Below are 57,671 nucleotides of genomic sequence, written 5' to 3' on the forward strand. Positions count from 1 at the left end.
ATAAAATACATTTTTTTAGATGTTGGATTTTTTACTAATAGTAAGCGTTTGCTTAAAAAAAGTTAAAAATTCTTAGTTTTTTATCTGGTAAGAGGGTATGTTAAAGTAATGTATAATTTCAATGTAAGAAATCAAGTTGTTTATTGCTCAATGTATTTTTAATAAAATTGATTTTTATACGATTGTATAATCAATTTTCCTAAATTTGCCTATACAACTTGATTTTGTTATGATTATACTTGGTTTTTCACTAAAATGATATTTTGTTATAAAATATCAAAAGCATATCATTGACAACAAAATAAATCAGAAAGGGAGTAATTGATTATGGATTCTTCTCAAAGAGGTAAGAAGCTCTCACCAGTCTTTATTTACGCTTCAATTATTGTACTTATTGTAGTACTCGCTGGTGCAATCTTCCCATCACAGTTTGATCATGTAACAAATACAATCAAACTATGGATTACCGATAAATTGGGTTGGTATTACTTAATCTTAACTACAATCCTAGTATTCTTCTGTGTTTTCCTTATCTTCAGTCCAATTGGAAAACTGAAACTAGGTAAGCCTAACGACAAACCTGAATTCAATACGATTTCATGGTTTGCGATGTTATTCAGTGCCGGTATGGGTATCGGTTTAGTATTCTATGGTGCAGCAGAACCAATGGGACATTTTGCGGCGCCGCCAAATGCGAAACCTGAAACAGCTCAAGCCTATACTGAAGCGTTACGTTCTACGTTCTTCCACTGGGGCTTCCATGCATGGGCAACTTATGGTGTAGTAGCATTAGCACTTGCTTATGCACAGTTCAGAAAAGGAGAACCAGGTTTATTATCTAAGACTTTACGTCCTATTTTAGGAGATAAAGTAGATGGACCTGTGGGTACTATCATTGACGTATTAGCAGTCTTCGCGACTGTTGTTGGTGTAGCAGTATCATTAGGTATGGGTGCACTACAAATCAATGGTGGTTTACATTATTTATTCGGCCTTCCAAACAATGTTTGGGTACAAGGTATTATTATCGTTGTTGTGACTATCATGTTCATCGCATCAGCATGGTCTGGTATCAGTAAAGGGATCCAATACTTAAGTAACTTAAACATCGGTTTAGGTACAATTTTAATGATTGTTGCATTAATTATTGGTCCAACTGTTCTAATCTTAGACATGTTGACAAGCTCAACAGGTAGCTTGTTGAACACATTCTTAGCCAACAGCTTTGATACAGCAGCATTAAACCCACAAAAACGTGAATGGATGTCAGGTTGGACACTATACTATTGGGGCTGGTGGTTAAGCTGGAGTCCATTCGTAGGTGTGTTCATTGCGCGTGTATCTAAAGGACGTTCAATTCGCGAATTCGTTTCAGGCGTGCTATTAGTACCAGCATTAGTCAGCTTCATTTGGTTCAGTGTGTTTGGTGTACTAGGTATTGAAACTGGTAAAAAACACAAAGAAATCTTTGAAATGTCACCTGAGACACAATTATTCGCAGTATTTAATCACTTGCCTTTAGGCATTATATTATCAATTGTTGCGTTACTATTGATTGCATCATTCTTCGTTACTTCTGCAGACTCAGCTACATTCGTATTAGGTATGCAGACTTCTTATGGTTCATTAGAACCGGCATCATACATTAAAGTAACTTGGGGTGTTGCGCAATCATTAATCGCGTTCATCTTGTTATTCTCAGGTGGAGATACAGGCTTAAACTCACTGCAAAGTGCAGCGATTATCAGTGCCTTGCCATTCTCCATTGTGATCATATTAATGATGATTGCCTTCTACAAAGATGCGAACCGTGAACGTAAGTTCTTAGGCTTAACATTGACGCCTAATAAGCATCGTTTAGAAGAATATGTGAAATATTCACAACAAGATTATGAAGAAGATATTCTAGAAAAACGTAAAGTACGTCAACAATCACAAAATCTTGATTCTTAATTGAATTTTAGATGCGTTGTCTTTCAATTAATAAATTGAAAGGCAGCGCATTTTTTATTTTATTTAGGCTAAATAAATGAAAATTATTCTCAATACATAATAGATACTTATTACACGAACTCGATATGATAAGATATACTTATACATACTGATTATAAAACAAAAACAATGAACATTTGGTTTTTAATGAATATCAGTTGTATTCGCTATCATATCAATATACAATCTAAGTAAAGGCATAATATTAATCAGGGGGGATTTAGATGTCTTCTAACTTAAAAGAGCAAGCAAAGAAAACGTTTACTTTAAACGACAATACGTATACTTTTTACGATTTGCAGTCATTAGAAGAACAAGGTTTAACTAAAATCAACAAATTGCCATATTCAATTCGAGTACTATTGGAATCGGTATTACGCCAAGAGGATGGCTTCGTAATTACTGATGACCATATTAAAGAATTAGCAAAATTCGGTGATGGCGCTGAAGGTGAAGTACCATTTAAACCATCTCGTGTTATCTTACAAGACTTCACAGGTGTACCAGCAGTTGTTGACTTAGCTTCATTACGTAAAGCAATGGATGATGTAGGCGGCGATATTAATAAAATTAACCCGGAAGTACCTGTAGACTTAGTTATTGACCACTCAGTACAAGTAGACAGCTATGCGAATCCAGATGCATTACGTCAAAACATGAAATTAGAATTCCACCGTAACTTCGAACGTTACCAATTCTTAAACTGGGCAACAAAAGCATTCGATAACTACAATGCTGTACCACCAGCAACAGGTATCGTACACCAAGTTAACTTAGAGTACTTAGCTAACGTTGTACATGCAAGAGACGTAGATGGTGAAACAGTAGCATTCCCAGATACATTAGTCGGTACTGACTCTCATACGACAATGATCAACGGTCTTGGCGTATTAGGTTGGGGTGTCGGCGGTATTGAAGCTGAAGCAGGTATGTTAGGTCAACCTTCATACTTCCCAATTCCAGACGTAATCGGTGTTCGTTTAGAAAACCAATTACCACAAGGTGCAACAGCAACTGACTTAGCTTTACGTGTAACTGAAGAGTTACGTAAAAAAGGCGTAGTTGGTAAATTCGTAGAATTCTATGGTCCTGGTGTTCAACACTTACCATTAGCTGACCGTGCTACAATCGCTAACATGGCACCTGAATACGGTGCAACATGTGGTTTCTTCCCAGTTGATGAAGAATCATTAAAATATTTACGTTTAACAGGCCGTACTGAAGAACAAATTGAATTAGTTGAAGAATACTTGAAACAAAACCATATGTTCTTCGATGTGGAAAAAGAAGATCCTTCTTACACAGATGTTCTTGAATTAGACTTATCTACTGTAGAACCTTCTTTATCAGGTCCTAAACGTCCACAAGACTTAATTAAATTAGGCGACATGAAACAAGAATTCGAAAAAGCAGTGACTGCACCAGCAGGCAACCAAGGTTTCGGATTCGACGAATCTGAATTCGATAAAGAAGCAACAATCGAATTCGCAGATGGCCACACTGCTAAAATGACAACAGGTGATATCGCTATTGCGGCAATCACTTCATGTACAAACACATCTAACCCATATGTAATGTTAGGTGCTGGTTTAGTTGCGAAAAAAGCAGTTGAAAAAGGCATGAAAGTACCTGAGTACGTGAAAACATCACTTGCACCAGGTTCTAAAGTTGTAACTGGCTATTTAGATGATTCAGGCTTACAAGAGTACTTAGATGCATTAGGCTTTAACTTAGTAGGTTATGGTTGTACGACATGTATCGGTAACTCAGGTCCATTATTACCAGAAATTGAAAAAGCAATTTCAGGCGAAGACTTACTTGTAACTTCTGTATTATCTGGTAACCGTAACTTCGAAGGTCGTATCCACCCATTAGTAAAAGGTAACTACTTAGCTTCACCACCATTAGTTGTGGCATATGCTTTAGCAGGTACTGTAGATATCGACTTACAAAATGACCCAATCGGTCAAGACAAAGATGGCAACGATGTATACTTAGATGATATCTGGCCATCAATCAAAGAAGTTGCTGATACTGTTGAAAGCACTGTTACACCTGACTTATTCCGTGAAGAATACTCAGATGTATACACAAATAACGAAATGTGGAATGAAATTGAAACTACGGATCAACCATTATACGACTTCGATCCTAACTCAACTTATATCCAAAACCCTACGTTCTTCCAAGGTTTATCAAAAGAACCAGGAAAAATCGAACCGCTTAAAGATCTACGCGTGATGGGTAAATTCGGTGACTCAGTAACAACTGACCACATTTCACCAGCAGGTGCAATTGGTAAAGATACGCCAGCAGGTCAATACTTGCAAGAAAATGACGTACCAATCAGAGAGTTCAACTCATACGGTTCTCGTCGTGGTAACCACGAAGTAATGGTAAGAGGTACTTTCGCAAACATCCGTATTAAAAACCAATTAGCGCCAGGTACAGAAGGCGGCTTCACAACTTACTGGCCTACAGGCGAAGTAATGCCAATCTATGACGCGGCAATGAAATACAAAGAAGACGGTACTGGATTAGTTGTCTTAGCAGGTAACGACTACGGTATGGGATCTTCTCGTGACTGGGCTGCTAAAGGTACAAACTTACTAGGCGTTAAGACAGTTATTGCACAAAGCTACGAACGTATCCACCGTTCTAACTTAGTAATGATGGGTGTATTACCGCTTCAATTCCAAGACGGCGACTCAGCTGACAGCCTTGGATTAGATGGTACTGAAGAAATTTCAGTAGATATCGATGAATCTGTAAAACCACATGACAAAGTTAAAGTAACTGCTAAAAAAGAAAATGGCGAAACAATCGAATTCGATGTAATCGCTCGTTTCGATTCACAAGTTGAATTAGACTACTACCGTCATGGCGGTATCTTACAACTTGTATTACGTAATAAATTAGCAAATGCGTAAGGCATCAACCTTATTTTGATAGAACTTGATGTGAGGCTAAGATGGTGTAAAACTGTCTTAGCCTCTTCATTTTGTGCTATGATAAAACATGGAATGAGAATAGAAAGTGTGGCGTAAAAATGATATACAGTATTACTGAAATAGAAGCAAGATACCAAGAAACTGATAAAATGGGATTTATTTATCATGGGAACTATGCGACATGGTTTGAAGTTGCTCGTACAGACTATATAAGCAAGCTTGGCTTTAATTATGCCGATATGGAAGCGCGTGGCATCATTTCTCCAGTCACGCACTTAGATGTGAAGTTTATTAAACCTGTGACTTATCCTGAAAAAGTAAGAATAAAAACATGGGTAGAACGCTATTCACGTTTACGTTCTTTATATCGTTATGAAATTTATAGCGAAAAAGGAGAAATTGCGACAACAGGTTCAACTGAGCTGATATGTATGACAGAAGATACGCATACACCGATTCGTTTAGATCGTTATTTCCCAGACTGGCACGAAGTCTATCAAGAAGTAGAAAAACGAAACAAAGCTGGCGAACAATTTGAAGTGACTGATGGGATTCAATAATTAAATGAACACAAAAAACTGGGACATATGGATGCCCCAGTTTTATATGTGTTTAGAGATGCTATTAAAATTTGAAAGTAATTTCATCTTTGTCATCAACATCGATAGTTATTGATACATCTTCAAAGTACCATAAGTCTTTTTCGGCAATAATGATGTCTACACCGTCATAGTCTTGTTCAAATCCAATTTCAATGGGTTGATCATTGCGGTTATCAATATTGAATGCAGGGCTGAAACCTTGTTTGATTTGAGGTTCTCCGCCATAACGCACAAAGATGTGAATGGCTTTTCCTTCTTGAGGTAATTCAAACTCATCTTTGAACCAGTTGATTGCTTTATCTGTCAATTTCAATTCCATGGTAAAACTCCTCTCATTATTACCAAATATTATGCTGCATATAAAGATTTATATATAAGAGTATAACCGTTATAACACCATGATTAACCTTAAATGCTCAATTTCTTTAAAAAGTATAGAACGGATTTGACAAAATTTTGTATAGTTATAAAAAAACCGGAACACATTTTGTCCCGGTTTGTGATTTACATCCATTTAATTTTAGGCTCTTCACCTTTGAAGATTCTTATAATATTTGTACGGTGTCTGATAATCAATAAGACAGCAACGATGATGCTAACACCTAATAAGATATAATCTTGAATAATGAGTGATCCGATGACACAGCAAATAGCTGCGACGATACTTGATAAGGATACGTATTTAGTCAGTTTTAATGTAATAAAGAAGATAGCTGCTAAGATTAAGAGTAAAATCGGAGCAACACCTAATACGACACCCGCACTGGTTGCGACAGCTTTTCCACCTTTGAATTTAAGAAAGACTGGGAAAACATGTCCGACTATCGCAAATACACCGACAATCATACCATGTGTAAAGAACTCACTGATAGGTCCTGTCGTATGGATTGGGAACCATAGTGGAAAGAAAACTACAATAAAACCTTTAAATATATCTAAGAAAGTTACAGCAAATCCGGCTGGTCGTCCTAACACACGAAAACTGTTAGTAGCACCGGTATTACCGCTTCCATACTGTCTTATATCTTTTTTGAAAAATAATTTTCCGATTATGATACCGCTTGGGAATGAACCTACTAAGTAGGCGAGCAGCAGCATGAGTACAATCATCATTGACCTTGACACTTCCTTTATTGACGATAACGTTATTTTACCACACTCCAAGACTTTGAAGTGGACTGTTCTGTTATTTTCACGACACATTCTCGTTATATATAGTTTAAGCGACAATGTTCGATTTTCATAGTAACAAAATCTTTTATCGAAAGAAATCTTTTTTCGTTAGGTTGTAAAATGTTATCGTATGCAAATCAATTTCTGACTTGCATTTTGATTTGATTTAAGTAAGAATGTTTATTGTAATGTTTTATAAACGAACGTACGTTTGTAGGAGGCGAAGAATCGATTGGCAACAAATAAACGACAAAACTATTCGGACGATTCTATTCAAGTACTTGAAGGATTAGAAGCAGTCCGTAAAAGACCAGGAATGTATATTGGGTCAACCGATAAACGTGGTTTACACCACTTAGTATATGAAATCGTAGATAACTCAGTAGATGAGGTATTGAACGGTTATGGTAATGAAATCAAAGTGACTATCAATAAAGACGATAGTATCACAATAGAAGATAACGGACGCGGGATGCCGACGGGAATTCATAAATCTGGTAAACCGACAGTCGAAGTTATCTTCACAATCTTGCATGCCGGAGGTAAGTTCGGCCAAGGCGGCTACAAAACATCAGGCGGCTTACATGGTGTAGGGGCTTCTGTAGTTAACGCATTGAGTGAATGGTTAGTCGTTGAAATTTATAGAGACGGCTTTATTTATGAACAGCGTTTTAATAAAGGGGGATTACCTGCCACTGGTTTAGAGAAAAAAGGAAAAACACGTAAAAAAGGAACGAAAGTAACGTTCAAACCTGATCCAGAAATCTTTAAATCAGCCACATCATTCAATTTTGATACATTAAGCGAACGCCTACAAGAATCAGCCTTCCTTTTAAAAAATCTAAAAATCACTTTAACAGACTTACGTTCTGGTAAAGAAAGAGAAGAAATTTATCATTATGAAGACGGCATCAAAGAATTTGTGTCTTACGTCAACGAAGGCAAAGAAGTTTTACATGATGTTGCGACGTTTTCAGGAGAAGCCAATGGTATCGAAGTCGATATCGCTTTCCAATACAATGATCAATATTCTGAAAGTATCTTAAGCTTTGTCAATAACGTACGTACTAAAGACGGCGGTACACATGAAGTCGGATTTAAAACTGCGATGACACGTGTGTTTAATGATTATGCGCGTCGCATTGGTGAATTAAAAGCTAAAGATAAAAATTTAGATGGTAATGATATTCGTGAAGGCTTAACAGCGATTATTTCTGTCCGTATTCCTGAAGAGTTATTACAATTCGAAGGACAAACGAAGTCTAAACTAGGTACGGCGGAAGCAAGAAGTGCAGTAGATAGTGTAGTCGCAGAGAAACTACCTTTCTACTTAGAAGAAAAAGGACAATTATCTAAATCACTTGTCACGAAAGCAGTGAAAGCACAACAAGCCAGAGAAGCTGCACGTAAAGCACGTGAAGATGCACGTTCTGGTAAAAAGAACAAACGCAAAGATACTTTATTGTCTGGTAAGTTAACACCAGCACAAAGTAAAAATACAGAGAAGAAAGAACTGTATCTTGTAGAGGGTGACTCTGCAGGTGGTTCTGCTAAACTCGGTCGTGACCGCAAATATCAAGCTATTTTACCATTACGTGGTAAGGTTATTAATACTGAGAAAGCACGTTTAGAAGATATCTTCAAAAATGAAGAAATCAACACTATCATTCATACGATCGGTGCAGGTGTAGGAACTGAATTCAAATTAGAAGACAGCAACTATAATCGTGTCATTATTATGACCGATGCCGATACAGATGGTGCACATATTCAAGTTTTATTATTAACGTTCTTCTTTAAATACATGAAGCCGCTTGTACAAGCAGGCCGTGTCTTTATTGCCTTGCCGCCACTTTACAAATTAGAAAAAGGCAAAGGTAAAGCGAAGAAAGTAGAATATGCCTGGACAGATGATGAACTAGAAAATCTTCAAAAACAATTAGGCAAAGGTTTCAGCTTACAACGTTATAAAGGTTTAGGTGAGATGAACCCTGACCAATTGTGGGAAACTACAATGAATCCAGAAACGCGTACGTTAATTCGCGTTAATGTTGAAGATGAAGTTCGTTCATCAAAACGTGTGACGACGTTGATGGGTGATAAAGTTGCACCGCGTCGTGATTGGATTGAACGACATGTACAATTTGGTATGCAAGAAGATCAAAGTATTCTAGAAAATGATGAAATCGAAATTCTAGATCAAGAAGCATACGATGAGGAGGAAGTAAATTGAGCGAAATCATCCAAGACCTTTCGTTAGAAGATGTCATTGGCGACCGCTTCGGCCGCTACAGTAAATACATCATCCAAGAACGTGCCCTCCCAGATGTCAGAGACGGTTTAAAGCCGGTACAACGTCGTATATTATATGCGATGTACTCAAGCGGCAATACATTTGATAAAAACTTCCGTAAGAGTGCCAAAACAGTCGGTGATGTTATCGGACAATTCCACCCTCATGGCGACTCTTCTGTTTATGATGCGATGGTGCGTTTAAGTCAAGACTGGAAATTGCGTCATGTGTTAATTGAAATGCATGGTAATAACGGGAGTATCGATAATGACCCGCCAGCTGCGATGCGTTATACCGAAGCGAAACTCAGTCAACTTTCTGAAGAATTATTACGCGACATCAATAAAGAAACAGTTTCGTTTGTGCCGAACTATGATGATACTACAACAGAACCGATGGTATTGCCTGCGCGTTTCCCTAACTTATTAGTGAACGGTTCCACAGGGATTTCTGCAGGTTATGCGACAGATATTCCGCCGCACAACTTAGGTGAAGTCATTAATGGAACTTTGAAGTTCATTGATAATCCAGATATTACAGTGAATCAGTTAATGAAACACATAAAAGGGCCGGATTTCCCGACTGGCGGCATTATTCAAGGTGTCGACGGTATTAAAAAAGCATATGAAACAGGTAAAGGACGTATTGTTGTTCGCTCTATGGTGGAAACTGAAACGTTACGTAACGGCAGACAAGAATTAGTAGTGTCTGAAATTCCATATGAAGTGAATAAAAGTGCGTTAGTCAAAAAGATTGATGAATTGCGTGCAGATAAAAAAGTGGATGGTATTGTCGAAGTACGTGATGAAACAGACCGTACGGGATTACGTATTGCGATTGAATTGAAAAAAGATGTTAATAGTGAAGCGATTTTAAACTTCTTATACAAAAATACAGATTTACAAATCTCTTATAACTTCAACATGGTCGCAATCAGTGAAGGACGCCCTAAACAAATGGGCATCCGCCAAATTATCGATAGTTACTTGAATCACCAAATTGAAGTTGTGACGAAACGTACGCGCTATGACTTGTTCCATGCTGAAAAGCGTATGCATATTGTTGAAGGCTTAATGAAAGCTTTATCTGTGTTAGATGAAGTCATTGCGATTATCCGCGGATCTAAAAACAAACGTGATGCGAAAGATAATTTAGTCGCAGAGTTTGACTTCACTGAAGAACAAGCAGAAGCTATTGTGACATTGCAATTATATCGTTTAACAAACACTGATATTGTGGCGCTTGAAGCGGAACATAAAGAATTAGAAGAGCAAATCAAAGGCTTACGTCATATCTTAGATAACCACGATGCTTTATTAAACGTGATTAAAGATGAATTGAAAGAGATTCGTAAACGTTTTAAATCAGAACGTTTATCTCGTATTGAAGCAGAGATTTCTGAAATTAAAATCTCTAAAGAAGTGATTGTGCCGAGTGAGGAAACAATTTTAAGTTTATCTAAAGATGGTTACATCAAACGTACTTCAATCCGAAGCTTCAATGCGAATAAAGTAGAAGAAGTCGGATTAAAAGAGGGCGACAGCTTATTACGTTACGTAGAAACGAATACGCAACATATCGCTTTAGTCTTTACAGATAAAGGCCGTTATCTCTACTTACCAGTACACAAACTATCTGATATCAAGTGGAAAGACCTTGGTCAGCATATTTCACAACTTGTGCCGATAGAAAATGATGAACGTGTCATTGATGTCTTTACTGAACCAGATTTCAAACAAGAAGCGGATTATTTAATGTCCACGAAAAACGGTATGATCAAGAAAAGTGAGTTAGGTCTGTTTAAGACAACACGTTTCAATAAACCGCTGATTGCGATGAAATTAAAAGATGACGATGTAGTGATTAATGTGATGCGTATTGAAACACCGCAATTACTCTCAGTCATTACACATACAGGTATGTCATTAACTTATAGTTCTGATGAATTATCAAGTACTGGTTTACGTGCTGCAGGGGTGAAATCGATTAACCTTAAAGATGAAGACTATGTAGTGATGACACAAGTCGTACATCCTGATAATACGATTTTAATGGCAACACAAAGAGGTGCAGTTAAACGTATCGGCTATCAAGTGTTAACAGAAGCTAAACGTGCACAACGCGGTATTAAACTGTTGAAAGAACTAAAAAGCAAACCGCATCGTATCGTAGGTGCTGATGTGATTGAAAATCCAGCTGCGACGTATACATTGTATTCAAACAAGGATACTTTCACAGGTACTGTCGGAGATGTACATTTAACAGAACAATATACAAATGGCTCATTTGTGGTTGATGTAGATAGCTTCGGAGATGTTGAAGCATTATCTGTATCAGATATGAGTGAACCTGAAGCATAAATTTAATGAAGTAAAGCTGTTCAAAAAAGGGACGTATATCCCTTTTAATTTGAACAGCTTTTCTTTGTGAAGGATAAGGTTTTTCAAAAAAATATAGTCAGATAATTGCTAAGATGATAAAATATAGAGTAAATCAAATGAAATAACAAGTGGTAGCACATTCTTTTAGAATCCTGCCTCTTGGTATTTTTTTTATTTAAGTGGTGTATATTGAAGAAAGCAGTCGATATATTCCATTGTTATGTATCAGATATACATAAATATTTAACAGAATATGAGGTAATAAATGTGAAAGATTTTGATAGTTTAGTACCTGGTTGGTTTAAAGCATTTGTTGAAGTAGGGAATGACTTGATTTGGTCACAATACTTAATCGGTTTACTGCTGACTGCAGGACTTTTCTTTACAATCAGCTCCAGGTTTATACAGTTTACGTCATTTGGAGAAATGTTTAGAGCGTTAGTGGAAAAACCTGAAACATTAGATAGCGGTGAAAAAGGGATTTCACCTTTCCAAGCTTTCGCAATCAGTGCAGGGTCTCGTGTAGGTACGGGTAATATTGCCGGTGTTGCGACTGCGATTGTCTTAGGTGGTCCTGGTGCAGTCTTTTGGATGTGGGTCATCGCGTCTATCGGTGCTGCCAGTGCGTTTGTAGAATCCGTTTTAGCACAAGTTTATAAAGTACCTGATAAAGCAGGCGGTTTCCGTGGGGGACCAGCGTACTATATGACAAAAGGTTTGAATCAAAAATGGTTAGGTGTCTTATTTGCGGTATTAATTACGATTACATTCGCTTTTGTGTTTAATACAGTACAAGCCAATACCATTGCAGAATCATTGAAAACACAATATCATATCAGCCCAGTCGTAACAGGTATTGTCCTTGCAGTATTAACAGGAATTATCATTTTCGGTGGTGTAAGAAGTATCGCAACATTGTCTTCATATATCGTTCCGATTATGGCAATTATTTATATTGGTGTGGTATTAGTCATCTTAATCATGAACTATGACCAAATCATTCCAATGATTTTAACAATTTTCAAGAGTGCCTTTGGGATTGAACAAGCGACTGGCGGTGCAGTCGGTGCGGCAGTATTACAAGGGATTAAACGTGGTTTATTCTCAAACGAAGCCGGTATGGGTTCTGCGCCGAACGCGGCAGCAACAGCAGCTGTACCACACCCAGTAAAACAAGGTTTACTTCAGTCATTAGGTGTATTCTTCGATACAATCTTAGTATGTACTGCAACAGCAATCGTTATTTTATTATACGGCGGTTTACAATTTGGTGAAGGTGCACCACAAGGGGTTGCGGTAACACAATCAGCATTGAACGAACACTTAGGCAGTGCAGGCGGTATTTTCTTATCTGTCGCAATTACATTGTTCGCATTCTCATCTGTTATCGGTAACTACTATTATGGTCAATCTAACATTGAATTCTTATCTTACAATAAAACGGTGTTATTTATTTTCAGATGTTTAGTTGTATTATTAGTCTTCTTTGGTGCAGTCGTGAAAACAGAAACAGTATGGAGTACTGCGGATGTCTTCATGGGCTTAATGGCAATCGTCAATATTATTTCTATCATTGCCTTGTCTAACATTGCACTGGCTGTGATGAAAGATTACCATGACCAACGTAAAGCTGGTAAGAAACCGATCTTCAAACCAGAGAACTTGGAAATCAATTTATTTGGTATTGAATGTTGGGGCGATCCAGCTAAACAATTATCACGTAAAAAATAATAAATAGAGTATGAGTTGAATAAGAGATTCAACCATTTGCTTCCCTTATCACACACATCATGTGTTGTTGATAAGGGATTTTATTTTTTTAGAAGTATAAAAAATGACAAATTATTGTATTTCTAGAGAAGAAAAACATGAAATAATAAAAAATAGTCCAAGTATGTACAAGGATATGGTAAAATAATTTCTAATTCAGCGCTATCAATAGTGAAATGGGCTATAATGAATAGGATAGAGTATTGAGGAGAAAAGGTGATCTTCATGAGCAGCTACGTGATAGAGAAAGCATTAAATAATAACGTCATCATCTGTAAAGATGAAACACAACAGCACGAAGTCGTTCTTATCGGAAAAGGTATCGGTTTTAATAAGAAAAAAGGGATGCGCTTATCTGACAAAGCAATGATTGATAAAGTTTATAAATTAGAACATAAATCTGAACAAGAACATTATAAAGCATTAGTAGAGATGGCTGATGATGATGTTTTACAATCAATTATTGAAGCGATTGATATCATCACGAAAGCGGATCGCTCAGTTGATGATAATGATTTAGTCGTCGCGTTAACGGATCATATCTTGTTTGCGTATAAACGTATCAAACAACAGCAATTTATTAAAAATCCATTCTTAATTGAAACGAAACAGCTATACCCTGAATCATATCAAATTGCGGTTCAAGTGATAGAGCATTTAAACGGCTTGTTAGATATTGATTTTCCAGATGATGAAATCGGCTTTATCGCGTTACATATCGCAAGCAGTAAAGATGATTTAACTTTAAGCGAAGTAAGATTGACGAATGAGATTATCAATAAAAGTGTTCAAATTATGGAACATGATTTAGGTTATACAATTGATACAAGTTCGATTATCTATCAACGCTTTATCCGCCATATCCAATTCTTAATCAGACGCTTGCAAAAAGGTGAAACTATTCAAGTCAATGAAGATTTCGGAAACATGTTGAAAGCGCATTATCCCGTGTGCTATAATATAGCTGTTAAAATCATTAAAATGATGCAGCAGCATCTTGAAGTTCCTGTCTATGAAGCGGAACTCTCGTATCTGACGTTGCATATTTATCATTTTGCGAATAAAAATCAAAATCATAACGTGTAACTAATTCGATTAGGCATGAGTCATGAAAGTTGGTCGTACTTCCAGCTTTTATTACTCATGCCTTTTTTCTTTGCTGCTATGTCGCTAGGTGATGTTTACAACTTTATAAATTTAGGAGGAAACTTTTATGTGGAAAAAGTTTTTCGGTCAATTGCAACGTATTGGTAAAGCGTTAATGCTTCCTGTTGCGATCTTACCGGCAGCGGGTTTACTTTTAGCATTAGGGAACGCCTTTCAAGGCGATGCGCTTCAAAGTTTACTGCCTTTTATTAAAGTAGAAGGTGTTCAAAACGTTGCGAAAATGATGGAAGGTGCTGGTGGGATTATCTTTGATAACTTGGCCATTATCTTCGCATTAGGTGTCGCAATCGGGTTGGCTGGCGGAGATGGTGTTGCAGCTATCGCAGCATTCGTCGGTTTTATTGTATTAAACAAAACAATGGGAATGTTCTTAAATGTAACACCTGAAAAAGCAGCAGATGCTGCAAAAGGTTTTGCGACAGTATTAGGAATTCCGACACTGCAAACGGGTGTGTTTGGCGGTATCATTATCGGGGCTTTAGCGGCCTGGTGTTATAACAAGTTCTATAACATCTCGCTGCCAAGTTATTTAGGATTCTTCGCAGGGAAACGTTTCGTACCAATTATGATGGCGACGCTATCATTTATTTTAGCGTTTCCAATGGCGATTGTTTGGCCATTTATCCAAGGTGGCTTAAACGCATTCAGTGAAGGTTTATTAGCATCAAATACAGGATTAGCTGTATTCTTATTCGGTTTCATTAAACGTTTATTGATTCCGTTTGGTCTACACCATATTTTCCATGCACCGTTCTGGTTTGAATTCGGTTCATATAAAAACTTGGCGGGTCAAATCATTCATGGTGACCAACGTATCTTTATCGAACAAATTCGTGATAACGTACCTTTAACTGCAGGTAAATTCATGCAAGGTGAATTCCCAGTTATGATGTTCGGTTTACCAGCAGCAGCACTTGCGATTTATCAAACAGCGAAAAAAGAAAATAAAAAAGTGGTTGCTGGTTTAATGTTATCTGGTGCTTTGACATCATTCTTAACAGGTATCACTGAACCTTTAGAATTCTCATTCTTATTCGTAGCACCATTATTATTCTTCATTCATGCAGTGTTAGATGGTTTATCATTCTTAATTCTTTACTTATTAGATGTGCACTTAGGTTACACATTCTCTGGTGGATTTATCGACTTCTTCTTACTCGGTATCTTGCCGAATAAGACACAATGGTGGTTAGTTATTCCAGTTGGATTAATTTATGCGGTTATTTACTATGTTATCTTCCGCTTCGTCATCCAAAAAATGAACTACAAAACACCAGGTCGTGAAGACAAAGAGATGCAGACATCTACAGTTTCAACAAATGAATTACCATTCAAAGTGTTAGACGCGATGGGTGGCGAATCTAACATCAAACACTTAGATGCATGTATTACACGTCTACGTGTAGAAGTAAATGATAAAGCAAAAGTAGATGTACAAGGTTTGAAAGATTTAGGTGCTTCAGGTGTGCTTGAAGTCGGTAATAACATGCAAGCGATCTTTGGTCCGAAATCAGATCAAATCAAACATAATATGCAACAGATTATGGATGGTAAAATCACATCTCCTGAAGAAACTACAGTGATTGATGAAGGCGATGCAACAACGAAAGTAGCGCAAACAGGTGACGCAGTGATTTATGCACCGATTACAGGTGAATTAGTAGATATTACAGAAGTACCAGATAAAGTATTCTCTGAAAAAATGATGGGCGACGGTATCGCAATCAAACCAGATAATGGTGATGTTTATGCACCATTCGACGGTACTGTGAAAATGGTCTTCCCAACAAAACATGCGATTGGTATTGAATCAGAAGATGGCGTGGAATTATTGATTCACTTCGGTTTAGAAACTGTTAAACTTGAAGGTCAAGGTTTCGACATCTTAGTTAAAGAAAACGATAACTTCGTTTTAGGCCAACCTTTAATGAAAGTCGACTTAGATTATATTAAAGAACATGCTGAAAGTACGATTACACCAATCGTCGTTACAAATTTAAATGATCGCACATTAGAAGTGTTACAACATGGCCATGTTAACCATGGTGATAAAGCAGTCTTAATTAAATAGAAACAGCTACACAGAAACAACACCTTAGACACTTTAATCGATGCGTCATGCACATTGAGCACGAGCTATGAAACTCTAGGAGGTTTCTAGCTCGTGCTTTTTTTATACAAGGAGGTTATCTATGAAACAGTTATTCAAATTCTTTTTTGGACAATTACAACGTATTGGTAAAGCCTTAATGTTGCCAGTGGCGATTTTACCTGCAGCCGGGATCTTACTGGCGTTCGGTAATGCGATGCACAACGAACAAATCTTACACTACGCACCTTGGATGGAAAATCATTATATTCAGATGGTCAGTCAGATTATGGAAGTATCTGGTCAGGTCATCTTTGATAACTTGCCATTACTCTTTGCGATGGGAACAGCACTTGGTTTAGCAGGCGGTGATGGTGTTGCTGGTATTGCGGCACTAGTCGGTTATTTAATTATGAATGCGACCATGGGTAAAGTCGTAGGTATTACAATTGATGATATTTATTCTTATGCTGAAGGGGCTAAAACGTTAGGACAATCAGCAAAAGACCCGGCACATGCTTTGATATTAGGCATACCGACCTTACAAACAGGTGTATTCGGCGGGATTATTATCGGGGCTTTAGCAGCGATATGTTATAACCGCTTCTACAACATTCAACTTCCTCAATTTTTAGGATTCTTTGCTGGGAAGCGATTTGTACCGATTATTACATCATTAGTCGCAATCGTGACAGGGATTGTTTTAAGTTTTGTATGGCCACCTGTTCAAGATGGCTTAAATAACTTATCTAATTTCTTATTAGGTAAAAACTTAGCTTTAACGACATTTATTTTCGGGATTATTGAACGTTCACTTATTCCATTTGGTTTACATCATATCTTCTATGCACCATTTTGGTTTGAGTTCGGATATTATACAAATGAAGCGGGTAACTTAATTCGTGGTGACCAACGTATTTGGATGGCACAATACCAAGATGGTGTGCCATTTACGGCAGGGGCTTTTACCACAGGTAAATATCCATTTATGATGTTCGGTTTGCCAGCAGCAGCGTTCGCGATTTATTGTCAAGCGAAACCAGAACGTAAAAAAGTAGTCGCAGGTTTAATGTTATCAGCAGGGCTTACAGCCTTTTTAACAGGGATTACAGAACCATTAGAATTCTCATTCTTATTTGTAGCGCCGATTCTTTATGTTGCACATGTCATTTTAGCAGGTTCTTCATTCTTAATTATGCATTTATTAGGCGTTAAAATCGGTATGACCTTCTCAGGCGGTTTTATTGATTATATTTTATATGGCTTATTATCATGGGATCGTTCCAATGCGTTATTAGTGATTCCAGTCGGTATTTGTTATGCAGTTGTGTACTACTTCTTATTCACATTCTTAATTAAGAAAATGAACTTGAAAACACCAGGTCGTGAAGATCAAGAAGTGACACAAACGAACGTGTCAGTGAGTGAATTACCATTTAAAGTATTAGATGCGATGGGTGGTAAAAACAACATTAAACATTTAGATGCATGTATTACACGCTTACGTGTAGAAGTGAATGATAAGTCTCAAGTAGATGTTCAAGAATTAAAAGATTTAGGAGCATCAGGTGTCCTTGAAGTCGGCAATAATATGCAGGCGATTTTCGGACCGAAGTCAGATCAAATCAAACATGATATGCAACAGATTATGGATGGCAAGATTACGTCTCCAGTAGAAACGACAGTAACAGAAGATGGTGATGCAGAAACAGCAGAAGTTGTAGCTGAGGGCGGTGCAGTAATTTATGCGCCGATTACAGGTAAAGTCGTTTCGCTTTCAGAGGTGCCTGACCAAGTCTTCTCTGGCAAAATGATGGGAGACGGTTTTGCGATTCAACCATCTAAAGGTGAAGTCTACGCACCATTTGATGGTACAGTGAAGATGATCTTCCCAACCAAACATGCACTGGGTTTAGAATCTAAAGACGGCGTAGAATTATTAATTCATTTCGGCTTAGAAACCGTTAAATTGGAAGGCCAAGGCTTTGATATTTTAGTTGAAGCAGGGGATAAAATTGTACTGGGCCAACCGTTGATGAAAGTAGATTTAGATTATATTGAGAAACATGCGGATAGTACTATCACACCGATTATCGTCACAAATCAAGAACAACCAGAAATAGAGTTGGTTCATGAAGGTGAAGTGACACATGGGGATAAAATCGCTATAGTCAAACCATAGTAAAACAAACACAAACTGGTGTCTAAATTCTTTTAGGCATCAGTTTTTATTTTTAGGGTTAGGGGTAAAGAGTAGCGTTGAAGGGAATGATAAATAAAAAGTTTCTTTTTTTACAAAATAGCGATAAAATATGATTAATCAATAGCAAGGAATGGTGAAGTACATGGAAAATAATGATAAACCGAAGCGTTTTTCGCTGAGTGAAACACGGTTTATGAGATTTATCGGAGGTAAGAACTTGATGTTCGGTCTTCTGATGTTGATTATGATTGGATTAACAATATTTATATTTGATAAAGTATCGTACATATTCCACCCGTTTGTGATCATATTCAATACGATTGCAGCGCCGGTTATTTTAGGTTTGATCTTATTCTACTTGTTAAATCCAGTTATTCAATTTATGGAACGTTATAATATCCCAAGACTATGGGGGATTATTATTCTGTTTTGTTTCGCTGCAGCGGTGATTGCGTTAGTGGTTAATTTACTAATTCCAGTCATCAGCGATCAAATCAAAACGTTCGCGCATAACTTCCCACGTTATGTAGATAAATTTAATGAAATGGTTGATCAAGTAACCAGCTGGTCGCATTTTGCGGGTATGTCTGATTTCTATACGCAAATTCAAGATCAGCTTGATAAAATAGCGAAGAAAGTACCGACAATGGTTTCAGATTTCTTTGATGGTTTCGGAACGAAGATTATGTCAATCGCTGAAGCGGTTGTGAATATTGGTGTGGTTATCGTCACAACACCATTCGTACTCTTCTTCTTCTTAAAAGATGGTCATCGCTTCAAAGCAGGTTTAACAAAAGTGATGCCACCGAAATATCGTCAAGATGTGCATGAAGTAATTGAAAGCATGAGCTTACAAGTAGGTTCATATATCCAAGGTCAAATCATTGTATCATTTTGTATCGGTATCTTACTCTTTATCGGTTATTCGATTATCGGTTTAGATTACAGCTTAGTTTTAGCGAGTATTGCGGCAGTCACTAGTGTGGTTCCTTATTTAGGACCAACCATCGCAATTTCTCCAGCTATTATTATGGCATTGATTACATCACCGATTATGTTAGTAAAATTAATTGTTGTGTGGACAGCAGTTCAATTTATTGAAGGTCACTTTATTTCACCTAACATCATGGGTAAAACATTAAAGATTCATCCTTTGACAATTATCTTTGTATTATTATGTGCAGGTAATTTACTTGGTATTGTGGGTGTCATTCTCGCAATTCCTGGTTATGCGGTCATTAAAGTGTTAGTCACACACTTATTCGGTATGTATAAACGTCGTTATAACCGTTATTATGGTCAAGATTCAGGACCTTATGAAGTTGCTGATGATGAGTGGGCAGATAATCCGAATAATCAATTGAAGTAAAGTAACGTATAAGGCATGACACTTTTGTTAGGTGTCATGTCTTATTTTTTTGGTGCTTTGACATATAGTTATGTGGTAACATTTTGGTATATTATAAATCATTTCATGAATTGCTTGAAATGGTGTGAGGAATTGAGGGAAACAATGTCAAAACAATTAAAAGGTCGATTAATCACCGGTGCGAAAATTGTGTTTGCGACTGTTCTTTTTATCTTAGTTGTGACGACTTTATACAAAGAACTCTCAACCATGAACTTTAAAAAATTATTTGTACTGTTTGAAAAATTGAATCGTGTTGAATTAACGAGTCTGTTAGTTGCTGGTGGCTTATCTATATTATTATTAAGCCTGTATGATGTGACGATGGTACGGACTTTAAAATTGAAAATGTCTTTATTTAAAGTATTGCGTGTCAGCTATATTATCAATGCGTTGAATTCTATTATCGGATTTGGAGGCTTTATAGGTGCGGGTGCACGTCTATCAGTCTATAAACCTTACGTGAAAGATACGAAAACGTTATTGCATTATATTTCATTGGTTTTATTATCGATGTTGACTGGTTTAAGCATGCTGTCGATTCTAGTCGTGACCCATGTCTTTAATGCGAAACATTTACTGAATGATTATCCAGTAGTACATGTTTTACTCTATGTGGTCGCATGTTTCTTGCCTGTATTTATCTTTATCACAATTAAAAAACCAGTAGAACCGTCTCGTCGTTTTACAGGTGTCTATTTAACACTAGTGTCAGGTGTGGAATGGTTAGCCGCAAGTTTTGTACTCTATTTTGCATTACGAATTGTCAACTTAGATGTGTCATTCACATCATTTGTCGGTATCTTTATTATTGCGGCGATTGCCGGGTTAATCAGTTTTATTCCTGGTGGTTTCGGGGCATTTGATGTCGTGATTTTAGTCGGCTTGAAGCACTTGAATTTACCAGAAGAAAAAATTGTCTTAGCGTTGATGTTATATCGTTTTGCGTATTATATCATTCCAGTGATTATTGCGTTAATCTTATCAATGTTTGAATTTGGTACTTCAGCTAAACGTTATATTGAACAATCGAAGTACTATACACCAGCAAAAGAAGTGACTTCATTTTTATTTTCATATCAAAAATCTATCACTTCTAAAATTCCATCGCTTTCTTTAGCGGTACTGGTTATGTTTACGAGTTTAGTCTTTATCTTAAATAACGTCAGTATTATTTATGAAGGCTTATATGATCCGAATCATATGTTTTATTATATTGTGGTGACGATTCATACGAGTGCTTGTTTAATTCTGATGTTGAACGTTCGCGGTATCTTTAAACAAAGCCGCAGAGCCATATTATTTGCGATGGTTTCTATCGTGTTGATCTTTGTGATTACAGTGTATACGAATACCTCATTTTTATTAATTACGTGGTTGCTTGTGGTATTTGGTTTATTGATTTATGCCTTTATGAAAGCACAAGTCTTAAAACGTCCGATTCGTTTACGCCATATAGTTTCAATGCTGATTATTAGTATTGTTATGTTGACACTGAATCACTATATGATTGTCTTTGTATTAGATGCGGTAGATGCTTACCGTATTGAAGTAGATAACTCAATGTTACGTTATTACTTATGGTTGACCATTCTTGTCGTTATTATTATCGTGACGTTTATTGTCTGGTTATTTGAAAATGCATATCGTAAAGATTATCCAGCCAATGATATCGAACAGTGTGAAGCGATTATCGAAAAATTCGGCGGCAACTATTTAAGCCATTTGCTTCATAGTGGAGATAAAACTGTGTATATGGATGAATCGAAAGAAGCGTTTGTGATGTATCGCTTTAAACTTAATTGTATTGTGGTATTAGGTGATCCGATTGGTAATCCTAAACGATTTAATGATTTGTTTGAATCGTTGTACCATTATGCTAGAGATTTGGGTTATGAAGTGATTTTCTATCAAGCGACAAATCGTCATATGCCGCTATATCATGATTTTGGTAACCAGTTCTTTAAATTGGGTGAAGAAGCGGTCATTGATTTAGCGACATTTACAACTTCTGGTAAAAAACGCAGAGGATTCAGAGCAACGTTAAATAAACTAGAAGACCAAAATGTTCACTTTGAGATTATAGAACCGCCATATACAGATGAATTCCTTAAGGAGTTGGAAGATATTAGTGATCAATGGTTAGACGGCAAAAATGAAATGCATTTCTCAGTCGGCCGTTTCACACATGACTATTTATCAAAAGCACCGATTGGAATTCTAAAAGAAGAAAATGGCCGTGTCATCGCATTCTGCAGTTTAATGCCGACGTATTACAATGATTCCATTTCAGTAGATTTAATTCGTTGGTTGCCAGATGTAGATTTACCGTTGATGGATGCGCTCTATCTGCATATGTTGTTATGGAGCCAAGAAAAAGGCTACAAAGCATTTAACATGGGTATGGCGACCTTATCCAATGTCGGTCAAAATGAATACTCATATTGGAATGAACGTGTCGCAGGTAAAATCTTTGATAACTTTAATACGTTATATCGCTTCAGCGGTTTAAGACGTTATAAAGACAAATTCAAACCAGAGTGGGAACCACGATATTTAGTTTACTCAAGACACAGTTCCTTATGGCAAAGTATGATTAAAGTGTTGTTAGTGATTCGCTCTAAACACTAGTTGAACGGTTTCATACTGCAAGGTGCATATAAAGATCGAGGCCGAAAAAGGTCTCGGTCTTTTTTTAATGGTTTACGATTAAACGTATGTAAACTTTGTTATCCAAATATTTTATTTTAATCCAAAATTCAGAAAACTAAGAAAAGTCTATTGACATTGTCTGAATTTCAGTCTATACTCTGAATAAATTAATAAAAAAACTTATCAAGAATGGTGGAGGGACTGGCCCTACGATACCAGGCAACCTATTTAAGTTAGGTGCTAATTCCAGCAGGTGAAGACCTGAAAGATAAGCCCGTAGCGAGTCTATCTTTTTCAGGTAGGCTCGTTTTTTACATTTAAGGAGGAAATGAACATGACAAATGATTTTAAATTCGAAACGTTACAATTACACGCAGGACAAGAGGTAGATGAAGCATCGCATTCGAGAGCGGTACCGATTTATCAAACAACATCTTTCACATTTGATGATACACAACATGCGGCGAACTTATTCGGCTTAAAAGAATTAGGTAATATTTACTCACGTTTAACAAACCCGACAGTAGCAGTGTTTGAAACACGTGTAGCAGAACTTGAAGGCGGTGTCGCTGGGGTTGCGGTAGCTTCAGGTATGGCTGCAATCACATATGCGATTCAAACTGTTGCAGATGCAGGTGATCACATTGTCGCAAGCTCTACGTTATACGGTGGTACACATACATTATTTGCACATACGTTACCTAAATTCGGTATTGATGTTTCAATCGTAGACAGCAAAAACTTTGATGAAGTTAAAAATGCGATTAAAGAGAATACAAAAGCACTTTATATCGAAACAATCGGTAACCCTGAAGGTAATGTTGAAGATATCGAAAAGTTAGCAGAAATTGCACATGAAGCGGGTATTCCATTAATTGTTGATAATACATTTGCTTCTCCATACTTAATCCAACCAATCAAATACGGTGCGAACATTGTGGTACATTCAGCGACTAAATTTATTGGTGGTCATGGTACTTCAATGGGTGGTGTTGTCGTTGATGGCGGTAACTTCGATTGGACACAAAACGATAAATTCCCAAGCTTAACAGAACCTGATCCATCTTATCATGATTTAGTGTTCACTGAAGCGTTCGGACCAGCTGCTTTAGCATTCAAAGTCAGAACAACATTATTACGTGATACAGGTGCAGCACTTTCTCCATTTAATGCTTTCTTATTACTACAAGGTTTAGAAACATTATCATTACGTGTTGAACGTCATGTTGAAAACGCAGAAAAAGTTGCGAAATTCTTAGAAAACCATGACAAAGTTGAATGGGTTAAATATGCAGGCTTACCATCAAGCGAATACTATGATTTAAAAGAAAAATATTTACCTAAAGGTGCAAGCTCTATTTTCACTTTCGGTGTCAAAGGCGGTTATGACGCAGGCATTAAATTTATCGAATCTTTAGAACTCTTCTCTTTACTTGCGAACGTCGGCGATGCGAAATCATTAGTGATTCATCCGGCTTCTACAACACACGCACAATTAAATGAAGAAGATCAATTGAAAGCAGGTATTACACCTGAAACAATCCGTGTGTCTATCGGTCTTGAACATATTGATGATATTATCGCTGACTTAGAAAAAGGATTAGACGCGATTTAAGATGTTGTTTATTGATAGCGTTCCGATTCTGCCTGTACTAAAAACAGAGCAAATCGAATTTAAAGAGAAGCGTATACCTGAAGGTTTGAATTTATTGATTGTTAATTTGATGCCGGTGAAACAAGATGCTGAAAGACAGTTGCTGAGACTGCTTGGTTTGACGAGCCACGCAATTAATGTTGACTTCATCTATCCGGTTACTCACAAATCGCAGTCTGCTTCTTATAATCATGCAGAACAGTATTATAAAACGTTTGAAGCTGTCAAACATCGCCATTACGATGGCATGATTATGACAGGGGCTCCTGTAGAACATCTTGATTTCTCTGAAGTCTATTACATCGAGGAATTAAGAAAGATTTTTGATTGGTCGAATACACATGTGAAACAACGTTTGTTTATTTGCTGGGGTGCGCAATTTGCTTTGAATTATCGCTACGGTATTCATAAGCGAATGTTTAAAAAGAAACTCACTGGAATTTATCGCTATCATATTTTACAAGCACATCCTGCGTTATCTGAAATACCAGAATACATTATTCCGCAATCTAGAGGTTCTTATATGGATCCAGGAGAAGTCATGGAAGAAGAAGACTTAAATGTGATTACATATAGTCCGTATACGGGTATAGACTTTATCTCTAATCGCAATCAAACAGATTTATTTATCGGCGGTCATTTTGAATATGAGAATGATACGTTGTTAAATGAATTTAAACGTGATAGTGATAAGTCTAAAGAAACCGCAGTTAAACCTAAAAACTACTTCAGAGGAGATTCTCTAGACTTGTTGCCAGCCCATTGGATTTCTTATGCGCAACAATTATTCCAAAACTGGACGGATATGATGTATGCATCGCGTTGGTTAAATGCAGACCAAACAGCAGAATCAATTCTAAAACAAAATAAGGCATAGAAAAAATGCGCAAGTCTGTCATCAATCATTATGATGAGCTTGCGCATTTTTATATGATAATCAGCTTATGAGTCTTTACGTTGTTGTTTGATGGCTTCACGTTGTGCTTGTTCTTCTTGATAACGTTCTGGATTCTTTTTATAGAAGTCTTGATGATATGTTTCTGCTTCATAGAATGTCGCAACAGGTAAAACCTTCGTCGCAACAGCTTTATCTTTGTTGATAGTTGATTTTAATGACTCGATATATTGTTCAGCGGTTTCTTGTTGGTCTTCATTAGTATAGAATATAGCTGTACGGTACTGTGAGCCTCGATCTTGATATTGACCTTCAGCGTCGGTAGGATCGATGACTGAAAAGAAAATCTCAAGTAATTTATTGTATGAAATTAAGGCAACGTCGTACTCTATTTTAACGGTTTCTAAATGACCGGTTTGACCTGTTTTAACTTGTTCATACGTGGGATGATCAACAGTGCCTCCCATGTAGCCGGATGTAACTTTTTCAACACCATCAAAGGTATCGAAAGGTTTAGTCATGCACCAAAAGCATCCCCCGGCAAAATAAGCTGTATTGATATTCATTCAATCTATCCTTTCTTTTTATGGGACCTTAGTACCATTTGCTTAGAAAATACTTGATTTTTAAAAGAAAATTATATAACTTTAGTATGTATTAATTATATTACATAGGCTGTTAATTTTGAAGTATAAGGTTGGTTAAAATGACAAATGAAACGAATAATGACAATTATAAACGAAGCGGTGGCGAACAACCGCTTCCGAAACGCACCAAGAAACGCATGCGCAAACTTCCGTTTGTGATTTTAGGTATCTTAATTGTATTTATTATTATGGTTGTATATGCGGTGTCTGGGTATAGAAGCGGTATTAATTATGCGAAAAAACATAATTCAAATATGAAAGTAGAGAAGTTTAACGGTCCTGTTAAAAACGACGGTAAGATTTCTATTTTACTCTTAGGGGCAGACAAATCAGATGGCGGTAAATCTAGAACAGACTCTATCATGGTAGCACAATATGACTATATTCATAAAAAAATGAAAGTGGTCTCTGTGATGCGTGATACATACGCAAAAATTCCAGGATATAGAGACTATAAAATTAATGCAGCCTATTCATTAGGCGGTGCTGAGCTTTTAAGAAAAGCTTTGGTTGAAAACTATGGTATTAACCCTGAATACTATGCGGTCGTGGATTTCGAAGGTTTCGAGAAAATGGTCGATGAGTTAGCTCCTGATGGTGTTCCGATTGATGTAGAGAAAGATATGTCAGAATTAATTGGTGTCTCACTGAAAAAAGGGCATCATAATTTAAATGGTAAAGAGTTATTAGGTTATGCACGTTTTCGTCATGACCCTGAAGGTGACTTTGGTCGTGTCAGACGACAACAACAAGTGATTCAAGCGTTAAAACAAGAAATGACAAAACCAGGTGCGATTTTTAAATTACCTAAAGTCGCAGGTATTTTACGTGGTTATTTGAATACAGATATTCCAGACTCTGCGTTAATTCAAACGGGTATGAACTTCGGTATCCGCGGTGATAAAGACGTGAAGACATTAACGGTTCCGATGAAAGGGACTTATCAAGATATTCAAACACCTGAAAGCGGCAGTGCGTTAGAAGTAGATAAGCCTGCGAATAAAAAGGCAATTGAAGAATTTTTAAATGACAACAGCAATGATAACAGCAACAAGAAAAAAGAAGGACAAAATTAACAGTGCAGTACTTTGGTTCATATTGATGGAATATATGGATTGAGTAGAAAGCAGTCGGCATATAGATGTCGGCTGTTTTTTACGTTTAAAGCGGTGTGAGTGGTCTGTATGTGTATGTAAAGTGGATAGAGATGTGAAACGAAGGAAGTTAAGGTGAAGGAGAGGTAAGTAGTAAAGAGGATAGAAATAGATGAGAGGTAAAGGTGAAAGAGGAGATAGAGAGGTAAAATAAGAAAGGTGAGAAGCGGTTAGTGTTAATGATTAACTGCTTCTCACCTTTTTTTATTATTGGTCTGATTTTCTAACGCCGCCGACACCGTAATGTGTTGGTTTCATTTCTTCTAGTACTACACTGATAGCGTTGCGATCAGCATTTGTAGTTTTTTCTACAGCATCTGTTACTTCTTTCACTAATGCTTTTAATTGTTCGTCTGTACGACCTTCGATTAATTTAATGTTTACTAATGGCATGAGAACGCCTCCCTTGTTTGATGTAAGTTTATTATACCACTAATGTATCGAAGAGATTAGGAATATAATAATTTTTAAAATAGAACATTTGTTCTCTTTAGTATTGAATAAGAACAAGTGTTCGTATATACTAAAAGTATCAGAAGCGGGGGTGTTACAATGTATGATTACCATTTATTAGAGGATAGAGATATTTTATGTATTGACCAAAAAAGCTTCTTTGCGAGTGTATCGTGTATCTCAAAAGGTTTAGATCCTTTAAAGACAAAGCTTGCGGTGGTCGCTGATACAAAACGACAAGGTTCTGTTGTATTAGCAGCAACACCACCATTAAAAGCCATCGGTATAACCACAGGTTCAAGATTGTTTGAAATTCCGCACCGCAATGATATTTATATTATTAATCCCAGTATGCGTAAATATCTGGACGTTTCGATTATGATTTCTAAAATTGCTTTGCAGTATGTACCACCTGAAGATTTGCATCAGTATAGTATTGATGAATTTTTTATGGATGTGACAGACAGTTATCATCGCTTCAGTAGTACCGTCCATTCATTTTGTATCAAATTGATGAAAGAAATTTATGAACAGACACAGATATACTGTACAATCGGTATCGGTTCAAATATGTTGCTGAGTAAACTTGCGATGGATATTGAAGCAAAACATAATGATAATCGCATTGCGGAATGGCGCTATCAAAATGTGCCAGAGAAGTTATGGAATATCCAACCGTTGCATAAGTTTTGGGGGATCAATACACGTACCGAAAAGAAATTGAATAAGCGTGGGATATTTACGATTGGTGATTTAGCACATTATCCTTATCAATACTTAAAACGAGATTTCGGAATTAAAGGGATTGATTTACATCTGCATGCACATGGGATTGATCAAAGTAAAATACGGGAGAAACATAAAATTACCAATCCATCGATTTGTAAGAGTCAGATATTAATGCACGACTATACGTATGAAGATGCGAAAGTCGTCATGCAAGAGTTAATTGAAGATGTAGCAATGCGCGTTAGATTACGTAAAATGCGTGCACGTACTATTCATTTTTCTTTTGGTTATAAAGATGGTGGAGGCGTGCATAAACAGTTCACATTAGACGAACCGACAAATTTGGAAAAAGAGATTTGGAAAGGCGTAGAAAAGTGGGCAAATCAATTATGCGAAAAAGAGCTGCTTTATCGCACGCTCAGTGTTTCATTAACACAATTTGTGCCTGAAGGTATCCAACAATTAAATCTGTTTGTAGATGAGTATGAAAGAAAACGAAGTGAAGCTTTAGCGAAAGCAATTGATCAACTACAAGAAAAATATGGTAAAGGTATTGTTTCAAAAGCCATCTCTTATACAGATGCTGGTACGAAATACGGACGCTTAGGTCTTATGGCAGGCCATAAAATGTAAAGAAAGCTCCCTATAAAGCTTGATGTATGCTTTGAAGGGAGCTTTTAATGATTTATAGACTGTAAGTATCGAATTCATTTAAGGCTTTAATGCCAAGTTCACGATCTTCAGGCGTTTTAAAACTGATGCGTAATGCACCATAGATATCTTCTCTGACTTCCACAATATTAATGTTACTTATAGAAATATTATGTAAACTTAGTATAGATGTTACTTTGCTGATCATACCAGGTTCGTCAGGGATGTCGACGTATAATTCGTAAGAACTAGACACAGCACCTGGTTTTTTCGCTGGTAACTGATTACGGTACTCACGTGCTTGCTCGAAAAATTGATAAATACCTTCGTTATCGTCATTTTTGATTTGTGAAGCGAGTAGGGCGAGTTGTGTTTGCCATTCTTCGATACCAGATAAGATATATGCTTTATTCTCATGCATAATATCGCTCCACATTTCAGGACTGCTGCTGGCAATACGTGTGATATCTCGGAAACCACCAGCTGCTAACTGTTTAATTAACGGGGAATCTTGATCATGATTTAAACTTAAATTGACTAAAGATGCTGCAGCGATATGAGGAATATGACTGACAATACTCGTCACAAAATCATGTTCTTCAGGTGATGTAGCAATGACTTTTGCGCGTGTGGCTTGGAGTAACTGTTTAATTTCTTCTGAAGCTGCATCGTTGTCTTTTTCTGAATGCACCAGCATGTAGTAAGCATTTTCGAATAAATTCTTTTTAGCGTTTAAGATGCCTGATTTGTGGCTGCCGGCCATTGGATGTCCTCCAATCAAGTGAATGTTCTCTGCTAGTAATTGTTTTTCAAAGGCTTGAATTGTCCCTTTAGTGCTTCCAGTATCTGTAATGATCAACCCAGGTTTTGTAGACAAATTTGTAAGAGTCTTTAGATATTGAACGGTTTGTTGGACAGGTGTTGCATAAATGATAATGTCTGCTTTTGCTACTGCTGCTTCATAATCTAATACTTTTTCATCAATAATCCCAATAGATAGGGCTTTATCAAGTTGACTTGGATTAGAATCATAGGCGATGATATTGACATCATCATGAAAGTACTTGAAATTGGTAGCTAAACTGCCTCCGATTAAACCTAAACCAACAAATAAAATATTTTTAGTCAAAAGACTCACCTCTGTCTAAATTTTCAGAATAGCGATATTATAGTGTATATTTTCAAATGGTGCAAGGTCTTTCACTTATCTATTTCAATTTCTATTTGGAAAATTAATCGGTACAATAAGAGGAAGGAGGGGTCTTTTATGTCAAAAAATATTTTTGAAACTATTAAAACATTAACCGAAATTCCAAGCCCATCAGGTGATGCTTATCAAGCTATAGAGTATGTGCAATCTTTTGCGGAGGATTTAGGGTATCCGACTTATGTGACAAATAAAGGTGCATTGATGATTACAGTTAAAGGTGAAAATGATGTAGATCATCGTTGTATTACTGCACATGTAGATACTTTAGGCGCAATGGTCAAAGAAATTAAAGAAGATGGTCGCTTAGGTATTGAGTTAATTGGCGGTTATGCGTTCAACGCAATTGAAGGTGAATACTGTACGATTCATACAGATTCAGGTAAAAACTATACAGGCACGATTTGTTTACATGAAACTTCAGTTCATGTTTATAAAAACAACCATAATATTCCACGAGATAAAGAACATATGGAAATCAGAATTGATGCGGTAACACATAATGAAGAAGATACACGCCAATTAGGTATTGAAGTAGGGGACTTTGTAAGTTTAGATCCTAGAACAATCATTACAGAGAATGACTTTATTAAATCTCGTCATTTAGATGACAAGGCAAGTGTTGCGATGATTATGGATTTCTTAGAAGACTATAGCAACAATGATAAAACATTGCCTTATACGACACACTTCTTTATTTCAAATAATGAAGAAATTGGTTATGGTGCGAATGCGTCAATTCCAGGTAAAGTGAATGAATATATCGCATTTGATATGGGTGCGTTAGGTGATGGTCAAACGTCAGACGAATATACAGTGTCGATTTGTGCTAAAGATGCATCAGGACCATATCATAAAAAATTACGCCAACATCTTACACAATTGGCGAAAGAAAATAATATTCCATACAAAGTTGATACTTATCCTTACTATACATCAGATGCTTCAGCTGCGTTACGCGCAGGAGCAGATATAAAACACGGTTTATTTGGTGCGGGTATCGAATCTTCACATGCGTTAGAGCGTACGCATCTTGATTCAATCAAAGCGACACAACGTTTACTTGAAGTCTATCTTTATTCAGAAATGGTTGAAGATTAATTCGAAATAGTTAGAATTTTTGAATTTATGTGTTGACAACCCAAAAAAGAGCGTGTATTATTCAAAGTACATTGCAAACGACGTTAGAAGTAAACGTAGCTTATATGATTTGTAGCACACAGAAAACTGATGGTTGATGTAAATCAGTACGACATATAATGTGAATTGGGCTTTTAATGTGCAAGATCAACAATTTAAATAATGAATAAGAACATGAAAATGTTGAACTAAGGTGGCACCACGGTAACGCGTCCTTATCGGAAGAGCGTTATTGTGGTGTTTTTATATTGAGTTAAAAAGAAAAAGAGAAATACAGTGAAGAGATAAAATGAAGTAGTTAAGCAGTTAGAGTAAATTCAGAAAGTTAGTGGTTGATGCAAACTAACCTCGCTGCCTAATGAATTGGGTTTTGTTGGAAGCTGACAATTCAATCAAGTATGAGTGGGTCATCAAACTGATGGCTAATAAAGGTGGTACCGCGCCAAAAGCGTCCTTGTTACAACAAACAAGGACGCTTTTTATTATGGGAGGAGAATTAACATAATGGATGTAGTATACAAGAGATTAAATGCTGATATTACCCCTGAAGCATTAGCACAATTAGCAGAGCGAAAAATTATTTTAGAAAGTGCAAGTCAAAATAAAACTAAAGGTCGTTATTCAGTCGTTGCCTTTGATATATACGGTGAGGTGATATTGACTGAAGATGAACTTACAATAAAAACACCAGAACAAACAATCACAGAAACGAAACAACCTTATCAAAGACTTAAAGATTATGTTCAAAGCTATTACGCAGAGATTGAAGAGGACTTATTAAAAGATCTACCATTTATTTCAGGATTTATCGGCTCATGTAGTTTTGATTTAGTCAGACATGAATTTCCAGTACTAAAGAAAAGACAAGTAGCTGACAAACCAAATCAAACTGATGTTCATTTATACATGATTGAAAATGTATATGTATTTGATCATTATAAAGAATACTTGTATGTGATATCTACAAACTTATTCTCGAATGAGCCGCCTGAAGCGATTGAAAAAAGAGTAAACCAACAAATAGATGCTTTACAAAATGTTAAATTGTATCAGCCGGATACTTCTTTTGTGCCAAGTCAAAAAGATATTATTCCGAATATTCAGGATAATCAATTTATTCGAAATATTTCAAAATTTAAACAGTTAATTACTGAAGGAGATATGTTCCAAGTTGTCCCTTCAAGAATTTATCGTTATAAACATGAGTTCGGCGATAAATTACATGACTTATCTTATCAACTGTATCGTAAGTTGAAACGTCAAAATCCAAGTCCATATATGTATTACTTAAATATCGATGAACCGATTATCGTCGGAAGTTCACCTGAAAGTTTCGTCAAAGTTAAAGGTAATGAAGTTGTTACTAATCCAATTGCCGGAACAATCAAAAGGGGACAAACACCTGAAGAAGACGAAGCTAATGCACAGCAATTGTTAAGTGATGAAAAAGAGTTAAGTGAACATCGTATGTTAGTAGATTTAGGAAGAAATGATATTCATCGTGTCAGTAAGACAGGCACATCTAAAATTGAACGTTTAATGGAAATTGAAAAATATGAACACGTGATGCATATCGTTAGTGTCGTAACTGGGCAGCTAAATGAAAAAATGTCACCTATGGACATTATCGCAAGCTTATTACCAACAGGCACGGTATCGGGTGCACCAAAACTCAGAGCAATTGAACGTATCTATGAAGCACATCCGTATAAACGTGGCGTTTACAGCGGTGGTGTCGGTTATATCAACTGCAATCACGATTTAGATTTCGCTTTAGCGATTCGTACGATGTTAATTGATGAGACGTATGTAGATGTAGAGGCAGGATGTGGTGTTGTATATGATTCAATACCTGAAAAAGAATTAGAAGAAACGAAACTTAAAGCGAAAAGCTTATTGGAGGTTACACCATGATATTAATCGTAGATAATTATGACTCATTTACTTATAACTTAGTGAATATCGTAGCAGCTTACACAGATGTCGTGGTGAAATACCCTGATGATCCGACAATCTTTGACTTACAGCCAGATGCGGTGATTATTTCACCGGGACCTGGTCATCCTGAAGATACAGACGACTTAAATCGTATTATTAAACATTTTGAAGACTTGCCGATTTTAGGTATTTGCTTAGGTGCACAGGCTTTGACATGTTACTACAAAGGACATGTTATCCAAGGTGCCAGTGTCTTACATGGCAAGATTGATACGATGCACCAATTAAAACCGACAGTCTTATACGAAGGGTTGCCTGAAGCATTTAAAATCATGCGTTACCATTCGCTCATCAGCGATTCAGAAACATTCCCAGAATCATTAGTTATTACAGGAGAAACAACGGATTGTATTCAATCTTTCGAACATCAAGATAAACCACATTATGGTATCCAGTATCATCCAGAATCTTTTGCGACTGAACATGGTACTGAGATTATTCATAACTTTATTAAACTCGTTGAGAAAGGGGCTAGCAGCCATGACACTTATTCAAAAAATCCAAACACAACCGAACTTAACGCAACAAGACATTAATACATTTATCCAAACGTTAATAAACCCGGATATTGATAATGAAACAAAAGCAGAATTGTTACGTGATTATACTGCTCGCCCATTAAATCAAACAGAAGTCACTTATTTAGTAGCAGCAATGATTCAAACGATGTATCCTGTACAACCGGTTTATCCTGGTGCTATGTGTGTATGTGGTACAGGTGGCGATAAATCAAATAGCTTCAATATTTCAACAACCGCTTCTTTCATCGTCGCTGCAGCAGGTGTCAACGTACTAAAACACGGCAACCGCAGTATCACATCCGCTTCAGGAAGCAGTGACTTACTCAATAAAATGGGAATCGCTAGTTCGCAAGTCGCTGATGTTGAAACAAGAATGCAAGAAACAGGTTTAGCCTTTTTAAATGCGACAGACACGTATCCGGTCATGAAATATATCCAACCGATTCGCAAAATGTTAGAAGGTTCAACCATCTTTAACATCTTAGGACCTATGATTCATCCATTCAAATTAGAGTATCAAGTCGTAGGGGTTTACAATCCAGAGTTTGTGAAACCAATGGCTGAAACACTCTATGACTTAGGTCGAAAACGTGCCATCGTGTTACACGGCGCAAACGGAATGGACGAAGCGACATTGTCTGGAGAAAACATTATTTATGAAGTGAACCAAGAAACAGGTATTACGTCTTATCATTTAAATGCTGAAGATGTGGGCTTAACACCAGCAAGTAATGAAACATTAAAAGGCGGCACACCTGCAGAAAACTTAGAAATTACCTTAAATATTTTAACTGGCAAAGATCATTCAAGTAAACGTGACGTCGTAGTATTAAATGCTGGTATCGCATTATATGTCGCGGAAAAAGCAGATTCGATTCAAGAAGGTGTGACATTAGCACAACAATTAATCGATGAAGGTAAAGCTTTTGCTCAATATAAAAAAAAAGGAGGGCAAGTGTATGACTATATTGGATGACATTGTTGAATATAAGAAATCGTTATTAGAAGAAGGGTACTATGATCGTTTATTACGTACACTTCCAGTAACCAATGTTAAATATAAAAAGAAATTAAGTGAACGTTTAAAAGAACGCAGTCATTTATCAGTCATCGCAGAAATTAAATCTAAAAGTCCTTCAGTTAAGAAATTACCTGATCGAGATTTGACACAACAAGTTAAAGATTATGAAGCCTACGGTGCACAAGCAATTTCCATCCTGACTGATGAATATTATTTCGGCGGCAGTTATGAACGCTTAAATAAACTTACAAAAGAAACGACATTACCTGTATTATGTAAAGACTTTATGATAGAACCGATTCAAATTGATGTGGCATATCGTGCAGGTGCATCCATCATTTTACTCATCGTCAATATTTTAGATGATCAACAAATGCATGAACTTTATCAATATGCGAAGTCTTTAGATTTAGATGTGTTAGTAGAAGTACACAGTAAGCAAGAATTAGCGAGAGCTTATCAACTTGCGCCAGATATTATTGGTGTAAACAACCGTGATTTAACACGTTTTGTGACGAATGTCGAACACACTAATGAAATACTAGAGAATAAAAAAGATGGTTATTACTATATTTCAGAAAGCGGCATTCATACACAAGAAGACGTCGAAAAAATTGTAGGGTCAGGTATAGATGGCATCTTAGTTGGTGAATCACTTATGAAGTGTGATGATTTATCTCAATTCTTACCAAGCTTACAGTTAAAAAAGGAGCAGTAAGATGTTCTTAAAATATTGCGGGTTTCAATCAGAAGACGATGTTACACGAGCCATAGAGAATGATATAGATGCGATAGGCTTTATCCACTATCCCAAAAGTAAACGTCATCAAAGTATAGAAGACATTGCACAATTAACAAAACTTGTACCTGAAAAGATTCATAAAGTAGTAGTGGTCGTTAATCCAACAAAGGAAATTGTTGCAAAACTTATAGAAGAAACAAATATTGATACGATTCAATTTCACGGACATGAAGATGTTGCACTATTACGATGGTGCAACTCACAATATCCTGGCATTCAAATATACAAAGCACTTCCAGCAAGTTCTGAACTAGTTGAAGCCATTGAAACTTATCGAAACGAAGTAGATTTATTTATTATCGATACACCTTCCATCCATTATGGCGGCACTGGTCAATCATTTGATTGGCAATTACTGAAACAACTCTCAGATGTTCCGTATTTAGTGGCAGGCGGTATGGATTTAGAGAAGATTCAACAATTCGAACAACTCGATATTCAAACAACAGGATTCGACATTGCAAGTGGCATTGAAGTAGAAGGTCGAAAAGATCCACAAGCAATGAAACAAATTTCAAATTATATTAAGGAGAGAGATAAAAATGACGAACGAAACAACACAACCCATTCAAACTGAAGTAGATGAACTTGGATTCTTTGGTAATTATGGCGGACGCTATGTTCCGGAAACATTAATGCCAGCGATTCAAGAATTAAGACAGGCTTATGATGAAGCTAAAAATGATCCCGAATTCCAACAAGAATTAGATTACTATTTAAAAGATTATGTAGGACGAGAAACACCTTTAACTTATGCGAAATCCTATACAGAAGAGTTAGGTGGCGCAAAAATTTATTTAAAACGCGAAGACTTAAACCATACAGGCGCACATAAAATTAATAATGCTTTAGGTCAAGCTTTATTAGCAAAACGTATGGGCAAACGTAAATTGGTTGCTGAAACAGGTGCAGGCCAACATGGTGTAGCCAGTGCAACCGTAGCAGCACTCTTTGATATGGAACTTGTGGTTTTCATGGGTGAAGAAGATATCCAACGTCAAGCATTGAACGTATTCAGAATGGAATTATTAGGTGCCAAAGTAGTGTCTGTGACAGATGGTCAAGGTACATTATCGGATGCGGTGAACAAGGCGTTACAATATTGGGTCAGCCACGTTGACGATACACACTATTTATTAGGTTCAGCATTAGGACCAGATCCGTTCCCAACAATGGTTCGTGATTTCCAAAGTGTTATCGGCAATGAAATCAAATCACAAATTTTAGAAAAAGAAGGTCGTTTACCTGACGCAGTAGTTGCATGTGTTGGCGGCGGTTCTAACTCAATTGGTACGTTCTATCCTTTTGTACAAGATAAAGACGTAAAATTGTATGGTGTAGAAGCTGCAGGTGAAGGTGAAGACACAGAAAAACATGCTTTAGCAATCGGTAAAGGCTCTGTTGGTGTCTTACATGGTACGAAAATGTATCTATTACAAGATGACAACGGTCAAATCGGTTTAGCACACTCTATTTCAGCGGGTCTAGATTATCCAGGTATTGGACCTGAGCATAGTTACTACCATGATATTGGTCGTGCGGAATACCCAAGTGCATCAGATGAAGAAGCGATGGAAGCTTTAATCAGATTTACGAAAGCAGAAGGCATTATTCCAGCAATTGAAAGTGCACATGCCTTAAGTTATGTAGAAAAATTAGCACCGACAATGGGCAAAGATGAAATTATTGTTGTTACTGTTTCAGGTCGAGGAGATAAAGACATGGATACAATTCGTAAATATACACAAGAACGAGGTGAAGGTCATGAGTAAACTATTTATTCCTTATATTATGGGTAACAAAAAATTCATTGATAATTTAAAAGTCTTACAAGAAGAAGGGGCAGATATTGTTGAAATCGGCCTACCATTTTCAGATCCTGTCGCAGATGGTCCAACAATTATGGATGCAGGCAGTAAGGCAATTAAAGAAGGTATGAGTGCACGCGTGATTTTAGATGAGCTTAAAGCACATAAAGATGAATTACAAGGGTCTAAATATGTCTTAATGACTTACTATAATGTGATATTACATTATGGAGAAGCAGCATTTCTAGAAGACTGTGAGGCAGCAGGTGTATACGGTTTAATTATTCCGGATTTACCATTTGAACTTGCAGAACAACTCAAAGCACGTTTCCCTGATCGCAAAGTCAATATCATCTCATTAATTGCTATGACCGCTTCAAACGAACGTATTGAACACATCGCAGCACATGCTGAAGGTTTCATCTATACTGTAACAATGAATGCGACAACTGGAGATAATGGAGCGTTCCACCCAGAATTACAACAAAAAATTGCATTCATTCAAGAAAAAGCAAATGTACCTGTTGTAGCAGGATTCGGTATCAGAACACCAGAACAAGTCGCAGAAGTGACACGTTTCGCTGATGGTGCAGTCATTGGCAGTGAAATCGTCAAACGTTTCGCAAATGACGAAGAAGCAACAACAAGAGGTTACTTACAAAGTATTCGTAAAGCATTAGATGAAAATAAAACAACTGCACAATCATAAAATGTTTTTTTAAATCAGGGTCTGTCTCAGACTCTGATTTTCGCTTTATATATAGTGGTTTTGATAACGGTTTGACACGTGTGCGTGTTATGATAGATAAGCAAGGTTATTACACAAGGTACTTACTTAAAGGCGAACCAGAATAGTTGTAAGAAGTTGAATTCTTGCTTAACATACATAATAAAACAACAGAAATGAAAGGTTTCAATTTTAGTTTTCCTTTTGGGTATTGTATAATAATGAAGATTGAAAATTGATACCAATAAGAAATTAAAAGATAGAGAATACGAATTAGGAGTTATTGAAATTATGAAGTTTACCAATTTAACTACAGCTGAATTTGGAGATTTTACAGATAAAATGCCGTATAGCCATTTTACACAAATGGTAGGCAACTATGAGTTGAAAGTTGCAGAAGGTACAGAAACACATCTTGTCGGGGTGAAAGACAAAGATGACAATGTCATTGCAGCATGTTTACTTACAGCTGTGCCAGTAATGAAATTCTTTAAATATTTCTATTCAAACCGTGGGCCGGTCATTGATTATGATAATAAAGAATTAGTCCATTACTTCTTTAGAGAATTAAAGGCATATGTTAAACAATACAATGCATTATACTTAAGAGTAGATCCATATTTACCATATCAATACCGTAACCATGATGGTGAGATTACAGGAAATGCAGGTCATGATTGGATATTTGATAAAATGGAACAATTGGGTTATATCCATCAAGGCTTTACAACTGGCTTTGATCCGATTATTCAAATTCGTTTCCATTCTGTATTAGATTTAAAAGATAAAACACCACAAGATGTTTTAAAAGGTATGGATAGTCTACGTAAACGTAATACGAAAAAAGTAAAACGTAATGGTGTAAAAGTCCGCTTCTTAGGTGAAGATGAAATGCATATTTTCCGTAAATTTATGGAAGATACTGCAGAAGCGAAAGACTTTGATGATCGTGAAGACGACTTCTATTATCACAGACTAAAACACTATAAAAATCGTGTCTTAGTACCGATGGCTTACATTGATTTTGAAGATTATATTAATGAATTGAACGCTGAACAAAAGAATTTAGAAAAAGAAATCAATAAAGCTGAGAAAGACTTGAATAAGAATCCTGAGAACCAAAAAGCTGCACGCAAAAAAGAAAACCTTGAACAACAATTAGAAGCACATCATCAAAAAGTTGCTGAAGCACGCGACTTACAACAAAAACATGGTAATGAACTACCGATTTCAGCTGGATTCTTTATTATTAATCCATTTGAAGTTGTTTATTATGCAGGTGGTACTGCGAATGAATACCGTCACTTTGCGGGAAGTTATGCAGTGCAATGGGAAATGATCAACTATGCGATTAACCATGGCATCGATCGTTATAACTTCTATGGTATCAGCGGACACTTTACTGAAGACGCTGAGGATGCAGGCGTTGTGAAGTTCAAAAAAGGATTTAACGCAGATGTAATTGAATATGTTGGAGACTTTATTGCACCGATTAATAAGCCGATGTATAAACTTTATACAACGCTTAAGAAAATCAAAGATAGATAAACATAAGGTAGAAGGGAAATAAAGAAATGAAATTTACAGAGTTGACAGTTAAAGAATATGACAATTTTGTGCAGAATCCATCGCTAGAAAGCCATTATTTTCAAACGAAAGAAAATATCGGCACAAGAGAAGCAGACGGTTTTGAAGTTGTATTATTAGGGATTAAAGACATCGACAACCGTGTGATTGCAGCAAGTTTATTCTCTAAAATTCCTACAATGGGAAGTTATGTTTATTATTCAAACCGTGGTCCGGTGATGGACTATAGCGATTTAGGTCTTGTAGAGTTTTATTTACGTGAGTTAGAGAAATACTTACGTCAGCATAATTGCTTATATGTGAAATTAGATCCATATTGGATTTACCAAATTTATGATAAAGACGTAAACCCATTTCCAAGTCGTGAACAAAACGATGCACTTGTGAACTTATTTAAATCACACGGTTACCATCACCATGGCTTCACAACAAAATACGACACTTCAAGCCAAGTGCGTTGGATGGGTGTCTTAGATCTTAAAGACGAAACACCAGCCTCTCTTAAAAAACAATTTGATAGCCAACGTAAACGTAATATCAATAAGTCAATTAATTATGGGGTAAAAGTTCGTTTCTTAGGTGAAGACGAACTAGATAAATTCTTCAAGTTATACCGTGAAACTGAAGAACGTGCTGGTTTCGTTTCAAAAACAGATGAGTACTTCAAAAACTTCATTGAGCACTATGGTGATAAAGTATTAATCCCATTAGCTTATATTGATTTAGATGAGTACATCACATCGCTACAAGAGTCATTAAATGATAAAGAAGGCCGTCGTGATCAAATGATGGCGAAAGAAAATAAATCTGATAAACAATTGAAGAAAATCTCAGAGTTGGATAAACAAATTGAACATGACCAAAAAGAATTGCTGAAAGCGAGCGAATTGCGTCAAACAGATGGTTCAATTTTAGATTTAGCTGCAGGCGTTTATTTCGCAAATTCCTATGAAGTGAACTACTTCTCTGGTGGTTCTTCAGAGAAATATAATCAATACATGGGACCTTATATGATGCATTGGTTCATGATTAACTATTGCTTCGAACATGGTTATGATCGTTATAATTTCTATGGTTTATCAGGTGATTTCACTGAAGATAGTGAAGACTACGGTGTGTACCGCTTCAAACGCGGCTTCAATGTACAAATTGAAGAATTAATCGGAGATTTCTATAAACCAATTCAAAAAGTGAAATATTGGATTTTCAATACGTTGAATAACATCCGTCAAAAAGTAAAAAAATAAATGCTTTTAAGAAGCAACCTAACATAATAAAAAACGTGCTTTCCTCATCAAATTTTGAAGAAAGCACGTTTTTTTGATTTAATTAGTGCGCAAATGCGTCAAAGACATAGTTTAAACCGATTAAAAGGAAAGTGAAACCAACAAAGAAAGCGATTAAAAATGCACCTATTAATGGATTGAACAATAAAATGATACCTGCGATAATACCAATGATATTAACGAGTAATGAGAAAAAGTGATATACCTTATTCGTACGCTCTACTGGTGTCACAGTAAAGACACCTAATGCAGATGAAAAGATAAACCAAAATGCAAGCATATAAATAATTGCGACTTGGCCTACATTAGTAAAAACAATAAATAAAATACCGAAAATAATATTAAGAATACCAAGTATCATTAACCAGCCGCTAGAAACGCCGACAAAGGCTTTCGTTAAACGTCTGAAGAATAATTCAGCAATACCATTAAATATGAAGAAAATCCCGAATAACCAAGTGATGACTGTTAAGTTTTCGACAGGGAAGCTCACGCTTAAAATTCCAATCAATGCGAATAATAAACCGATGATTAAACTTGACCATCTAATGTGATTAGTAGACAATTTTAACACCTCTTTCATGAAATATATACATTAGTATATACCCTTTAACGAAAAATTACATGTTAAAAAATTCATAAACAGTTAAAATAAGATGATAATCAACAAAAGAAGTAAATTGTATAATTAAATGGTGTTTAAAGTGAAGTTAAATAGAATACTCTTTACTTAAATTGGTAAGAAGGTATGCAAATATACATAAATGCATAAGGAGAGGAGTTATAAATAAGTAATACCAGGGGATTAAAAGACTTAAAATAAGCCTCAAAATACAAAAAGATGTTATATAAAGTAAGTTGATACACCAAAAACTATTAGAATCATGCTGAGCATAGTTGTCATTAACCATTGAACTGAGTATTTTAGCTTTTTTGGAAATCGTCAAACTTTGTATCAAGTTTAACAATTCTACCATCTAATGCATTAAATTTATCATCAATTTTTTGATCCAGCATGTTAAAACGTTCATCGATTTTAGCATCAAGTGATTAATGTATACAGTTATTTAGCGATAAATAGCTAAAAATTAAGAGATTTAGTTGTTTGGAAAGCTAAATGGCTGTAAAAGATAGAATTAAATATATTTATGTTATGTAAACCAATTAACGTTATTGTATTTAAAATCATTGCATATAAGGATTGACTGAGTATGTTTAGATATTGGTGTTTAAGCATTATAAATGCAGTTATTGGAAAATTTGAATGCTGAGAGAGCTTCTGTATTGCATCGAGAATTAACATTACGGATAATCACAGATGACGCTAAGTAGTTATAATTAAAATGGCATGATTAACGATATTTAAACTGGATTGATTTAAGTAATGTCAAAGATGGATAATGTGAACGTAAATAAGGTATTTATTATAAAATAAGATGCTGAGAGACGCTCTGAGCTGCAATGAGAATTAGATATGATAGACAAATACCAATGGCGTTACATAATAGCAATTAGAAATGACTAAGCTGATTTATAATAATGAGATATGTGATTTGAACTTAGATTTGTAGTTTGAATAAATTAATATGAAGATCCACGGTAATTAAGATAAGTCAGTTCAGCTTAAAATGAATTATAGATTTGTTAGTTAATGAGTGTATGCAGAAAATAACATAAGTTAGTAAAACTGAATATATGGTAAATATGACCATAAAAGCGAGGTAGCTGTATCTAACTATTCTTTTTGTTCTTTTAGTTTACATAATATATATTATAGGAAGTTATGTATTGAGCAGAAGAAGTGGTTTTACCTATACTCTATTGTGTATGTATTGATAATTTTGTTGTTATATTTATGTTGCTTGGTCATGATTTGTAACTTGTGTTTGAGCCTTTGTTTGCTTTAGTTTGAACTTCCTCAAATTCTAAACCAAAAAAGCTGTTTTTATGTATTTTAATTTAGGTAAATTCGTACATATAGCAAGTTATGGATTTAAGTATGTAAAAAGCTTTGATTAAGGATTGGTCATTAATTGAATCAGCTGATCTATCTCTAGTTTACATAATCTAAGATATTACATAAATAGTATCCAGATACCTTTTTGTACCTGGATACTATATGAGTAATTTAATTTTCGTTATAAGCAGCTATGAGTTCTTTAGTATATGGGTGCCGTGATTCATCAAATAATTGTTCAGTTCTAAAATCATCTACAATTTGACCGTTTTGAATGACAATCATTCGTTCAACAATTTGATTTAACATTGCTATATCATGAGAAATAATGATCATTGTTGTTTGTTGTTGATTATGGATGACTTTAAGCTTTTCGACTAATTTTTGTTCAGCAACAACATCTAAACTTGATGTGATTTCATCGCAAATTAAAACATCAGGCTGCAACATAACCGTTCTTAATACATTAAATCGTTGTAATTGCCCCCCACTGACTTGATCTGGATAACGCGTTAAGAGTTGGCTATCTAAGTCTAATTGTGACATTAAAGGTAATACAACTTGGTCAAATGAGTGTTCAGCATTCACATAGTATTTTAAAGGTTCTATTAATGATGCTTTAATCGTTAACTTTGGATTGAAACTCTGTGTCGCTTGTTGAAAAATTGGCAAGATACGAGGCGAATTAATATCTATTGTGCCTTGAACAGGCGTTAATTCACCTAGAATCAAGTTCATTAATGTCGTTTTACCAGAGCCTGATTCACCGATAATCCCTACTAATTCGCCCTTTTGAATATTGAGATTAATGTTATGAAGAATATCTGCTTTGTCATACGCAAAACTGAGATGTTTAATTTTAATCATGCGTATCTTCCTTTCGTATTAAGCGACTTCTCGCATTTAACAAGTGCTTTGTATATCCAGCAATATTACCTTCTTTAAATTGCGATATAGGTCCACTTTCAATGATGGTTCCATCTTTAATAACATTAATTTCATCCGCATATTGAATCACATGTGTTAAGTTATGTGTGATTAACAGTAAAGTTGTATTGTGAGCTTCAGCTAAGTGCTTAATCAGCTTCATAATACGTTGGCCATTTAATACATCTAACGATGCGACAGGTTCATCCGCAATAATTAAATCAGGTTCTAACATTAAAACACTCGCAATATACAATCGTTCTAACTGTCCACCTGATAACATGAAACGATATTTAGATAAGATATTATTGCTGTCTAAATTCACCCAATTCAAGGCGCGTTCAATATGTTCTAACGCTTCTTGTTTAGAAACAGCATAATGCGTACGATATATGGCACTTAATTGTTTGCCAAGACGGGTGTGATTATTAAAACTATGCGCATAATCTTGTGAGATATACCCAATTTGTTTACCTAATAATGGTTTAATAGATTGAATGGGTTGGTTCTCAAAATAGAATTGATCATAAGATACTTTTAATTCTCTAGGCGTTTGACCGATTAATGCACTTGCGGTTAAGCTTTTGCCTGAACCACTTTCACCGATTAATACATTCACTTTACCTTCTATAATAGACAAGTTTAAATGCTGTATTAAGGGACGTTTCTGTTGATCGGTGATATTCAAATTATTCAATTGCATCAAGGTTTTAGTCATGAATATCCCTTCTTTCTGAGATACGGTCTCGCAATGCATCCCCTGCCAAATTAAAGAGTAAAATAGTAATGGAAATCAATGTTGCAGGTGCTAATAACATAATCGGATGTTCAGTAAAGAAATCTCTACCAGCCGCTAACATAGCACCCCATTCTGGTGAAGGTGGTTGTGCGCCTAACCCTAAGAATGAAAGTGATGAAATATATAGGATGATTTTACCAATATCTACAATCATCAAGACGATTAATGAAGGAAGCACTTGCGGTAATAAGTGTTTAAAGATAATTACATAGCCTGGCACATGGAAATAACGGGCTAGTTTAATATAATTTTTGTCCATCTCTGTATTTACAATCGTACGCGTTACTCTCGTATAAGTCATCCAGTTAATGATTGTAATGGCAATGACTAAATTCCAAATACTTGGTTTAAAGAAACTCGCAAAAGCAATCATTAAGACAAAGTCAGGGATACCTAAACCAATATCGATGATTCTCATAATAATGGTGTCTAAGATGCCTTTACGATAACCCGCAATCAAACCTAGCGGTACACCTATTATTACGATTAAAGCAATTGTTAGCAGTGTAATCGCAAGTGTATAACGTGCACCTATCACGAGTCGCGCAAATAAATCTCTGCCATAATCATCAGTCCCAAGCCAGTGTTGTGGACTTGGAGTTTGTAATGTATCGTTTAAATGTACCGTTAATGCTTGGTTACTTGTTACTGTAAATTGGAGAAGAATGAGTAAAAGCAAATAGATAGCGAAAATATAAAAAATGATATTATGTTTCGTCAGTTTCATCATTGTTTCACTCGCCCTTCTCTTCTGCGTGACCATAAAGATTTAGGTTTCAAATGTTTATAGCGTTGTGTCGGGTCTAAGAATAAGATAATGATATCCGCAATCGCATTTCCAATCACCACAAAGGCGCCTATCATTAATACAGCGCCTTGAACGACAGGATAATCTCTCGAACGAATGCTTTCAACTAAGAAATAACCGATACCCGGTATATCGAATAAATTCTCGATTACAACAGTACTTCCGATTAAACCGCCAATAGACATACCGATAATAGAAATCACGGGTATCAAAGCAGGTTTGAAGATGTCTTTAAATAGAATATAACTTTCTGACATGCCACGTGCACGTGATGCTTTCACTTCCCTGCTTCGATATAAATCAATTAAAGTCGAACGCATTAAGCGAATGTGATACGCACTTAAACCGATACTTAACGCGATAATAGGCAAAATATAACCTGCAGGCGTATCAATACCAGCTGCTGGTAATAGCTCTAATTTTTGTGCTATGAAATAAATCAGTAACATTCCTAAAAAGAATGAAGGAATTGAAACAAAAGCTGAAGTTAACACACGAATGGTACGATCAATCCAAGTGTGATAATAAACAGCAGCTAACGTTCCAAGTGTTAAAGATAATAACAACGTAATCAATAATGTACCAAATGCGATAGTGAGTGTGGGTGGTGTGAAGAATAATAGTTCATTCAGTACTGGCTCTTGTGTTTGAATACTCGTGCCGAAGTCCAAACGTAAGATATGTGTAAACCACTCCCACCACTGCACAATTATCGGTTGATTTAATCCTAATTGTGCTCTGGCTTGTTCAATTTTGTCATGAGATACATTCGCAACATCTAAATGCAGCATTTTATTGACTGGATCACCAGGCGAAAGTTTCATCAATATAAATGTAATAGTAGAAAGGACAAATAATACTAAGATCATTTGTCCTATTCTAGAGAGTAAGTGTTTAATTATCATTTTCGTTTATCTACCTTTTCATCAATCAGGTAAATACCTTCTGGTGTCGTTTGAACATTTTCGACTTTTTGGTTCATCGCATTGATTTGGTCATTATAAAGGATATAACTATTTGGAATATCTTGCTTTGATACTTCTAATATTTCATTTGTTAAGTGATGACGCTCATTTTTATCTACAGTATGATTCAATTGTTCAATCAATTGATCTACTTTGTGATTATGATAAGCGCCCTTATTCACTGCACCATCTTTTTTATATGCCATATTAAAGAAGTAACCTGTATCTCCTCTAGGAATCGTACCGAAACTATACATAGAGGCATCCCAATCTTTTTTGTTTTTCAAGAAGCCTTCAATATCATCTACGTTTTGAATTTTAATTTGAATATGTGCTTTTTTCGCATCAGATTGAATGACTTGTAAGATTTTAGTCAGTTCAGGTCTGCCTGAATAAGATGAAACATTCAATTTTAATGGATGTTTCTCTGAATAGCCTGCTTTTTCCATTAGTGCTTTGGCTTTAGAGATATCTTGTTTCGGAATGGCTTTATCTTTAATAAAATCTAGTTTTGTATTGAACGGACCATTGGCTGGTGCTGCATAATGATCAGCGACTTTATCACTGATTTGTTGGCGATTAATCACAGCATCTAATGCTTCTCGCACGTCTTTAGTCATTTTAGGACTTGTGTGGTTGTAAAGTAATAGTGATGTTCTGAAACCTGAAGTATTTTCTAGTTTTGCTTTATCTGATTTTTTGACGCTGTTGATTTTATCTACAGGTACATTAGTAGTGACATCCGTACGGCCAGAGAGTACATGTTCTGTTCTTGAACTGCCATCTTCATTAAAGGTAACTTTCATAGATTTTAATTCTGGTTCACCATGCCAATAATCTTTATTTTGACTTAAATTGATTTGTTGTGTTCGTTTGAAATCTTTAATGGCATATGGGCCTGTGCCGACAGGTGTTTGTTTGATATCTGTTTTGGATTTTGTATCATAAATAGCGGTAAAAGGACTCGCAAGTTCGGAAATCAACTCTGGATACGCACCTTTAGTCTTAATCGTTACTTTTTGGCCTTCAGCTTTAATAGATTCAATAGGTAATGTTGCTTTCAGCAGGTCACTTTTTTTCAAACCTTGTTCTAAGCTATCTTTGACAGCTTGTCCTGTTAAGGCATGTCCATTTTGGAATTTAATGCCATCTTTTAAGGTGAAAGTTAATGTATCATCAGATGGTTGGTCGTATGATTTAACGAGGTGTGGTTTAATTTCACCTTTCGTTGTTGTTTTAAATAATGTTTCAGCCGCTCCAATTGTAACAGGAACATCTGTATCATACGGTGCAAGTGTTGTCGTTTTTAGAGGGAGTTCGACTTTTAATTGGTCATCAGCTGATGAAGAACCTCCGCTATTACTGCATCCAGCAAGTATGACTGCACCTGCAGCAAGTGATGTAAGTAATCGTTTCATGAAAGACATCTCAGTTAAAGTTATGTTATGTAAGTTTAAACATCATCTTTTGAGATGCTGTTCACTTCCTTTCTATCTATAGGCATTATTGTTTAATTATAATACGTAAATATTCATTTTAAAAGAAGAGTGCGTTGGCGCTATAGTATAAACAAAATAAAACAAGACTGCTTAGAAAACAGCCTTGTTTGTTATAAATATATTTATTTATTTCTGCGGAATCCATGTATGCGTGAACGTCTGCCTTCATGTTCATGCAGCTCTTTTTGAAGACGTTTTTCTAAACGGCGACGTCTGAAGTCGCGTGTGAAATACCAGACTAAGAAACTTTCAATTAAACTGATAATTGCCATAAACGCAGCATACCCTAATAATGGCTGATATGTGATATCAAAAAAGTTTGGCAAGAAGAATGCAAGCACGCCCAGTACTACAAATGTTAATACTGCAGGTGCTACCCATTTACTTAAAGCGAGTCCGAAAAAGACAGTTACGATTAATACTGCTACAATCGTAATCCATAAATAATTCGGCATATCAAAAATCGTCATATACTTACTCCTCTCATTTCTATGAGAATTTAATCGTTTGCTTTATACATATTGTACAGTAAAGTGATTAAAACATGAAATAAATCAAAGCTTGTGCTAGATGCTTTCGTGAATCGCTTGATGTATAATTTACTCATAACAATTATTAAGATTGCAGGAGGAATTCTATATGAGCCAAGGATTACCATTAAGAAAAGATATTCCTAAGCAAGAGAAATGGGACTTATCGGATTTATTTGAAAGTGATGAAGCATTTTATCAAACATTAGAAGAAGTATTAAGTGATACACTTGCGTTCAATAAGACGTTTGAAAATCATTTAGATTCAGTAGAACAAGTGAAAGCAGCATTACCTCGATTTGTAGATTTATTAGTTCAAATTGATCGTTTAGGTAATTACGCGGAAATGTATCACAGCGTAGATACTACTGACCCAAATCGTCAAAAATTGAGTGCTAAACTTAGTACATCATACGGAAAAATTGCGAGTCAACTTGCTTTTGTTGAGTCAGAAATTCTCGCATTATCTGATGCGCAAATCGACGAATTGATTGCTGATACACCTTATCCGCATTATTTAAAACAATTGAAACGTCGTAAACCACACCAATTGTCATTCGAGGTGGAAAAAACATTAGCAGCTTTATCACCGACATTTAGTGCGGCTTATGATATGTACGGTATCACTAAAATGTTGGATATTCATTTTGAGCCATTTGAAGTAGATGGTAAAACATATCCATTAGACTACCCTACTTTCGAAAATGAATATGAAGATAATCCTGATACAACATTCAGACGTAAAAGTTTTAAACATTTCAGTGAAGCTTTACGTAAATATCAACATACGACAGCTGCGATTTATAATACGCATGTACAACAAGAGAAAATTGAAGCGGATTTAAGAGGCTATGATTCAGTCATTGACTACTTGTTGGAAGAACAAGAAGTGACAAGAGAAATGTATGACCGTCAAATTGATGTCATTATGAGTGAATTAGCACCTGTCATGCAACGATATGCGAAATTACTTCAAAAAGTACATGGTTTTGACCATATGAAATTTGAAGACTTGAAAGTCTCTATTGATCCATCATACGATCCAGAAATCTCAATTGAAGATTCTAAAAACTATATCTATAATGCATTAGGTATTTTAGGCGATGACTACTTGAACATGGTACAAGCTGCTTATGATGATCGTTGGATAGATTTTGCGCAAAATAAAGGTAAAGAAACAGGTGCTTATTGTGCAAGTCCATATGCTTCTCATAGCTATGTCTTTATTTCATGGACTGGTAAAATGAATGAAGCTTTTGTATTAGCACATGAATTAGGACATGCAGGTCATTTCAATCTTGCACAAAGTCATCAAAACTTCTTAGAATCAGAAGCGTCTATGTACTTTGTAGAAGCACCATCTACTACCAATGAAATGTTAATGTCGAACTATCTCTTTGAAAGCAGTAATGACCCTAAATTTAAACGTTGGGTAATCGGTTCTATTATTTCAAGAACATACTATCACAATATGGTGACGCACTTATTAGAAGCAACGTATCAAAGAGAAGTTTATCGCTTAGTAGATGCAGGTGAAACATTAACAGCCTCTACACTTAATGATATTACACGCAAAGTTTATCAAGACTTCTTTGGTGATGCAGTTGAAATTTCTGAAGGAGCAGAGTTGACTTGGATGCGTCAACCACACTACTATATGGGGCTTTATTCTTATACGTATTCTGCTGGTTTAACAATTGGTACAGTGATGTCACAACGTATTAAAAACGAAGGAAAACCTGCAGTAGAAGATTGGTTGAATACCTTGAAAGCTGGCGGCAGTTTATCACCTGTAGACTTAGCAAAAACAGCAGGTATTGATATTACAACAGATGCCCCACTTCGTGAGACAATCAGTTATATCAGCAGTCTTGTAGATGAACTTGAAGAATTAACAGAAGAAATTAACCAACAATCATAAGAAAAGTTCATATCAAGCTTTATATATTGTTGAGTTACACAAATAAAACAGGGAGAACGCTCGCATTGAGTGTTCTCCCTGTTTTTATATTTTTAGACCATTGATTCGTAAGCTTCGCCAGTAATATAGTAGTAAATATTTTCAGCGATATTTGCGATATGGTCTCCCATACGTTCTAAATGTCTTGCGGCTAAATGGGCTTGCCCTGCCACAAATGGATCATTATCGATTAAATAAGTTGTATTTACGATGTCTTTATATAAATCGTCAATATCTTTATCTCGTTCGATAATTTCAAGAATTAAAGTTACGTCTTTATTTTTAAATGCTGTATCTAAATCTTTCAGCATAAGCAACCCTAAATCACCCATTGTTTTTAAACGCGTTAAAATGTAATGATCAGTGATTTTTACACGTTTACGGATTTTCGCAATGCTTGCGGCATTATCACCGATTCGTTCAAATTCTGATGCGATTTTTAATGCAGCAATCATCATACGTAAATCTGTCGCAATCGGTTGTTGTTTTGTGATTAACATCACAACTTTTTCATTGATTTCATCTTCTAATTGGTTAATATCCAAATCACCTTTAATGATTTGGCGAGCGAAATTTCGATCTTCTTTATTTAAAGATTGAACCGCTTTTTCGATACTGAAGTAGACTTTAATTCCCAAAGCACGTAAATCTTTGATTAAGTCTTTTAGTTGCTCTTCATAATGCTGACGGATAACAGTCATTAACCGAAACGTCCTGAAATGTAGTCTTCTGTTTGTTTGTCAGAAGGATTAGAGAAGAGCTTATCAGTATCATCGTACTCGTTTACGTAACCATTTAAGAAGAATGCTGTTTTGTCTGAAATACGTGCTGCCTGTTGCATGTTATGCGTTACCATGATGATAGAATATTTTTGTTTTAATTCTTGAACCAATTCTTCAACTTTTAATGTTGAAATCGGGTCAAGTGCTGATGTAGGTTCATCCATTAAGATTACATCAGGTTCGATTGCTAAACATCTAGCGATACATACACGCTGTTGCTGTCCACCTGATAAACCATATGCGTTTTGGTTTAATCTGTCTTTTAATTCATCCCAGATTGCTGCGCCGCGTAATGATTTTTCAACGATTTCATCTAAGACTTTCTTGTCTTTGATGCCGTGGATTTTTGGACCATATGTGATGTTATCATAAATTGATTTCGGGAATGGGTTCGGTTGTTGGAACACCATACCTACGTTTGTACGTAATTTTTCAACAGATTGTTTATTGCTGAAAATATCGTTGCCGCGGTAAAGAATTTTACCTGCTGTTTTAACACTTGGTACAAGTTCTACCATTCTGTTTAATGTTTTGATATACGTTGATTTACCGCAACCTGAAGGTCCGATAATCGCTGTGACATTGTTTTCTAAAATATCTAAGTTAATATTTTTTAATGCGTGGTTTTCACCGTACCATAAGTCTAAATTTTGAGTTGAGTAAACAATTTCTTTGTTTGTATCTGTTTCAATTTTAGACGATTCATTAGAGTATGATTCTACTTTAATTGTACGTTCTGACGCGTGGCTTTGTAACTCTTCATTTAGCTTTGCCTTGTCTTGTCCTTGTTTTCTGTCTTGAACTTTTTCCATTCTGTCAAAACTCCTTTGATCAATTATTATTCGTGAGCTTCAATTTATCAATTAGTATTTTTTACTGAATTTATTTCTTAAGAATATCGCTAAACCATTCATCGCTAGCAACAATACAAGTAAAACGATGATGCCGGCTGATGCGACATGTTGGAATGCTTCTTGCGGCATTTTTGCCCAGTTGTAAATTTGAATCGGCATTGCTTGGAACATATCGAAGATACCAGTTGGTAAGCGTAATAAGATTGTTGGGATACCGATTAAGATTAATGGTGCTGTTTCACCTAATGCACGTGATAACGATAAGATGAATCCTGTTAAGATACCAGGTAATGCAGCTGGTAAAACAATTTTGTAAATTGTTTGCCATTTGTTGCCGCCTAATCCATAACTTGCTTCTCGTACTGATTTAGGTACAGCACGAATTGCTTCTTGGCTTGATACAATGATTACTGGCAAAATCAGTAATGACATTGTTAAAGCGGCTGCAATGACTGATTTACCTAGTGATAAAGATTCAATTCCCATACCACGAACGAAAATCGTAAGTCCTAATAAACCGAATACAACTGAAGGTACACCAGCTAAGTTTGAAATACTGATTTTAACGAAACTTGTGAATGCATTATCTTTCGCATATTCTTCAAGATAAATCGCTGTACCTACACCTAAAATGATTGAGATAGGAATGATTGTAATCATTAACCATAATGTACCAACTAATGCACCTTTAATCCCTGCCATTGAAGGCATTGAAGATGAGAAGTTCGTAAAGAATGATGGTTTTAAATAAGGAACCCCTTTGATTAATGTATCGATTAATAATGCTGCTAGCACAATAAGTCCGATTAAAGTACAAGCGAAGAATACCCACTTCAACACTTTGTTTTTAGTTAAACGAGATGATAATTTCTTTTCAACTTGTTGTTGGTTAACCAGTGCTCTGCTGCTGCCACTTTGGTTTGTAGTTGTTGTAGTCGCCATCTTAATACTCCTCTCTGAAACGTTTTGCAATCCATTGAGAGATTAAATTCATTACAAGTGTGAAAAGGAAAAGCGTAAATCCTACAGCGTAAATACTGTAATACGTATCAGATCCGAATGTTGCATCACCTGTTGCAACTTGTACGATATAACCTGTCATAGTCTGAATTGAACCAGTTAAATTAAATGTTGCATCTGGTGTACTACCTGCTGCTAAAGATACAATCATTGTTTCACCGATGGCTCTTGAGATTGCTAAAACAATTGAAGCAACAATCCCTGAAATGGCTGCTGGTAAAACAACTTTTGTCGCAACTTCAAATTTTGTTGCGCCTAATCCTAATGCACCTTCACGAATTTTGTTCGGTACTGATGCCATCGCATCTTCACTTAAACTTGTGATTAATGGGATGATCATAACCCCTACGACTAAACCTGGTGAAATTGAGTTGAAGCTTCCTAATTCAGGGAAGATACTACGTAACATTGGTGTTACGAATGTTAATGCGAAGAAACCAAACACAATTGTTGGGATCCCTGCTAAAATTTCAAGTACAGGTTTAATAATTTTACGCATTCTGTCTGATGCATATTCGCTCAAATAAATCGCTGCGCCTAATCCGATAGGTACCGCAAAGAGTGTCGCAATGACAGTAACTTTCAACGTACCAAATATTAATGCCCAAATACCGTATTTCGGGTCGCTAGAGAATGGGTTCCACTCTCTTGTAAACAAGAATTCTACGATAGATACACGTGTGAAGAATGTAATAGTTTCTGTTAATAGAGTAAATAAGATACCAATTGTTGTAAGAATCGATATCACTGCGATAACCGCTAGAACAATAGGAACAAGTTTGTCACTGACACCTTTTTTGTTTCTTTGGTTATGAGCAATCATTTCTCTAACGTTGTGTTGAGATTTCATAATTCCCTTCTTCCTTCCCTTGGAAAAATAATAAGTGTTAAACAATTTGATTGTGTGAATAAGTCTTAAAACAAGCGCACCCGAGACACAGCTCGGGTGGACAAGTGCTTATGAGATGCGAAACTTAAGTTGAAAGTTTCACTGATAATGGAAGTTTAACTTGAGTACTGCTGTGATTATTTAGTTGAATCTTCTAGTTTTTTAAGTTGATCTTTGTAGTCTTTTTCAGGTAATGCTACATAGCCAGCTTTTTCTGCTGATTTACCTTTATCTTCTAAGATAAATTTGATGAATGTGTTAAGACCTTTATTGTCTTTAAGTTTTTTGTCGTTAGTGTATACATATAAGTCACGGCTTAATGCGTAAGAACCATCTTGGATAGATTTCTTAGTTGGTTCGATTGCTTTACCGTCTTTACCTTTGATTTTAACTTCTTTTAATGAATCTTTGTTTTGCTCGTAGAAGTTGTAACCAAAGTAACCTACACCGTTTTTGTTATTTTTAACTGATTGTACGATAACGTTTGTATCTGCGTTTTTCTCAGCTTTGATATCTTCTTTGTTCATAACTTCTTCACTGAAGAAATCGTAAGTACCATGTGATTGGTCTGGTGAGAATGCTTTGATTTCTTTAGCTGGGAATTTAGGGTTAACATCTTTCCAAGTTTTAGCTTGACCAGAGTAGATTTTTTTCAATTCATCAACTGTTAACTCTTTAACGAAATCGTTGTCTTTGTTGACTGCGATTGTTACACCGTCTTTAGCGATCTTCCATTCAGAGTATTTGATGCCTTTTTCTTCTAATTTCTTTTTCTCTTCATCTTTGATTGGACGTGAAGCGTTTGAGAAATCAGTTTCGTTATTGATGAATTTTTCAAAACCGCCACCTGTACCAGAAGTACCTGATGAAACCGTAACGTTCGGATATTTTTGAGCAAATTTCTCATTTAAAATTTCAATAATTGGTCCTACAGTTGAAGAACCGTCACCTTTAACTTCGCCTTTGACTTCTTTATCCTTGCTATCTCCGCTGTCGCTGCTACCGCCGCCGCTGTTTCCACATGCGCCTAATAATAATGAAGCACCAATTACTGTAGTTCCTAAAACTTGCCATTTTTTCATGATAAGAAATCCTCCTAAAATAAACATTTGAGCGTTATGATTTTTTTGTTTGCTCAAGCTGTATGTAATTACTTTCAACACCTATATTACAGACGGATTGTTAATTACAAATAGAGGAATTGTAAATATACAGTGAATGAGAAATCAGATTAAATTTACAATCTTTACAAAGTTTACAAATGCATAATAAACCGCGTCATATCAACGTTTTAATATTTCGTTAATATGCCCTTCATAATTGCTCAATGGAAATTAGATTGAAAATTTCTGTAAAAAAATTTGAAAAAAGGAGAAATAAATTGCGTGGCTTTGATTTTGAATGTAAAAATCGCTCTTTTAGGTGCTTATTTTACAGTGAGATTACAAAAAATAGAAAAAACTAGGATGCAGTGCACCCTAGTTTCAATGTTTTTCATATTATTAAGATTGGTTTTCTGATTCAGCAATCGCTTCCCCTTTTTTGGTTAAGCTGATTTTGCCTGTTTCAATGTTAATGATTTTCTTCTTATATAAATGACCGATTGCACGTTTGAATGACCCTTTACTCATATTGAACACTTCTTTGATTGCTTCTGGACTTGATTTATCCCAAAACGGCAGTTCTCCATCATATTCTACAAGTAAATCAAAAATCACTTGGCCATCATCATCAAGACGTTCATGAGCCAATGGTAAGAATGAACCATTCAACTCGCCTTTTTCATTATGACCAATAATTCTCACATTGACTGCTTCCCCTAGTCTAGGTTCTGATTTTCTTTCGCTTTCATGTACAAAGATTTTATAACCATCTTTAGATAGTAAGAAACTTCCAATCTTTAATACACGATAGGCACGTGCTTCGATAATATTGTTTTGAAGTGAATCATCATGTACAGGTGTGTACATTTGACTGACAATCGTTTCTGAAGCGAGACGTGCAAACATTTGTCTCTCACTATCGATTCTTAATGTCGCAAGCACTTCATCGCCGTTTTGCGGCCATAATGATTTAACTTTTGGTAAATCTTCCCATGGGATTAAAACTTCACGAGGAAGTCCTGCATCTACTTTCGCACCATCGCGATCTGTTTTTAGTACTTTAACATAGTCATATTTGGTTGTTGTGATGTCTGGCATGTTTTGAGTCGCAAATAATTCGCCAGAACGGTTTGGGTAAATAAAGAAACTATATTCTTCACCTATTTCCAGGTCATCCTCTTCATTTACTTCTGATTGATTGAGTTTCACTTCTTCGCCATTTGGGCCTGCTAATTGGTATGTTGAACCATTCAAACCGACTACTTTGAGAAATTCAATTGTACCGATAATATCGTTATCTTTTAAAGCCATAATAACTCCTTCCACTTTCTGTATTAGGCATATTATAACACGGTTAACATTTTTATAGACAGAACTTCTATTGATTCTTTCTATAATATAGATGAATTATGTTTGTTTAACCGCCATATATCGAAAGAAACGTATTTGTGTGGTATAATTCATGCGTTAGAAATATCAATTAATGGAGGAAATTCATGTTACAAGTTACTGATGTAAGTTTGCGATTTGGCGATCGTAAATTGTTTGAAGATGTAAATATCAAATTTACAGAAGGTAATTGCTATGGTTTGATTGGCGCAAACGGTGCAGGTAAATCTACTTTCTTAAAAATACTTTCTGGTGAATTAGATTCACAAACAGGTCATGTTTCAATGGGTAAAAACGAAAGACTTGCGATTTTAAAACAGGATCACTTTGCTTATGAAGACGAGCGCGTATTAGATGTTGTGATTCAAGGTCACGAGCGTTTATATGAAGTGATGAAAGAAAAAGACGAAATCTATATGAAACCAGACTTCAGTGATGAAGATGGTATTCGTGCTGCAGAATTAGAAGGCGAATTCGCAGAAATGAATGGTTGGAATGCTGAAGCAGATGCAGCAACATTATTATCAGGTCTAGGCATCCCTGCTGATTTACATGATAAAAAGATGTCTGAATTAGAAAACAACCAAAAAGTAAAAGTATTATTAGCTCAAAGTTTATTCGGTGAACCTGATGTTCTTTTACTTGATGAGCCTACCAACGGTTTAGATATCCCTGCAATCAGCTGGTTAGAAGATTTCTTAATCAACTTTGAAAATACAGTTATTGTAGTTTCACATGACCGTCACTTCTTAAATAACGTATGTACACATATTGCTGATTTAGACTTCGGTAAAATCAAAGTGTATGTCGGAAACTATGACTTCTGGTATCAATCAAGTCAACTTGCTCAAAAAATGGCGCAAGAACAAAACAAGAAAAAAGAAGAAAAAATTAAAGAATTACAAGACTTCATTGCACGTTTCTCTGCGAATGCTTCTAAATCTAAACAAGCAACAAGCCGTAAGAAACAATTGGAAAAAATCGAGTTAGATGATATTCAACCATCATCTCGTCGTTATCCTTTCGTGAAGTTTTCACCAGAACGTGAAATCGGTAATGACTTATTATTTGTAGAAAACGTATCAAAAACAATTGACGGTGAAAAAGTCTTAGATAACATTTCATTTACAATGTTCCCTAACGATAAAGCTGTACTTGTTGGAGATAGCGAAATTGCGAAAACAACATTACTTAAAATTTTAGCTGGAGAAATGGAACCAGATGAAGG

General features: G+C 35.9%; 45 protein-coding genes and 1 riboswitch (1 of these 46 running past the window's edge). Of the genes, 27 read left to right on the top strand and 18 right to left on the bottom strand.

Features of this window, described 5'->3' with window-relative positions; genetic code table 11:
- Positions 1-327: 327 nt before the first annotated feature.
- The 3 genes from CD112_RS02445 (at position 328) to menI (ending at position 5,503) form a co-directional block, all read left to right on the top strand.
- Entirely contained in the window at positions 328-1,953 is a 1,626-nt protein-coding gene (locus CD112_RS02445; RefSeq protein WP_002480860.1) for a BCCT family transporter, read from the top strand.
- Positions 1,954-2,216: 263 nt separating this feature from the next.
- A complete protein-coding gene (acnA, locus tag CD112_RS02450) occupies positions 2,217-4,922 on the top strand; it encodes an aconitate hydratase AcnA (RefSeq protein WP_002480861.1) in 2,706 nt (901 codons plus the stop codon).
- A gap of 119 nt (positions 4,923-5,041) precedes the next feature.
- Positions 5,042-5,503, top strand: coding sequence for a 1,4-dihydroxy-2-naphthoyl-CoA hydrolase MenI (gene menI, locus CD112_RS02455; protein ID WP_103363787.1), 462 nt, complete (start codon positions 5,042-5,044; stop codon positions 5,501-5,503).
- Between the two features lie 64 nt (positions 5,504-5,567).
- On the opposite strand, the gene CD112_RS02460 is transcribed toward menI, so the two are convergent.
- On the bottom strand, positions 5,568-5,864 hold the full coding sequence (locus tag CD112_RS02460) for a HesB/YadR/YfhF family protein (RefSeq protein WP_002480863.1): 297 nt from the start codon (positions 5,862-5,864) through the stop codon (positions 5,568-5,570).
- Between the two features lie 185 nt (positions 5,865-6,049).
- Positions 6,050-6,658 (bottom strand): glycerol-3-phosphate 1-O-acyltransferase PlsY, encoded by a 609-nt coding sequence (gene plsY, locus CD112_RS02465; protein WP_023015251.1) that lies wholly within the window; start codon positions 6,656-6,658, stop codon positions 6,050-6,052.
- A 292-nt stretch (positions 6,659-6,950) separates the two neighbouring features.
- On the opposite strand from plsY, the gene parE reads away from it, so the two are divergent.
- From parE to CD112_RS02515, 10 genes are all read left to right on the top strand, one after another.
- On the top strand, positions 6,951-8,951 hold the full coding sequence (gene parE / locus CD112_RS02470; protein WP_103363788.1) for a DNA topoisomerase IV subunit B: 2,001 nt from the start codon (positions 6,951-6,953) through the stop codon (positions 8,949-8,951).
- The gene (gene parC / locus CD112_RS02475) at positions 8,948-11,371 is read left to right on the top strand and encodes a DNA topoisomerase IV subunit A (RefSeq protein ID WP_103363789.1); all 2,424 of its coding nucleotides are present in this window, start codon (positions 8,948-8,950) and stop codon (positions 11,369-11,371) included. The genes parE and parC overlap by 4 nt, the downstream gene beginning before the upstream one ends.
- A 288-nt stretch (positions 11,372-11,659) precedes the next feature.
- Entirely contained in the window at positions 11,660-13,123 is a 1,464-nt protein-coding gene (gene alsT / locus CD112_RS02480) for a glutamine transporter AlsT (RefSeq protein WP_002480867.1), read from the top strand.
- Between the two features lie 264 nt (positions 13,124-13,387).
- Positions 13,388-14,248 (top strand): glucose PTS transporter transcription antiterminator GlcT, encoded by an 861-nt coding sequence (glcT, locus tag CD112_RS02485; RefSeq protein WP_037556387.1) that lies wholly within the window; start codon positions 13,388-13,390, stop codon positions 14,246-14,248.
- A gap of 127 nt (positions 14,249-14,375) precedes the next feature.
- Entirely contained in the window at positions 14,376-16,400 is a 2,025-nt protein-coding gene (gene ptsG, locus CD112_RS02490; RefSeq protein ID WP_023015247.1) for a glucose-specific PTS transporter subunit IIBC, read from the top strand.
- Positions 16,401-16,521: 121 nt separating this feature from the next.
- A complete protein-coding gene (ptsG, locus tag CD112_RS02495) occupies positions 16,522-18,600 on the top strand; it encodes a glucose-specific PTS transporter subunit IIBC (RefSeq protein ID WP_103363790.1) in 2,079 nt (692 codons plus the stop codon).
- A gap of 163 nt (positions 18,601-18,763) precedes the next feature.
- A complete protein-coding gene (locus tag CD112_RS02500; RefSeq protein WP_103363791.1) occupies positions 18,764-19,990 on the top strand; it encodes an AI-2E family transporter in 1,227 nt (408 codons plus the stop codon).
- 144 nt (positions 19,991-20,134) lie between these two features.
- Entirely contained in the window at positions 20,135-22,660 is a 2,526-nt protein-coding gene (gene mprF, locus CD112_RS02505; RefSeq protein WP_103363792.1) for a bifunctional lysylphosphatidylglycerol flippase/synthetase MprF, read from the top strand.
- A gap of 198 nt (positions 22,661-22,858) precedes the next feature.
- A riboswitch (SAM riboswitch) is annotated at positions 22,859-22,956 on the top strand.
- 59 nt (positions 22,957-23,015) lie between these two features.
- Positions 23,016-24,296, top strand: coding sequence for an O-acetylhomoserine aminocarboxypropyltransferase/cysteine synthase family protein (locus CD112_RS02510; RefSeq protein WP_002480873.1), 1,281 nt, complete (start codon positions 23,016-23,018; stop codon positions 24,294-24,296).
- Between the two features lies 1 nt (position 24,297).
- Entirely contained in the window at positions 24,298-25,212 is a 915-nt protein-coding gene (locus tag CD112_RS02515) for a homoserine O-acetyltransferase/O-succinyltransferase family protein (RefSeq protein WP_103363793.1), read from the top strand.
- Between the two features lie 65 nt (positions 25,213-25,277).
- Here the strand turns inward: CD112_RS02515 and msrA are convergent, their stop codons facing one another.
- Complete coding sequence (gene msrA, locus CD112_RS02520) at positions 25,278-25,796, bottom strand: peptide-methionine (S)-S-oxide reductase MsrA (RefSeq protein ID WP_002480875.1); 519 nt, start codon at positions 25,794-25,796, stop codon at positions 25,278-25,280.
- 140 nt (positions 25,797-25,936) lie between these two features.
- Between msrA and CD112_RS02525 the strand changes: the two genes are divergently transcribed.
- A complete protein-coding gene (locus CD112_RS02525; RefSeq protein WP_103363794.1) occupies positions 25,937-26,953 on the top strand; it encodes an LCP family protein in 1,017 nt (338 codons plus the stop codon).
- Between the two features lie 285 nt (positions 26,954-27,238).
- On the opposite strand, the gene thmT is transcribed toward CD112_RS02525, so the two are convergent.
- Positions 27,239-27,424, bottom strand: a complete 186-nt coding sequence (gene thmT / locus CD112_RS02530) for a 2-hydroxymuconate tautomerase (RefSeq protein ID WP_002480877.1) — start codon at positions 27,422-27,424, stop codon at positions 27,239-27,241.
- A 159-nt stretch (positions 27,425-27,583) separates the two neighbouring features.
- Here thmT and CD112_RS02535 point away from each other — a divergent pair, with 159 nt between their 5' ends.
- Entirely contained in the window at positions 27,584-28,846 is a 1,263-nt protein-coding gene (locus CD112_RS02535; protein ID WP_002480878.1) for a Y-family DNA polymerase, read from the top strand.
- Positions 28,847-28,898: 52 nt separating this feature from the next.
- Here the strand turns inward: CD112_RS02535 and CD112_RS02540 are convergent, their stop codons facing one another.
- The gene (locus CD112_RS02540; protein ID WP_002480879.1) at positions 28,899-29,993 is read right to left on the bottom strand and encodes a prephenate dehydrogenase; all 1,095 of its coding nucleotides are present in this window, start codon (positions 29,991-29,993) and stop codon (positions 28,899-28,901) included.
- A gap of 138 nt (positions 29,994-30,131) precedes the next feature.
- Between CD112_RS02540 and CD112_RS02545 the strand changes: the two genes are divergently transcribed.
- From CD112_RS02545 to CD112_RS02590, 10 genes are all read left to right on the top strand, one after another.
- Entirely contained in the window at positions 30,132-31,172 is a 1,041-nt protein-coding gene (locus CD112_RS02545; protein WP_103363795.1) for a M42 family metallopeptidase, read from the top strand.
- 543 nt (positions 31,173-31,715) lie between these two features.
- Positions 31,716-33,125, top strand: a complete 1,410-nt coding sequence (locus CD112_RS02550; RefSeq protein ID WP_057510535.1) for an anthranilate synthase component I — start codon at positions 31,716-31,718, stop codon at positions 33,123-33,125.
- Complete coding sequence (locus tag CD112_RS02555) at positions 33,122-33,745, top strand: anthranilate synthase component II (RefSeq protein ID WP_103363796.1); 624 nt, start codon at positions 33,122-33,124, stop codon at positions 33,743-33,745. The genes CD112_RS02550 and CD112_RS02555 overlap by 4 nt, the downstream gene beginning before the upstream one ends.
- Entirely contained in the window at positions 33,690-34,706 is a 1,017-nt protein-coding gene (trpD, locus tag CD112_RS02560; RefSeq protein ID WP_103363797.1) for an anthranilate phosphoribosyltransferase, read from the top strand. Before CD112_RS02555 ends, trpD begins: the two co-directional genes overlap by 56 nt.
- On the top strand, positions 34,690-35,469 hold the full coding sequence (gene trpC, locus CD112_RS02565) for an indole-3-glycerol phosphate synthase TrpC (protein ID WP_002480885.1): 780 nt from the start codon (positions 34,690-34,692) through the stop codon (positions 35,467-35,469). The genes trpD and trpC overlap by 17 nt, the downstream gene beginning before the upstream one ends.
- A 1-nt stretch (position 35,470) precedes the next feature.
- Complete coding sequence (locus tag CD112_RS02570; RefSeq protein WP_070863779.1) at positions 35,471-36,130, top strand: phosphoribosylanthranilate isomerase; 660 nt, start codon at positions 35,471-35,473, stop codon at positions 36,128-36,130.
- The gene (gene trpB, locus CD112_RS02575) at positions 36,096-37,325 is read left to right on the top strand and encodes a tryptophan synthase subunit beta (protein WP_023015235.1); all 1,230 of its coding nucleotides are present in this window, start codon (positions 36,096-36,098) and stop codon (positions 37,323-37,325) included. The genes CD112_RS02570 and trpB overlap by 35 nt, the downstream gene beginning before the upstream one ends.
- Positions 37,318-38,070, top strand: a complete 753-nt coding sequence (trpA, locus tag CD112_RS02580) for a tryptophan synthase subunit alpha (RefSeq protein WP_023015234.1) — start codon at positions 37,318-37,320, stop codon at positions 38,068-38,070. The genes trpB and trpA overlap by 8 nt, the downstream gene beginning before the upstream one ends.
- A gap of 309 nt (positions 38,071-38,379) precedes the next feature.
- A complete protein-coding gene (locus CD112_RS02585; protein ID WP_103363798.1) occupies positions 38,380-39,636 on the top strand; it encodes an aminoacyltransferase in 1,257 nt (418 codons plus the stop codon).
- Positions 39,637-39,662: 26 nt separating this feature from the next.
- Positions 39,663-40,922, top strand: a complete 1,260-nt coding sequence (locus tag CD112_RS02590) for an aminoacyltransferase (RefSeq protein WP_023015232.1) — start codon at positions 39,663-39,665, stop codon at positions 40,920-40,922.
- 82 nt (positions 40,923-41,004) lie between these two features.
- Here the strand turns inward: CD112_RS02590 and CD112_RS02595 are convergent, their stop codons facing one another.
- The 7 genes from CD112_RS02595 to CD112_RS02625 all read right to left on the bottom strand — a co-directional run bounded on the left by CD112_RS02595 (position 41,005) and on the right by CD112_RS02625 (position 48,386).
- Complete coding sequence (locus CD112_RS02595) at positions 41,005-41,526, bottom strand: HdeD family acid-resistance protein (RefSeq protein ID WP_002480891.1); 522 nt, start codon at positions 41,524-41,526, stop codon at positions 41,005-41,007.
- 1,563 nt (positions 41,527-43,089) lie between these two features.
- On the bottom strand, positions 43,090-43,785 hold the full coding sequence (locus tag CD112_RS02600) for an ABC transporter ATP-binding protein (RefSeq protein ID WP_103363799.1): 696 nt from the start codon (positions 43,783-43,785) through the stop codon (positions 43,090-43,092).
- Complete coding sequence (locus tag CD112_RS02605) at positions 43,778-44,563, bottom strand: ATP-binding cassette domain-containing protein (protein ID WP_103363800.1); 786 nt, start codon at positions 44,561-44,563, stop codon at positions 43,778-43,780. The genes CD112_RS02600 and CD112_RS02605 overlap by 8 nt, the downstream gene beginning before the upstream one ends.
- Positions 44,556-45,374 (bottom strand): nickel transporter permease, encoded by an 819-nt coding sequence (gene nikC / locus CD112_RS02610; protein ID WP_103363801.1) that lies wholly within the window; start codon positions 45,372-45,374, stop codon positions 44,556-44,558. The genes CD112_RS02605 and nikC overlap by 8 nt, the downstream gene beginning before the upstream one ends.
- On the bottom strand, positions 45,371-46,354 hold the full coding sequence (gene nikB / locus CD112_RS02615) for a nickel ABC transporter permease (RefSeq protein ID WP_371099760.1): 984 nt from the start codon (positions 46,352-46,354) through the stop codon (positions 45,371-45,373). The genes nikC and nikB overlap by 4 nt, the downstream gene beginning before the upstream one ends.
- Positions 46,354-47,835, bottom strand: coding sequence for a nickel ABC transporter substrate-binding protein (nikA, locus tag CD112_RS02620; RefSeq protein WP_060804271.1), 1,482 nt, complete (start codon positions 47,833-47,835; stop codon positions 46,354-46,356). Before nikA ends, nikB begins: the two co-directional genes overlap by 1 nt.
- Before the next feature lie 203 nt (positions 47,836-48,038).
- Positions 48,039-48,386: a hypothetical protein gene (locus CD112_RS02625; protein ID WP_002480897.1), complete on the bottom strand. Its 348-nt coding sequence runs from the start codon at positions 48,384-48,386 to the stop codon at positions 48,039-48,041.
- 169 nt (positions 48,387-48,555) lie between these two features.
- Between CD112_RS02625 and pepF the strand changes: the two genes are divergently transcribed.
- Complete coding sequence (pepF, locus tag CD112_RS02630) at positions 48,556-50,367, top strand: oligoendopeptidase F (RefSeq protein ID WP_103363802.1); 1,812 nt, start codon at positions 48,556-48,558, stop codon at positions 50,365-50,367.
- A gap of 92 nt (positions 50,368-50,459) precedes the next feature.
- Here pepF and phoU read toward each other — a convergent pair whose 3' ends face one another.
- The 6 genes from phoU to cvfB all read right to left on the bottom strand — a co-directional run bounded on the left by phoU (position 50,460) and on the right by cvfB (position 56,365).
- A complete protein-coding gene (gene phoU / locus CD112_RS02635; RefSeq protein ID WP_002480899.1) occupies positions 50,460-51,107 on the bottom strand; it encodes a phosphate signaling complex protein PhoU in 648 nt (215 codons plus the stop codon).
- Positions 51,107-52,000, bottom strand: a complete 894-nt coding sequence (gene pstB, locus CD112_RS02640; RefSeq protein WP_002480900.1) for a phosphate ABC transporter ATP-binding protein PstB — start codon at positions 51,998-52,000, stop codon at positions 51,107-51,109. The genes phoU and pstB overlap by 1 nt, the downstream gene beginning before the upstream one ends.
- Before the next feature lie 51 nt (positions 52,001-52,051).
- Positions 52,052-52,984, bottom strand: a complete 933-nt coding sequence (gene pstA, locus CD112_RS02645) for a phosphate ABC transporter permease PstA (protein WP_002480901.1) — start codon at positions 52,982-52,984, stop codon at positions 52,052-52,054.
- A gap of 1 nt (position 52,985) precedes the next feature.
- Positions 52,986-53,912, bottom strand: coding sequence for a phosphate ABC transporter permease subunit PstC (gene pstC, locus CD112_RS02650; protein ID WP_002480902.1), 927 nt, complete (start codon positions 53,910-53,912; stop codon positions 52,986-52,988).
- A 176-nt stretch (positions 53,913-54,088) separates the two neighbouring features.
- Entirely contained in the window at positions 54,089-55,033 is a 945-nt protein-coding gene (locus CD112_RS02655) for a phosphate ABC transporter substrate-binding protein PstS family protein (RefSeq protein WP_002480903.1), read from the bottom strand.
- A gap of 420 nt (positions 55,034-55,453) precedes the next feature.
- A complete protein-coding gene (gene cvfB, locus CD112_RS02660) occupies positions 55,454-56,365 on the bottom strand; it encodes an RNA-binding virulence regulatory protein CvfB (RefSeq protein WP_023015224.1) in 912 nt (303 codons plus the stop codon).
- Between the two features lie 185 nt (positions 56,366-56,550).
- Between cvfB and CD112_RS02665 the strand changes: the two genes are divergently transcribed.
- Positions 56,551-57,671: the 5' portion of an ABC-F family ATP-binding cassette domain-containing protein gene (locus tag CD112_RS02665; RefSeq protein ID WP_002480905.1), read on the top strand. It continues 481 nt past the right edge of the window; 1,121 of the gene's 1,602 nt are visible here — the first part of the coding sequence; its start codon is at positions 56,551-56,553; the stop codon falls past the right edge of the window.

It is taken from the genome of Staphylococcus simulans (assembly GCF_002902285.1).
Taxonomy (GTDB): domain Bacteria; phylum Bacillota; class Bacilli; order Staphylococcales; family Staphylococcaceae; genus Staphylococcus; species Staphylococcus simulans.

What these genes read in the sequence shown, in the direction of transcription:
- CD112_RS02570 (WP_070863779.1), top strand. Translation starts at nt 35,471, where the DNA reads ATGTTCTTAAAATATTGCGGGTTTCAATCAGAAGACGATGTTACACGA.
- acnA (WP_002480861.1), top strand. Translation starts at nt 2,217, where the DNA reads ATGTCTTCTAACTTAAAAGAGCAAGCAAAGAAAACGTTTACTTTAAAC.
- trpD (WP_103363797.1), top strand. Translation starts at nt 33,690, where the DNA reads ATGACACTTATTCAAAAAATCCAAACACAACCGAACTTAACGCAACAA.
- CD112_RS02605 (WP_103363800.1), bottom strand. Translation starts at nt 44,563, where the DNA reads ATGACTAAAACCTTGATGCAATTGAATAATTTGAATATCACCGATCAA.
- CD112_RS02535 (WP_002480878.1), top strand. Translation starts at nt 27,584, where the DNA reads ATGTATGATTACCATTTATTAGAGGATAGAGATATTTTATGTATTGAC.
- CD112_RS02445 (WP_002480860.1), top strand. Translation starts at nt 328, where the DNA reads ATGGATTCTTCTCAAAGAGGTAAGAAGCTCTCACCAGTCTTTATTTAC.
- cvfB (WP_023015224.1), bottom strand. Translation starts at nt 56,365, where the DNA reads ATGGCTTTAAAAGATAACGATATTATCGGTACAATTGAATTTCTCAAA.
- CD112_RS02585 (WP_103363798.1), top strand. Translation starts at nt 38,380, where the DNA reads ATGAAGTTTACCAATTTAACTACAGCTGAATTTGGAGATTTTACAGAT.
- CD112_RS02625 (WP_002480897.1), bottom strand. Translation starts at nt 48,386, where the DNA reads ATGACGATTTTTGATATGCCGAATTATTTATGGATTACGATTGTAGCA.
- phoU (WP_002480899.1), bottom strand. Translation starts at nt 51,107, where the DNA reads ATGACTGTTATCCGTCAGCATTATGAAGAGCAACTAAAAGACTTAATC.
- CD112_RS02545 (WP_103363795.1), top strand. Translation starts at nt 30,132, where the DNA reads ATGTCAAAAAATATTTTTGAAACTATTAAAACATTAACCGAAATTCCA.
- CD112_RS02555 (WP_103363796.1), top strand. Translation starts at nt 33,122, where the DNA reads ATGATATTAATCGTAGATAATTATGACTCATTTACTTATAACTTAGTG.
- glcT (WP_037556387.1), top strand. Translation starts at nt 13,388, where the DNA reads ATGAGCAGCTACGTGATAGAGAAAGCATTAAATAATAACGTCATCATC.
- pstB (WP_002480900.1), bottom strand. Translation starts at nt 52,000, where the DNA reads ATGGAAAAAGTTCAAGACAGAAAACAAGGACAAGACAAGGCAAAGCTA.
- trpC (WP_002480885.1), top strand. Translation starts at nt 34,690, where the DNA reads ATGACTATATTGGATGACATTGTTGAATATAAGAAATCGTTATTAGAA.
- CD112_RS02500 (WP_103363791.1), top strand. Translation starts at nt 18,764, where the DNA reads ATGGAAAATAATGATAAACCGAAGCGTTTTTCGCTGAGTGAAACACGG.
- trpB (WP_023015235.1), top strand. Translation starts at nt 36,096, where the DNA reads ATGACGAACGAAACAACACAACCCATTCAAACTGAAGTAGATGAACTT.
- pepF (WP_103363802.1), top strand. Translation starts at nt 48,556, where the DNA reads ATGAGCCAAGGATTACCATTAAGAAAAGATATTCCTAAGCAAGAGAAA.
- trpA (WP_023015234.1), top strand. Translation starts at nt 37,318, where the DNA reads ATGAGTAAACTATTTATTCCTTATATTATGGGTAACAAAAAATTCATT.
- mprF (WP_103363792.1), top strand. Translation starts at nt 20,135, where the DNA reads ATGTCAAAACAATTAAAAGGTCGATTAATCACCGGTGCGAAAATTGTG.
- CD112_RS02590 (WP_023015232.1), top strand. Translation starts at nt 39,663, where the DNA reads ATGAAATTTACAGAGTTGACAGTTAAAGAATATGACAATTTTGTGCAG.
- ptsG (WP_103363790.1), top strand. Translation starts at nt 16,522, where the DNA reads ATGAAACAGTTATTCAAATTCTTTTTTGGACAATTACAACGTATTGGT.
- pstC (WP_002480902.1), bottom strand. Translation starts at nt 53,912, where the DNA reads ATGAAATCTCAACACAACGTTAGAGAAATGATTGCTCATAACCAAAGA.
- CD112_RS02600 (WP_103363799.1), bottom strand. Translation starts at nt 43,785, where the DNA reads ATGATTAAAATTAAACATCTCAGTTTTGCGTATGACAAAGCAGATATT.
- nikA (WP_060804271.1), bottom strand. Translation starts at nt 47,835, where the DNA reads ATGAAACGATTACTTACATCACTTGCTGCAGGTGCAGTCATACTTGCT.
- menI (WP_103363787.1), top strand. Translation starts at nt 5,042, where the DNA reads ATGATATACAGTATTACTGAAATAGAAGCAAGATACCAAGAAACTGAT.
- CD112_RS02460 (WP_002480863.1), bottom strand. Translation starts at nt 5,864, where the DNA reads ATGGAATTGAAATTGACAGATAAAGCAATCAACTGGTTCAAAGATGAG.
- ptsG (WP_023015247.1), top strand. Translation starts at nt 14,376, where the DNA reads ATGTGGAAAAAGTTTTTCGGTCAATTGCAACGTATTGGTAAAGCGTTA.
- nikC (WP_103363801.1), bottom strand. Translation starts at nt 45,374, where the DNA reads ATGATGAAACTGACGAAACATAATATCATTTTTTATATTTTCGCTATC.
- thmT (WP_002480877.1), bottom strand. Translation starts at nt 27,424, where the DNA reads ATGCCATTAGTAAACATTAAATTAATCGAAGGTCGTACAGACGAACAA.
- pstA (WP_002480901.1), bottom strand. Translation starts at nt 52,984, where the DNA reads ATGGCGACTACAACAACTACAAACCAAAGTGGCAGCAGCAGAGCACTG.
- CD112_RS02525 (WP_103363794.1), top strand. Translation starts at nt 25,937, where the DNA reads ATGACAAATGAAACGAATAATGACAATTATAAACGAAGCGGTGGCGAA.
- CD112_RS02515 (WP_103363793.1), top strand. Translation starts at nt 24,298, where the DNA reads ATGTTGTTTATTGATAGCGTTCCGATTCTGCCTGTACTAAAAACAGAG.
- CD112_RS02550 (WP_057510535.1), top strand. Translation starts at nt 31,716, where the DNA reads ATGGATGTAGTATACAAGAGATTAAATGCTGATATTACCCCTGAAGCA.
- msrA (WP_002480875.1), bottom strand. Translation starts at nt 25,796, where the DNA reads ATGAATATCAATACAGCTTATTTTGCCGGGGGATGCTTTTGGTGCATG.
- CD112_RS02510 (WP_002480873.1), top strand. Translation starts at nt 23,016, where the DNA reads ATGACAAATGATTTTAAATTCGAAACGTTACAATTACACGCAGGACAA.
- CD112_RS02655 (WP_002480903.1), bottom strand. Translation starts at nt 55,033, where the DNA reads ATGAAAAAATGGCAAGTTTTAGGAACTACAGTAATTGGTGCTTCATTA.
- plsY (WP_023015251.1), bottom strand. Translation starts at nt 6,658, where the DNA reads ATGATGATTGTACTCATGCTGCTGCTCGCCTACTTAGTAGGTTCATTC.